Origin of the sequence: Isoptericola sp. NPDC056573, from assembly GCF_042793335.1 — a bacterium.
In the GTDB taxonomy this organism is placed as follows: Bacteria; Actinomycetota; Actinomycetes; order Actinomycetales; family Cellulomonadaceae; genus Isoptericola.
In genome coordinates this window covers 198,333-254,993 of the sequence record NZ_JBHTUY010000001.1, presented here as the reverse complement: position 1 = coordinate 254,993, position 56,661 = coordinate 198,333, and the positions used below count along the sequence as shown (strand labels likewise).

General features: G+C 74.9%; 51 protein-coding genes and 2 tRNA genes. 25 read left to right on the top strand and 28 right to left on the bottom strand.

What is annotated here, in order from left to right; translation table 11 throughout:
* Positions 1–36: 36 nt before the first annotated feature.
* The 8 genes from ACFQ8E_RS01205 to ACFQ8E_RS01170 form a co-directional block, all read right to left on the bottom strand.
* On the bottom strand, positions 37–978 hold the full coding sequence (locus ACFQ8E_RS01205; protein ID WP_430548739.1) for a 4-(cytidine 5'-diphospho)-2-C-methyl-D-erythritol kinase: 942 nt from the start codon (positions 976–978) through the stop codon (positions 37–39).
* Positions 975–1,847 (bottom strand): 16S rRNA (adenine(1518)-N(6)/adenine(1519)-N(6))-dimethyltransferase RsmA, encoded by an 873-nt coding sequence (gene rsmA, locus ACFQ8E_RS01200; protein ID WP_430548738.1) that lies wholly within the window; start codon positions 1,845–1,847, stop codon positions 975–977. Before rsmA ends, ACFQ8E_RS01205 begins: the two co-directional genes overlap by 4 nt.
* Positions 1,848–1,906: 59 nt before the next feature.
* Positions 1,907–3,259 carry a G5 domain-containing protein gene (locus ACFQ8E_RS01195; protein ID WP_430548737.1) on the bottom strand — a complete coding sequence of 451 codons (1,353 nt, stop codon included), beginning with the start codon at positions 3,257–3,259 and terminating at the stop codon, positions 1,907–1,909.
* Positions 3,260–3,620: 361 nt separating this feature from the next.
* Positions 3,621–4,943: a transglycosylase family protein gene (locus ACFQ8E_RS01190; RefSeq protein ID WP_430548736.1), complete on the bottom strand. Its 1,323-nt coding sequence runs from the start codon at positions 4,941–4,943 to the stop codon at positions 3,621–3,623.
* Positions 4,944–5,163: 220 nt separating this feature from the next.
* Positions 5,164–6,285 (bottom strand): ubiquitin-like domain-containing protein, encoded by a 1,122-nt coding sequence (locus ACFQ8E_RS01185; RefSeq protein WP_430548735.1) that lies wholly within the window; start codon positions 6,283–6,285, stop codon positions 5,164–5,166.
* Positions 6,286–6,454: 169 nt separating this feature from the next.
* Positions 6,455–7,369, bottom strand: a complete 915-nt coding sequence (locus ACFQ8E_RS01180; RefSeq protein WP_430548734.1) for a TatD family hydrolase — start codon at positions 7,367–7,369, stop codon at positions 6,455–6,457.
* Position 7,370: 1 nt separating this feature from the next.
* A complete protein-coding gene (gene metG, locus ACFQ8E_RS01175) occupies positions 7,371–9,155 on the bottom strand; it encodes a methionine--tRNA ligase (protein ID WP_430548733.1) in 1,785 nt (594 codons plus the stop codon).
* A gap of 77 nt (positions 9,156–9,232) precedes the next feature.
* Entirely contained in the window at positions 9,233–10,495 is a 1,263-nt protein-coding gene (locus ACFQ8E_RS01170; RefSeq protein ID WP_430548732.1) for a PQQ-dependent sugar dehydrogenase, read from the bottom strand.
* A 91-nt stretch (positions 10,496–10,586) separates the two neighbouring features.
* Here ACFQ8E_RS01170 and ACFQ8E_RS01165 point away from each other — a divergent pair, with 91 nt between their 5' ends.
* From ACFQ8E_RS01165 to ACFQ8E_RS01155, 3 genes are all read left to right on the top strand, one after another.
* On the top strand, positions 10,587–10,763 hold the full coding sequence (locus ACFQ8E_RS01165; RefSeq protein ID WP_430548731.1) for a hypothetical protein: 177 nt from the start codon (positions 10,587–10,589) through the stop codon (positions 10,761–10,763).
* A 108-nt stretch (positions 10,764–10,871) separates the two neighbouring features.
* Positions 10,872–11,093: a hypothetical protein gene (locus ACFQ8E_RS01160; protein ID WP_430548730.1), complete on the top strand. Its 222-nt coding sequence runs from the start codon at positions 10,872–10,874 to the stop codon at positions 11,091–11,093.
* 30 nt (positions 11,094–11,123) lie between these two features.
* Complete coding sequence (locus ACFQ8E_RS01155; RefSeq protein ID WP_430548729.1) at positions 11,124–11,714, top strand: isochorismatase family protein; 591 nt, start codon at positions 11,124–11,126, stop codon at positions 11,712–11,714.
* 154 nt (positions 11,715–11,868) lie between these two features.
* On the opposite strand, the gene ACFQ8E_RS01150 is transcribed toward ACFQ8E_RS01155, so the two are convergent.
* Positions 11,869–12,369: a hypothetical protein gene (locus ACFQ8E_RS01150; protein ID WP_430548728.1), complete on the bottom strand. Its 501-nt coding sequence runs from the start codon at positions 12,367–12,369 to the stop codon at positions 11,869–11,871.
* 16 nt (positions 12,370–12,385) lie between these two features.
* On the opposite strand from ACFQ8E_RS01150, the gene ACFQ8E_RS01145 reads away from it, so the two are divergent.
* Positions 12,386–13,894, top strand: coding sequence for a fibronectin type III domain-containing protein (locus tag ACFQ8E_RS01145; protein ID WP_430548727.1), 1,509 nt, complete (start codon positions 12,386–12,388; stop codon positions 13,892–13,894).
* Positions 13,895–14,029: 135 nt separating this feature from the next.
* Here the strand turns inward: ACFQ8E_RS01145 and ACFQ8E_RS01140 are convergent, their stop codons facing one another.
* Positions 14,030–16,648, bottom strand: a complete 2,619-nt coding sequence (locus ACFQ8E_RS01140) for a LuxR C-terminal-related transcriptional regulator (protein WP_430548726.1) — start codon at positions 16,646–16,648, stop codon at positions 14,030–14,032.
* 71 nt (positions 16,649–16,719) lie between these two features.
* Complete coding sequence (gene rsmI / locus ACFQ8E_RS01135) at positions 16,720–17,625, bottom strand: 16S rRNA (cytidine(1402)-2'-O)-methyltransferase (RefSeq protein WP_430548725.1); 906 nt, start codon at positions 17,623–17,625, stop codon at positions 16,720–16,722.
* Between the two features lie 35 nt (positions 17,626–17,660).
* Here rsmI and ACFQ8E_RS01130 point away from each other — a divergent pair, with 35 nt between their 5' ends.
* The 8 genes from ACFQ8E_RS01130 (at position 17,661) to ACFQ8E_RS01095 (ending at position 25,596) form a co-directional block, all read left to right on the top strand.
* Positions 17,661–19,466: a dolichyl-phosphate-mannose--protein mannosyltransferase gene (locus ACFQ8E_RS01130; protein WP_430548724.1), complete on the top strand. Its 1,806-nt coding sequence runs from the start codon at positions 17,661–17,663 to the stop codon at positions 19,464–19,466.
* A 180-nt stretch (positions 19,467–19,646) separates the two neighbouring features.
* The gene (locus ACFQ8E_RS01125; protein ID WP_430548723.1) at positions 19,647–20,351 is read left to right on the top strand and encodes a SipW-dependent-type signal peptide-containing protein; all 705 of its coding nucleotides are present in this window, start codon (positions 19,647–19,649) and stop codon (positions 20,349–20,351) included.
* 97 nt (positions 20,352–20,448) lie between these two features.
* Positions 20,449–21,516, top strand: coding sequence for a hypothetical protein (locus tag ACFQ8E_RS01120; protein WP_430548722.1), 1,068 nt, complete (start codon positions 20,449–20,451; stop codon positions 21,514–21,516).
* Positions 21,513–22,142, top strand: a complete 630-nt coding sequence (locus ACFQ8E_RS01115) for a signal peptidase I (RefSeq protein ID WP_430548721.1) — start codon at positions 21,513–21,515, stop codon at positions 22,140–22,142. Before ACFQ8E_RS01120 ends, ACFQ8E_RS01115 begins: the two co-directional genes overlap by 4 nt.
* Positions 22,142–23,038, top strand: coding sequence for a hypothetical protein (locus ACFQ8E_RS01110; protein WP_430548720.1), 897 nt, complete (start codon positions 22,142–22,144; stop codon positions 23,036–23,038). Before ACFQ8E_RS01115 ends, ACFQ8E_RS01110 begins: the two co-directional genes overlap by 1 nt.
* Complete coding sequence (locus ACFQ8E_RS01105) at positions 23,035–23,667, top strand: hypothetical protein (RefSeq protein WP_430548719.1); 633 nt, start codon at positions 23,035–23,037, stop codon at positions 23,665–23,667. Before ACFQ8E_RS01110 ends, ACFQ8E_RS01105 begins: the two co-directional genes overlap by 4 nt.
* 73 nt (positions 23,668–23,740) lie before the next feature.
* Positions 23,741–24,934, top strand: coding sequence for a sensor histidine kinase (locus ACFQ8E_RS01100; protein WP_430548718.1), 1,194 nt, complete (start codon positions 23,741–23,743; stop codon positions 24,932–24,934).
* Positions 24,931–25,596 (top strand): response regulator, encoded by a 666-nt coding sequence (locus tag ACFQ8E_RS01095; RefSeq protein ID WP_430548717.1) that lies wholly within the window; start codon positions 24,931–24,933, stop codon positions 25,594–25,596. Before ACFQ8E_RS01100 ends, ACFQ8E_RS01095 begins: the two co-directional genes overlap by 4 nt.
* A 15-nt stretch (positions 25,597–25,611) precedes the next feature.
* Here ACFQ8E_RS01095 and ACFQ8E_RS01090 read toward each other — a convergent pair whose 3' ends face one another.
* The 3 genes from ACFQ8E_RS01090 to ACFQ8E_RS01080 all read right to left on the bottom strand — a co-directional run bounded on the left by ACFQ8E_RS01090 (position 25,612) and on the right by ACFQ8E_RS01080 (position 29,456).
* Positions 25,612–27,087 carry a family 20 glycosylhydrolase gene (locus ACFQ8E_RS01090; RefSeq protein ID WP_430548716.1) on the bottom strand — a complete coding sequence of 492 codons (1,476 nt, stop codon included), beginning with the start codon at positions 27,085–27,087 and terminating at the stop codon, positions 25,612–25,614.
* 131 nt (positions 27,088–27,218) lie between these two features.
* Positions 27,219–28,901, bottom strand: a complete 1,683-nt coding sequence (locus ACFQ8E_RS01085) for a hypothetical protein (protein ID WP_430548715.1) — start codon at positions 28,899–28,901, stop codon at positions 27,219–27,221.
* A 102-nt stretch (positions 28,902–29,003) separates the two neighbouring features.
* Positions 29,004–29,456: a MarR family winged helix-turn-helix transcriptional regulator gene (locus ACFQ8E_RS01080; protein ID WP_430548714.1), complete on the bottom strand. Its 453-nt coding sequence runs from the start codon at positions 29,454–29,456 to the stop codon at positions 29,004–29,006.
* Between the two features lie 89 nt (positions 29,457–29,545).
* Between ACFQ8E_RS01080 and ACFQ8E_RS01075 the strand changes: the two genes are divergently transcribed.
* From ACFQ8E_RS01075 to ACFQ8E_RS01065, 3 genes are all read left to right on the top strand, one after another.
* Positions 29,546–30,223, top strand: coding sequence for a hypothetical protein (locus ACFQ8E_RS01075; RefSeq protein ID WP_430548713.1), 678 nt, complete (start codon positions 29,546–29,548; stop codon positions 30,221–30,223).
* Between the two features lie 36 nt (positions 30,224–30,259).
* A complete protein-coding gene (locus ACFQ8E_RS01070; RefSeq protein ID WP_430548712.1) occupies positions 30,260–30,802 on the top strand; it encodes a sugar O-acetyltransferase in 543 nt (180 codons plus the stop codon).
* Positions 30,803–30,868: 66 nt separating this feature from the next.
* Positions 30,869–31,510, top strand: coding sequence for a hypothetical protein (locus tag ACFQ8E_RS01065; RefSeq protein WP_430548711.1), 642 nt, complete (start codon positions 30,869–30,871; stop codon positions 31,508–31,510).
* Positions 31,511–31,584: 74 nt separating this feature from the next.
* On the opposite strand, the gene ACFQ8E_RS01060 is transcribed toward ACFQ8E_RS01065, so the two are convergent.
* From ACFQ8E_RS01060 to ACFQ8E_RS01050, 3 genes are all read right to left on the bottom strand, one after another.
* Positions 31,585–31,657, bottom strand: a tRNA-Ala gene (locus tag ACFQ8E_RS01060).
* Positions 31,658–31,707: 50 nt separating this feature from the next.
* Complete coding sequence (locus tag ACFQ8E_RS01055) at positions 31,708–33,036, bottom strand: hypothetical protein (RefSeq protein WP_430548710.1); 1,329 nt, start codon at positions 33,034–33,036, stop codon at positions 31,708–31,710.
* A gap of 93 nt (positions 33,037–33,129) precedes the next feature.
* On the bottom strand, positions 33,130–33,771 hold the full coding sequence (locus tag ACFQ8E_RS01050) for a GNAT family N-acetyltransferase (RefSeq protein WP_430548709.1): 642 nt from the start codon (positions 33,769–33,771) through the stop codon (positions 33,130–33,132).
* A 111-nt stretch (positions 33,772–33,882) separates the two neighbouring features.
* Between ACFQ8E_RS01050 and ACFQ8E_RS01045 the strand changes: the two genes are divergently transcribed.
* Positions 33,883–34,548: a 5-formyltetrahydrofolate cyclo-ligase gene (locus ACFQ8E_RS01045; protein ID WP_430548708.1), complete on the top strand. Its 666-nt coding sequence runs from the start codon at positions 33,883–33,885 to the stop codon at positions 34,546–34,548.
* A gap of 4 nt (positions 34,549–34,552) precedes the next feature.
* Here ACFQ8E_RS01045 and ACFQ8E_RS01040 read toward each other — a convergent pair whose 3' ends face one another.
* Positions 34,553–35,104, bottom strand: a complete 552-nt coding sequence (locus tag ACFQ8E_RS01040) for a CGNR zinc finger domain-containing protein (RefSeq protein WP_430548707.1) — start codon at positions 35,102–35,104, stop codon at positions 34,553–34,555.
* Between the two features lie 139 nt (positions 35,105–35,243).
* Between ACFQ8E_RS01040 and ACFQ8E_RS01035 the strand changes: the two genes are divergently transcribed.
* Both ACFQ8E_RS01035 and ACFQ8E_RS01030 read left to right on the top strand, forming a co-directional pair.
* Entirely contained in the window at positions 35,244–35,687 is a 444-nt protein-coding gene (locus tag ACFQ8E_RS01035; protein WP_430548706.1) for a VOC family protein, read from the top strand.
* A 34-nt stretch (positions 35,688–35,721) separates the two neighbouring features.
* Positions 35,722–36,168, top strand: coding sequence for a hypothetical protein (locus ACFQ8E_RS01030; RefSeq protein ID WP_430548705.1), 447 nt, complete (start codon positions 35,722–35,724; stop codon positions 36,166–36,168).
* A gap of 36 nt (positions 36,169–36,204) precedes the next feature.
* Here ACFQ8E_RS01030 and ACFQ8E_RS01025 read toward each other — a convergent pair whose 3' ends face one another.
* Positions 36,205–38,940 (bottom strand): penicillin acylase family protein, encoded by a 2,736-nt coding sequence (locus tag ACFQ8E_RS01025; protein WP_430548704.1) that lies wholly within the window; start codon positions 38,938–38,940, stop codon positions 36,205–36,207.
* 104 nt (positions 38,941–39,044) lie between these two features.
* On the opposite strand from ACFQ8E_RS01025, the gene ACFQ8E_RS01020 reads away from it, so the two are divergent.
* The 3 genes from ACFQ8E_RS01020 to mscL all read left to right on the top strand — a co-directional run bounded on the left by ACFQ8E_RS01020 (position 39,045) and on the right by mscL (position 40,888).
* Complete coding sequence (locus tag ACFQ8E_RS01020) at positions 39,045–39,404, top strand: FmdB family zinc ribbon protein (protein ID WP_430548703.1); 360 nt, start codon at positions 39,045–39,047, stop codon at positions 39,402–39,404.
* Between the two features lie 132 nt (positions 39,405–39,536).
* The gene (locus ACFQ8E_RS01015) at positions 39,537–40,352 is read left to right on the top strand and encodes an SAF domain-containing protein (RefSeq protein WP_430548702.1); all 816 of its coding nucleotides are present in this window, start codon (positions 39,537–39,539) and stop codon (positions 40,350–40,352) included.
* Positions 40,353–40,465: 113 nt separating this feature from the next.
* The gene (gene mscL, locus ACFQ8E_RS01010; RefSeq protein ID WP_430548701.1) at positions 40,466–40,888 is read left to right on the top strand and encodes a large conductance mechanosensitive channel protein MscL; all 423 of its coding nucleotides are present in this window, start codon (positions 40,466–40,468) and stop codon (positions 40,886–40,888) included.
* Positions 40,889–40,960: 72 nt separating this feature from the next.
* Here the strand turns inward: mscL and ACFQ8E_RS01005 are convergent, their stop codons facing one another.
* Both ACFQ8E_RS01005 and ACFQ8E_RS01000 read right to left on the bottom strand, forming a co-directional pair.
* The gene (locus ACFQ8E_RS01005) at positions 40,961–41,167 is read right to left on the bottom strand and encodes a hypothetical protein (RefSeq protein WP_430548700.1); all 207 of its coding nucleotides are present in this window, start codon (positions 41,165–41,167) and stop codon (positions 40,961–40,963) included.
* Positions 41,168–41,222: 55 nt separating this feature from the next.
* Positions 41,223–45,941: a hypothetical protein gene (locus tag ACFQ8E_RS01000; protein WP_430548699.1), complete on the bottom strand. Its 4,719-nt coding sequence runs from the start codon at positions 45,939–45,941 to the stop codon at positions 41,223–41,225.
* A 327-nt stretch (positions 45,942–46,268) separates the two neighbouring features.
* Here ACFQ8E_RS01000 and ACFQ8E_RS00995 point away from each other — a divergent pair, with 327 nt between their 5' ends.
* Positions 46,269–47,513 carry an MFS transporter gene (locus ACFQ8E_RS00995; RefSeq protein ID WP_430548698.1) on the top strand — a complete coding sequence of 415 codons (1,245 nt, stop codon included), beginning with the start codon at positions 46,269–46,271 and terminating at the stop codon, positions 47,511–47,513.
* A 76-nt stretch (positions 47,514–47,589) separates the two neighbouring features.
* Here the strand turns inward: ACFQ8E_RS00995 and ACFQ8E_RS00990 are convergent, their stop codons facing one another.
* The 6 genes from ACFQ8E_RS00990 to ACFQ8E_RS00965 all read right to left on the bottom strand — a co-directional run bounded on the left by ACFQ8E_RS00990 (position 47,590) and on the right by ACFQ8E_RS00965 (position 50,670).
* Complete coding sequence (locus ACFQ8E_RS00990; RefSeq protein ID WP_430548697.1) at positions 47,590–47,931, bottom strand: winged helix-turn-helix domain-containing protein; 342 nt, start codon at positions 47,929–47,931, stop codon at positions 47,590–47,592.
* Positions 47,928–48,116 (bottom strand): hypothetical protein, encoded by a 189-nt coding sequence (locus tag ACFQ8E_RS00985; protein ID WP_430548696.1) that lies wholly within the window; start codon positions 48,114–48,116, stop codon positions 47,928–47,930. Before ACFQ8E_RS00985 ends, ACFQ8E_RS00990 begins: the two co-directional genes overlap by 4 nt.
* Positions 48,113–48,589, bottom strand: a complete 477-nt coding sequence (locus tag ACFQ8E_RS00980; RefSeq protein ID WP_430548695.1) for a hypothetical protein — start codon at positions 48,587–48,589, stop codon at positions 48,113–48,115. Before ACFQ8E_RS00980 ends, ACFQ8E_RS00985 begins: the two co-directional genes overlap by 4 nt.
* 62 nt (positions 48,590–48,651) lie before the next feature.
* Positions 48,652–49,176, bottom strand: coding sequence for a DUF664 domain-containing protein (locus tag ACFQ8E_RS00975; RefSeq protein WP_430548694.1), 525 nt, complete (start codon positions 49,174–49,176; stop codon positions 48,652–48,654).
* A gap of 86 nt (positions 49,177–49,262) precedes the next feature.
* Positions 49,263–49,335: transfer RNA gene (locus tag ACFQ8E_RS00970), tRNA-Arg, on the bottom strand.
* Between the two features lie 105 nt (positions 49,336–49,440).
* Positions 49,441–50,670 (bottom strand): ROK family protein, encoded by a 1,230-nt coding sequence (locus ACFQ8E_RS00965; RefSeq protein WP_430548693.1) that lies wholly within the window; start codon positions 50,668–50,670, stop codon positions 49,441–49,443.
* 67 nt (positions 50,671–50,737) lie between these two features.
* Here ACFQ8E_RS00965 and xylA point away from each other — a divergent pair, with 67 nt between their 5' ends.
* The 3 genes from xylA (at position 50,738) to ACFQ8E_RS00950 (ending at position 56,173) form a co-directional block, all read left to right on the top strand.
* Positions 50,738–51,904, top strand: coding sequence for a xylose isomerase (xylA, locus tag ACFQ8E_RS00960; RefSeq protein WP_430548692.1), 1,167 nt, complete (start codon positions 50,738–50,740; stop codon positions 51,902–51,904).
* Positions 51,905–52,024: 120 nt separating this feature from the next.
* On the top strand, positions 52,025–53,521 hold the full coding sequence (locus tag ACFQ8E_RS00955; protein ID WP_430548691.1) for an FGGY family carbohydrate kinase: 1,497 nt from the start codon (positions 52,025–52,027) through the stop codon (positions 53,519–53,521).
* Between the two features lie 30 nt (positions 53,522–53,551).
* Entirely contained in the window at positions 53,552–56,173 is a 2,622-nt protein-coding gene (locus tag ACFQ8E_RS00950; protein WP_430548690.1) for a LuxR C-terminal-related transcriptional regulator, read from the top strand.
* Positions 56,174–56,268: 95 nt separating this feature from the next.
* Here ACFQ8E_RS00950 and ACFQ8E_RS00945 read toward each other — a convergent pair.
* A partial coding sequence (locus ACFQ8E_RS00945; RefSeq protein WP_430548689.1) for an LPXTG cell wall anchor domain-containing protein occupies positions 56,269–56,661 on the bottom strand: 393 nt, incomplete at its 5' end.

Sequence of the window (56,661 nt, the reverse complement as noted above, 5' to 3'; positions counted from 1 at the left end):
GCGGACTACCTCGGCAGAGGTGGAGCTACCTCGGCGTCACGGGAGGAGGCGGGCGCCGTGCGCGGGGCCCGAGGTGCACCACACGGAGTCGGCGGCACCCTCGGCCGTCCAGGACGCGGCGACGGCCAGCGCGTGCTGGCGCGACCGGGCGAGCGCGGCGACGGTCGGCCCGGAGCCCGAGACGAACGCGCCCAGCGCGCCCGCCTCGTCCGCGACGGCGATGGTGCGCTCCAGCTCGGGGCGCAGCGAGAGCGCCGCGGCCTGGAGGTCGTTGTGCAGGGCCCGCCCGAGGGCGTGCGCGTCGCCGGCGCGCAGCGCCTGCATCAGACCGGTGTCCTCGTCGAGCCCCGGCTCGTCGGCGGCCCCGTCCGGGCCGGCCAGCTCGTCGAAGCGGCCGTAGACGGCGGGGGTGGACAGGCCCTCGGCCTGGGCCGCGAACACCCAGTGGAACTCGCCGCGGGCCATGGCGGGAGTCAGCAGGTGACCGCGACCGGTCCCGACGGCGGTGTGCCCGAGGAGGGCGAAGGGGACGTCCGAGCCGAGCTCCGCGGCGAGCGACGCGAGGTCGTCGCGGCTCAGGCCGGTCTGCCACAGCGCGTCGCACGCCACCAGGGTGGCCGCCGCGTCCGCGGACCCGCCCGCCATGCCCCCGGCGACGGGCACGCCCTTGGCCAGGTGCAGCGCCACGTCCGGCGCGACGCCGACCTGGGCCGCCAGCGCCTCGGCGGCGCGCCAGGCGAGGTTCGTGCCGTCGACGGGCACGAGCTCGGCCTGCGGGCCGTCCACGGTGATCGTCACGCCGGCACCCTCCGGCACCTGCGTGGCGGTCACCTCCTCGTAGAGGGCCACGGCCTGGAAGATCGTCGACAACGGGTGGTAGCCGTCGGCCTGGCGCGCGCCGACGCGCAGCGACAGGTTGACCTTGCCGGGCGCGCGGACGCGGACGGACGGCGACGGGGCGGCGGCGAGATGCGTCACGCGTCCACCGTGCCCGCCGCGACCGGAAGCTGCTCGGCGATCCGCGCGAAGTCCGTGACCTCGAGCCGCTCGCCGCGCAGCCCGGGGTCGACGCCCGCGGCGCGCAGCGCCTCCTCTGCGGCGACACCGGACCCGAACGTGCCGGACAGGGCGGCGCGCAGCGTCTTGCGACGCTGGGCGAACGCGGCGTCGACGACGGCGAAGACCTGCTCGCGCGTCGCGGTCGTGACGGGGGGCTCGCGCTTCTCCAGCGCCACGAGAGCGGAGTCCACGTTGGGCTCCGGCCAGAACACGTGCCGGCTGACGTTGAGCGACCGGCGCGTGTCGGCGTACCAGGCCGCCTTGACCGACGGCACGCCGTAGGTGCGCGACCCGGGCCCGGCCGCGAGGCGGTCGGCCACCTCGGCCTGGACCATGACGAGCACGCGCTCCAGGCTCGGGAACCGCTGCAGGAACGTGAGCAGCACCGGGACGGCCACGTTGTACGGGAGGTTCGCGACGAGCGCCGTCGGCGGCTCCCCCGGCAGCTCGGTGACCTCGAGCGCGTCGGCGGGCACCACCTCGAAGTCGGCGCCGGGCGCGTGCCGGTGCACGGTCTCGACGATCTGGCCCGCCAGCACCGGGTCGATCTCGACCGCGACGACGGACGCTCCGGCCTCCAGCAGCCCGAGGGTCAGCGACCCCAGCCCGGGGCCGATCTCGACGACGCGCTCCCCCGGCCGCAGACCGGCGGCGCGCACGATCTTGCGCACCGTGCCGCCGTCGTGCACGAAGTTCTGCCCGAGCTGCTTGGTGGGGCGGACGCCGAGGCGCCCTGCCAGCTCGCGGATCTCCGCAGGGCCGAGCAGGGCGCCAGGGGTGTTCGTCATGGGGGCGAGTCTATTCGTCGGCCCGCGGCCGACGACTCAGGGACGGCCGGGGAGCCGGCTCAGTACCAACCCACCGACTGCGAGTGGCCCCACGCGCCGCACGGCGTGCCGTAGACGTCGGCGATGTAGCCGAGACCCCACTCGATCTGCGTGGCGGGGTTGGTCTGCCAGTCGGAGCCGGCCGACGCCATCTTCGAGCCCGGCAGCGACTGCGGGATGCCGTACGCGCCGGACGACGGGTTGGCCGCCGAGGCGTTCCAGCCCGACTCCTTGGTCCAGAGCGACTCGAGGCAGGACCACTGCTCGCCGGACCAGCCGCGCGCCGCGGCCATCTGCTTGCCGATCGACCGGGTCGAGCCGGAGTAGGACGGCGTCTTCGGCTCGGGCTCCGGGCGCTCCTTGGTGCCCTTCACCAGCACGCGGGTCACGGGCTTGGTGGTGACCTCGTCCGAGACCTTGGTCTTCTTCACGACCTTGCCGTCGACCGTCGTGACCCGGTGGACGATCGTGCGCTCGCCGTCCTTGCCCTTCTTCACGACCTTCGCGTCGACGTCGGAGTACCGGTCGCCGGACTTCTTGGTCGTCGTCTTGTGGTCGACGGCCTTGGTGGTCGTGACCTTCTTGGTCTCGACGCGCTGCACGACGACGGCCACCTGCGGCGCGGGGGCAGCGGCCTCGGCGGCGACCTGCTCGGTCTGCGCGCCGTCCTTCTTCTCGGCCTGCTTCTCGGCCTGCTTCTGCTGGTCCGCGACGGCCGCGGCGACGTGCTTCTTCACCTCGGCGTTGGCGGCGTCGGTGACGTGCACCCGGTCGTTCTTCCCGAGCTCCACGTCGGCCTCGGCCAGCACGGCCTCGACGTCCTCCGCGTCCTCGACCACGTCGGTCGTGCCGTCGTGCACCACGGCCACCGGGCCGTCCGTGTCGACGTCCACCGGCAGCGAGGCGCGCTCGCCGTCACGGGAGGCGACGATGCGCACGTCGCCGCCGCGAGCGGTGAGGCTGTCGAGCGCCTCGTCGGCGTCGAGCGCGGTGACCCAGGCGTCGGTGTCCTTGCCGTCCACCTGCAGGCTGAGCTCCTTGCCGGAGCGCACGACGACGTCGGAGCCGTCCTCGAGCGTGGCGCCGGCCGCCGGGGTCACGAGGTCGCGGTCGCCGACGACGACACCCTGGGAGGTGAGCAGGTCGTCGACGGAGCCGGAGTAGGACGTCACGGTCTTCACGTCGCCGTCCACGTCGAGCGTGACGGTCTTGCGGGCGTCGGCGTAGGCGACGGCGCCACCGGCGACGGCGACCGCGGCGACGGTCGCGGCGGCCAGGAACGGCCAGCGGCGGCGGGGGCGGGTCGTGGAGGGCGCGACGGTGTCGGCGTCCGGCACGGCGGGCACGGGAGAGGTCTGGGGGGAGCGGGTCACGAGAGTCCAGTCGTCGTGCTGTCCGGGCACGGTGGTCGGGGGCGGGCCGGCGGCCCGTCACGCACCGGGGCGGCGCGCTCGCGCCTCGCTCCCGGCCCCCGCGCCCGAGGGCGCCGAGTTCCGACCCACCGATCCGGCGGTTCAGGGCCCGCGTCACATACACCTGTCGAGCACGGCTCGCACGCGGGACACCCGACCGTAACCGATTCGTTATCGGAGACCTAATCTGTCGGCGGCGTCGTGACGAGACCCACAGCCCGCCCGGCGCGCGCAGGGCCCCGACGCACGACCGCCCGGGACGGCGGTGCCGTCCCGGGCGGTCGGTCGACGCCGGCGGGCACGAGGCCCGACGGACGTCAGGTCAGAGCAGGCCGAGCTTGGCCGCGCACCCGGGCCACTGGCCCCAGCCGGACTGCGCCTGCAGCTTCTTGGCGAGGCGCGTCTGCTCGGCGGCCGAGTTCTCCGACGGGAGACCGGAGCCGCCCATCGCGTGCCAGGTCTGCGCGGAGAACTGGTACAGGCCGTAGTAGCCGTTCCCGGTGTTCGTCGCCGGGTTGCCGCCCGACTCGCACTGGGCGAGGTCGGCCCACACCCCCGCGGGCGCCGAGCCGGTGGCCTTCGACGTCGAACCGGACGACGAGCCCGAGGAGCTCGACGACGAGGACGAGCTGCCGGAGGAGCTCTCCTTCGGCTCCGGCTCGGGCTCTGGCTCCGGGCGCGCCTTGGTGCCCTCGACGACGACCTCCGTGACCGGCTTGGTCGTCACCTTGTCCGAGAGCTTCTTCTTCGCGACGACGTCGCCGTCGACCGTGGTCACGCGGTACGTGAGGGTGCGCTCGCCGTCCTTGCCCTCCTGGGCGACCTTGGTGCCCAGGTCGGCGAAGCGGTCGGCGTCCTTCTCGGTACGCGCCTTGTGGTCCACCGCGACCTTCTTGGTGACCTTCTTCGTCTCGACGCGCTCGATGACGATGCGCACCGCCGGGTCGCCGTCGGTCTTGGCGGTCTGACGCTCGACGAAGACGTGGTCGTCGTCGTCGGCGGTCAGGCCGAGACCCTGGAGGATCGCCTCCAGGCCGACGGAGCCGTCGTCGACCACCGTGGTGGTGCCGTCCGCGACGACGGCGACCGGCTGGTCGGCGTCGAGCTGCAGCGGCAGCGACGCGCGGTCGCCGGAGCGGGAGGCGACGAGGGAGACGTCGGAGCCGCGGGCGTCGAGGCCGCGCAGGGCCTCCTCGGCGTCCAGCGCCGTGACCCACACGTCGTCCTGCTCGCCGTCGACGTCCACCGTGAGCTCGTGCCCGGAGCGGACCACGACCTGCGAGCCGTCGCGCAGGGCGGCGTCGACGGACGGGGTGACGGCGTCGCGCTCGCCCACCTCGACGCCCTGGGCGTCCAGCAGGCCGGCGACGGAGCCGGAGAAGGTCGAGACGGTGCGCGTCGCGCCGTCGATGTCGAGCGTCACGCTCTTGCGCGCGCTCTCGTAGGCCGTGGCCGCACCGCCCGCGACGACGAGCGCGCCGGCGGCGAGACCCGCGATGAGCGGGAGCCGACGGCGACGGCGCGTGGCGGTCGTCGCGGAGGCGGCCGCTGCGTCGGGCCCAGCCTCGGGCATCGACTCGGCCGAGGAGTGGGGAGTCTCGTTCGAGGGGTTCACACAGGTCCAGTCGTCGTGCGGTCCGGTCACGACGGCGGGGTCCCGGCTGGCTGTCGGGGGCGTGGTCGATCCGGTGGCTCCGAAGACCGTAACCGGATCGTGACCATCGGCCAAGCCTGGTTATGGTACGGATGCCCGCGTCTGTCCCCTGTTGTCCGATAAGTCGCCACGACCGGGGTGACCTGTCTCACACGTCGCCCGAGCGTGTCGGGACCACGACCCCGGTGTCGGCGGGCTCGACCGGCAGCGGTCAGTACCAGCCCACCGACACGGAGTGGCTCCAGGCCCCGCAGGGGGTGCCGTACCGCCCGGAGATGTAGCCCAGGCCCCACTCGATCTGCGTCGACGGGTTGGTGCGCCAGTCCGACCCGGCGGTCGCCATCTTCGAGCCGGGGAGGGACTGCGGGATGCCGTACGCGCCGCTGGACGGGTTCTCGGCGTTCCAGCGCCAGCCCGACTCCTTGTCCCACAGCTTCTCGAGGCAGGTGTACTGGTCGGCGCCCCAGCCGCGCTCGGCGGCCATCGCCTTGCCGATCGCCTTCGCGGAACCCGGGTCGGGGTTGGCCGTGGAGACCTCGAGCGTGCCCACCACGACGACCTCGTCCACCGGCTTGCGCGTGACCTCGCGGTCGACCACGGTGCGCTCCACCTCGGCGCCGTCCAGGGTGCGCACCTCGTAGGTCGTGACGCGCTCCCCCGGCACGCCTGCCGTGCGCACCACCTCGTACCCCTTCGGCAGCTCGTCGGACTCGACGCGCTCCGTCTCGAACGGGATGACCTCGGTCTTCCGGTCGGCGTCCGTGTTCCCGCGGCTCACCATGACGACCATCCCGTCGACGGCGGCCGCGCCGAGCGGCACGGACGTGCGGTCGTGCTCGCCGAGCGTGATGCCCGCGGTCGCGAGCACGTCGCGGACCGTCGACTGCGCCGTGCGGATCGGCAGCACCAGGCCGTCCACCGCCACCTGCACGGTCTTCGTGGTCGACACCCGCACAGGGGTCCGGTCCAGCGGAGCGGTGCGCGACGCCGACGTCACGGCGTCCGACCCGCGGGGGCCGAGCGCCGCCAGGAGCTCGCCGACCGTGTGCGCCGTCGTCGGGAAGGTGGTGACCTCCCCGTCGATCTCGACCGTCACCTCACGGCTCGAGCGGACCACGACCTGGCCGCCGTCCGCCGCGGGCGACGACGCCGCGGGCTGCACCAGGTCGTCCGGGCCGAGCGGGATGTGGTGGTAGCGCAGCACGTCGGCCACCGACGCACCGTAGGAGCCGACGGTCGCGACGTGGCCGTCGTAGTCGATCGTCATCGTCTTGTGCACCTGCGTGACCGCGACCGTGCCGCCCACCAGCGCCAGGACCACCGTGCCGTGCACGACGTGACGCGCGGGGCCCGAGAGGGCGCCGAGGCGTGGGGTCGACGACGGGGCCGTCGCCGTGTCCGACGTCCGCTCCGTCCTCGACCTCCGCACGAGCACCAGACCGTAACGGAACCGTGACCAGGGGGGAAGCCCTCGACCGCTCACGAACCGCTCACCCGGGGGCTCACCACGCGCCGTACACGCGCTCGGACGTCGCCGAGAGCGTCCGGCACACCTCGTCCAGCGGGCGCCCGAGGACGTCCGCCATCGCGCGCACGGTGTGCGCCGCGACGTACGGGGCGTTCGGCTGCCCGCGGTACGGGTGCGGCGGCAGGTACGGCGCGTCCGTCTCGACCAGCACCAGCTCGAGGGGCACGGCGCGCAACGCCGCCCGCAGGTGGTCGTTCCTCGGGTACGTCACCGGGCCGGCGAACGAGAGGAACCAGCCGTGCTCCGCCGCGAGCGCGGCCATCTCCTCGTCGCCCGAGTAGCAGTGGAAGACGGTGCGCTCGGGGGCGCCGTCGGCGAGCAGGACGTCGATCACCTGCGCGTGCGCGTCGCGGTCGTGGATCTGCAGCGCCAGGCCGAGCTCCTTCGCCAGCGCGACGTGGGCGCGGAACGCGTCACGCTGCACGGCCTCGCCCAGGGGGCCGGTGCGGAACAGGTCCATGCCGGTCTCCCCGATCGCGCGCACGCGATCGTGCGAACGCGCGACCTCCGCGACCCGGTCGAGCGCGTCGTCGAGCGGCACCCCGTGGTGGGGCGCCGGGTCGGGCTCGAGCCCGTCCGGGCCGACCTCGCGGACGCCGGCGTGCAGCACGGCCTCGTTGGGGTGGATCGCGACGGCCGCGAGCACGCCCGGGTGACCCGCCGCCAGCAGGTCGACGGTCCAGTCGATGCCCGGCAGGTCGCAGCCCACCTGCACGACCCGGTCCACGCCGGCCGCCGCCGCGCGGGCGAGGTGCTCGGCAGCGGTCGGGACGGGCTCGCCGTCGGGAAGGATCCCGGCGATCGCGTCGAGGTGCGTGTGGTTGTCGGCGACGGGCACCGGCAGGGGCGCGGGCTCCGCCGGGAACCCGCGCTCGCGCTTGCGCCCCACCTCAGGCCTTCTCGCGCAGCCGCTCGAGCTCCTCCTCGACGATCGAGTCGTCGAGCTTGGTGAACACGGGGGTGGGCTTCGCGATCTCGGTGCCCGGCGTCACGGGACGCGACTCCCACGAGGGGAAGTCGTAGTCGCCCGTGATGACCGGGTACTGCCGGGTCTCGTCGTCGAGGTCGGTGACCTCGTCGATGCGCGGCTGGGGCGCGAAGGTGCCGGTGCCGCCCATGGTCTCGTGCACCTGCTGGGCCGAGTGCGGCAGGAACGGGCTGAGCAGCGTGTTGCAGTCGCTCACGGCCTGCGTGACCGTGTGCAGCACGGTCGCGAGGCGGTCCGGGTCCGTCTTGAGCTTCCAGGGCTCCGTCTCCGACACGTACCGGTTGACGTCGCCGACCACGCGCATGGCCTCCGCGACCGCCGCCCGCTGCCGGTTGGACTCGATGAGCCCGCCGACCGTGCCGAACGCCGCGGACGTCGACTTGAGGACGCCGCGGTCGACGTCGGCCAGCTCGCCCGGCGTCGGGACCTGCCCGAAGTTCTTGTGCACCATGCTCGCGGTGCGGTTCACGAGGTTGCCCCAGCCCGCCACGAGCTCGTCGTTGGTGCGGCGCAGGAAGCTGTCCCAGGTGAAGTCGACGTCCTGGCTCTCCGGGCCCGCGGCCGCCACGTAGTAGCGGAAGGCGTCGGGCTGGTAGCGCGCCAGCATGTCGCGCACGTAGATGACGACGCCGCGCGAGCTCGAGAACTTCTGCCCCTCGACGTTGAGGAACTCCGAGCTGACCACCTCGGTGGGCAGCTGCAGCGTCCCGTACGGGCCCGGCGCGCCGCCGCGCGAGCCCTTCCCGTCGTAGGCCAGCAGCTCGGCCGGCCAGATCTGGGAGTGGAACGTGATGTTGTCCTTGCCCATGAAGTAGAAGGAGCGGGCGGTCTCCTCGTTCCAGAACGCGCGCCACGCCTCGGGGTCGCCCGTGCGGCGGGCCCACTCGATCGACGCCGAGAGGTACCCGATGACGGCGTCGAACCACACGTACAGCCGCTTGGTCGGGTTCTCCTCCCAGCCCTCGAGCGGCACCGGGATGCCCCAGTCGATGTCGCGCGTCATGGCGCGCGGCCGGATGTCGTCGAGCAGGTTGAGGCTGAAGTTCAGCACGTTCGGGCGCCAGCCGGTGCGGGTGCGCAGCCAGTCGCCCAGCGCGTCCGCGAGCGCCGGCAGGTCGAGGAAGAAGTGGTTCGACTCGACGAACTTCGGCGTCTCGCCGTTGATGCGGCTGCGGGGGTTGATCAGGTCGATCGGGTCGAGCTGGTTGCCGCAGTTGTCGCACTGGTCGCCGCGCGCGCCGTCGTACCCGCAGATGGGGCACGTGCCCTCGATGAACCGGTCGGGCAGCGTGCGGCCGGTGGACGGGGAGATCGCGCCCATCGTGGTCTTCTCGACCATGTAGCCGTTCTTGTACACCGTGCGGAACATCTCCTGCACGACGGCGTAGTGGTTGCGCGTCGTCGTGCGGGTGAACAGGTCGTAGGACAGCCCGAGCGACGTGAGGTCCTCGACGATGACGCGGTTGTAGCGGTCCGCGAGCTGCTGCGGCGTCACGCCCTCCTGCTCCGCCTGCACGAGGATCGGCGTCCCGTGCTCGTCCGTGCCGGAGACCATCAGCACGTCGTGACCCGCCATCCGCATGTGCCGGCTGAAGACGTCGGAGGGAACGCCGAAGCCGGCGACGTGGCCGATGTGCCGCGGGCCGTTGGCGTAGGGCCACGCCACGGCCGAGAGGATGTGGGTCATGCGGGCGATTCTAGGGCCCGCGCGACGAGGCGTCCCGAGCCGTCCGCACCCCGGCTCCGGCCCGCTGCCTCCGCCCGTCAGCCGAAGGTGACCCGCACCAGGCGGTCGTCGCCGTCCCGCGGCGAGCCGCGGCCGTCGGTGTTGTTGGTCAGCACCCACAGGCCACCGGCGTCCCCACCCCCGGGCTCGACGGGCGCCACGTTGCGCAGCCGGCCCAGCTCGCCCGCGAGCAGGGCCTGGGGCTCCCCGAGCGGTCGGGCGCTCCCGTCGGCGTCGACCGCGCCCTTGCTCGCCCCCGGGCTCGGGTCCTCCTCGTCCGCTCCCGAGGCCGTGCTCCCGAAGGGCACGCGCCACAGCCGCTCGCCGCGCAGCCCGGCGAGGTACACGGCGTCGTCGGTCACGGCCAGGCCGGACGGCGACGCGTCGGAGGTGGGCCACCAGGCGACCGGCGCGACGGTGCCGTCGCCCGCCTGCGGCTGCCCCTCGAGGCCCGGCCCCTCGACGTCGGGCCAGCCGTAGTTGCCGCCCGCCTCGATCTGGTTGAGCTCGTCCCACGTGTTCTGCCCGAACTCGCTCGCGAACATCCGGCCCGAGGCGTCCCAGCCGAGGCCCTGCACGTTGCGGTGGCCGAAGGTCCAGACCGGCGAGCCGGGGTCGGGGTTGCCGGGCGCCGGATCCCCGTCGGTCGTGACGCGCAGGATCTTGCCCGCGAGCGACGCGGCGTCCTGGGACGCCTCCCCGTCCCCCGCGTCACCGGTGCCGACGTAGAGGAAGCCGTCGGGGCCGAACGCCAGCCCGCCGCCGTCGTGGTGCCCGGCGCGCGGGATGCCGTCGAGGACGGTCGTGAGCCCGCCGAGCTCCGTCCCGTCCAGCGCGCCGCGCAGCACGGCGTTGTCGTCGGCGCCGGTGCGGTAGACGAACACGTCGCCCGAGCCCGGGTCGCGCGCGACGCCGAGCAGCCCGCCCTCGCCGTCGGGGGTGGTCTGCGCGGCGAGCGCGTCCGCGCCGGGACCGGTGACGTCCGTCGTCGTGCCGGCGTCGGGGTCCACGACCACCAGGCGGGCCTCGTCGCGCAGGCTGATCAGCAGCGGGCCGTCCGGCAGCGCGGCGAGCCCCCAGGGCACGTCGAGGCCGTCGACGACGGTCTCGACCGAGACGTCGGGCGTGGCCGCCGGTGCCGCGGAGGTCCCCGCAGGGGTGTCGCTCGCCGTCGGTTCCGGGGACGACGACCGCGTCGCCGGGTCCGGGTCGTCGCCCGGGCCGCCGCAGGCCGCGAGCAGGAGCACGAGCGCCGCGACGGGGGCGGCGGCCGCCGGGCGGCGGGTCGGATGGCGCCTCATGACCCCATCCTGCTGCGCACGGCCGCCACCGTCGACACCGAGCCGCCGGACTGGCATGCTCTCCCCCAAGAACCGGTCAAGGGGGACTGCGATGTCGATCACCGAACGCCTGCGGCGCCTGTTCCGTCGTGGCGGCCGGACCCGTCCCGCCGCGCGGCCGGGCCTCCCGCCCCTCTCCGTGGCGGAGGAGCGCGGACGGCCCGCTGCCGGCACCATGGCCGTCCAGCCGCTCTACTGCCCTGGCTCCGCGGGCGGCGGCTACTGCTGACGCGGCCGGGGCGCTGGTGCCCCGGGTGACCGTCGTCGACACCCGACCGACTCGCGACCTACTCTTGACGAACGGTTCTCGGACTGCGGTTCCGACGGAGGAGTCGTCATGAATCTCAGCGCAAGGCTCAGGGCCACGTTCCACCGCCGCGAGAAGCTGCCGCGCCTCGATCCCTCCGAGCGCCGCCCGCCCTCCTGGGCCGCGGACCCCCGGCTCGAGCCCGACAAGATGGACATGCGCAACCGTCGCTCCGCGGACGCGTTCGGCATGGGCTACCTGGACGGCGGGGGATTCTTCGACGGCGGAGGTGGTGGCGGCGACGGTCCCTGATCCGCCGCGCACCGTGGCAGGCTGGGTGGCATGAGCGATGCCGTGCCCGCCTCCGTCCGCGCCCTGATCGTCGTCGACGTCCAGCCCACGTTCTGCGAGGGCGGCGAGCTCGCCGTCGACGGCGGGAACCAGGTTGCCGCGGACGTCGCGGCCTACGCGGCCGCGCACCGCGACCGGTACGAGATCGTCGTGACCACGCAGGACTGGCACGTGGACCCGGGCGACCACTTCAGCGACCACCCCGACTTCGTCGACTCCTGGCCGCCGCACGGCCTCGCCGGCACGCCGAACGCCGAGCTGCACCCCGCCCTCGCGGACCTGCGCCCGGACGTGTCCGTGAAGAAGGGCCAGTACGCCCACGGCTACTCCGGCTTCGAGGGCACGGACGCGGACGGCCGCACGCTGGAGCAGGCGCTGCGCGACGCCCGCGTCGAGGCGGTCGACGTCGTCGGCCTCGTCGAGTCGCACTGCGTCAAGCGCACCGCCCTCGACGCCGTCGGCCTGGGCCTGGCGACGCGCGTGCTCACCGACCTCACCATCCCCGTCAGCCCCGAGCAGGGCGAGCAGGCCCGCACCGAGCTCGCCGCCGCCGGCGTCGAGCTCACCCCCTCGACCTCCTGACCGGAGCGCGGCTCACGGCCGGACGCCGCAGGACCCGCAACCGCGGCGCCGGCTCACGCAGCCGGCTCGCGCCCGCCTCGGCTCCCCCGGGCGCGGACCACGCAAGAACCAGGATCGGCACCGTCGAGCCCTTCCGGTCTCCCCACCATGGAAGTCACACACCCGTGCACACCATGGACGAGACCAGGAGCGTCGAGATGACGAGAACGCCGCCGGGAACCCCGGGACGACGAACGACCCCCCGCAGGACGAGCACCGCCAGGCACCGCGCGACCCCGGTCGCGACGACCGTCGGTGTCGCGCTGCTGGCCGCAGGGCTCGCGGTGGGCCCGGCGACGGCCGCCACCGTGCCGGACCCGGCGACCACCGAGCAGTCCGTCGAGGAGCACAGCACCGGCGACGAGACCCCGCGGACCGCGGACACCTCCACCACCGACAGCAGCTCTGCGGACGCCGGGGCGGACGACGCTCCGGAGGCCGGCTCGGACACCACACCGGACAGCACGCCGGACAGCACGCCGGACAGCACGCCGGACAGCACGTCGGACAGCACGTCGGACGCCGACCAGGACCGCTCCGGCGCGACGGCGGCCGACGGCCAGTCGTCGCGGGCTCGGGCCGAGCAGCAGCGGGCGGCGACAGCCGAGGCCGACACACCGGCGGCGCCGAGCGTGGTAGATGCATGGGCGACCGGGACGTCGTCGATCGTGGTCGAGTGGGACTCCGTCGCGGGTGCCGGCGGGTACGCGGTCTACCGCTCGACGTATCCGTCCGGAGGTTACGCCTTCGTCGGCAGCGCCACGGCAGGCCCCTCCTGGGTAGACAACGGCCTCACCTCCGACACCACCTACTACTACCGGATCGTCACCGTCATCGGGGACGCCCGGAGCGAGCTGTCGACCATCGCCCAGGCCACGACCGACAAGGAGCCGGCGCCCGCGGCCGTCACCCTCACCGCGCAGGCCACCGGGACCACCACCATCGACCTGGACTGGAACGCCATCGACGGCGCCGACCGCTACGTCGTCTACCGCTCGTCCGCCGCAGACGGGCGATTCGAGGCGATCGGCGACACCTCGGACCCCGGCTGGAACGACACCGACCTCGACCCGGCGACGACGTACCACTACCAGGTCGTCACCGTCAGCGGGTCCGCCCGGAGCGAGGTGTCGAACACCGCCAGCGCCACCACCCTGCAGGAACTGCCGGCGTCGGTCACGACCCTGACCGCCGAGGCCACCAGCACCACCACGATCGACCTCGACTGGGAGGGCATCGACGACGCCGACTACTACCAGGTCTACCGGTCCGAGGCGTACACCGGGCCGTACACCCTGCTGCAGGACAACGTCACCGGGACGACGCACACCGACACCGGCCTGGAGTCGGAGACGCGGTACTACTACCACGTCGTCACCGTGAAGGGCACGGTGCAGGGCGACCCGTCCAACATCGCCAGCGCCATCACACGCCCGACGCGGGTGACCACGCTGACCGCCACGGCGACGGGGACCACGACGATCGACCTCGAGTGGACCGGCGTCGACGAGGCCGACTACTACCAGGTCTACCGCTCCGACAGCTACACCGGCGTGTACACCCTGCTGCAGGACGACGTCGCCGGCACCGAGCACACCGACACCGGTCTGGACCCGGAGACGACGTACTACTACCACGTCGTCACCGTGAAGGGGACCGCGCAGGGCGACCCGTCGAACATCGCGTCGGCCACCACGTCCGCCCCGACGGGCCCCGAGGAGCCGTCGGAGCCCGGTGAGCCCGGTGAGCCCGGTGAGCCCGGTGAGCCCGGTGAGCCCGGTGAGCCCGGTGAGCCCGGTGAGCCCGGTGAGCCTGGGCAGCCCGGTGAGCCCGGCGAACCCGGGGTCGCCGGCGAACCCGGCCTTCCGGGGGCCACCGGCGCACCGGGGGCGACCGGCGCGGCGGCCACCGCCACGAGCGTCGCGTTCCAGGCGACCGGCCTGCAGAGCGCCCCGTCGTGGGCCACCGCAGGGCCGTCCAGCACGCAGGCCGGCACGTCGGGGACCACCGGCGCCACGACCGGCTCCCTCGCGAAGACTGGGGCGGACCCCGCGGGTCTGGTGGCGGCAGCACTGGGGGCAGGCCTGCTCGGCTCCGCCCTGGTGTGGCTGCGTCGTCGCGCGCACCGTCCCGGCGCGTGACCTGACGCCGGCGCCTCGAGGCGCACCGGCCGCCCGCCGACCGCTTCCCCCGTCCCGCGAGGACAGGGCGGAAGCGGTCGGCACGCGTGCGCTCGGGGCCGGGTCGCTGCGCCCGCGCCACCAGGCAGGCTCGGGTCAGTCGTTGAGCACCCTGGTGAGGTCGGCGCGGCTGTCGACACCGAGCTTGCGGAAGATCCGGTGCAGATGGCTCTCCACGGTCCGCACCGAGATCTGCAGCTCACGGGCGAGCTCGTGGTTCGACATGCCTCGGGCGACCCGGCGGGCGATCTCCTCCTCCCGGTCGGTCAGGACGGTGACCGCGGCGAGAGGATCGAGGACCGCGAGCGCGTCCGACCCGTGGGGCGCGAGCAGCGCCCTCGCCCGGTCGAGGGCACGCGCCGCGTCAGCGGGACGGTCTCGTTCGCGCATCCCGCGCACGGCGGCGGCCAGCGCGTGGGCGCCGATCAGGATCTCTCCGTCGGCGACGAGCCCGACCCCGAGGTCGAGGGCATGGTCGGGGTCGTCCTCCGTCAGCGCGACGGCCAGCCGGCGCAGGTGCTGCACCAGACCGGCTGGAACGTCGTCGGTGCGCTCCCGCAGCACGGCGGCCCAGGCGGGGTCGCGGGTCAGGCCGATGGCGTCGACGCCCGCCGCGACCCCCGCGGCCACGTACCCGCGGTCGAGCAGGTCGAGGCACTGGGCCCAGAGCCGGTCACCGAGCGGGCCGCCGCCGTCCCGGGCGTCAAGGACCTCGACCCCGTGCCCCCCGACGACCCAGCTCGGCATCGTCGACGAGAACGGCCCGGGCCCGAGACGCAGCGTCGACACGTCCCGGGCGAGCGTCCGTGCCGTCGTCGGGCGTCCGACGGCGCCCGCGACCGCCGACGCCAGGCTGAGGTTCGCGACCTGGTAGGGCCGTTGCAGGGTGGACGACATCCCGAGCGACAGCACGCTGCCGAGGTGCGCCACCAGCTCGGTACGGCGGCCGAGCAGGAGGAGGGCGTACGACACCACGTAGGCGTGCGCCTGGATCCCGGCGAGGTCGAGCAGCGTCCGGCTCTCGGCGAGGGCCCGGCGGCCGACCTCGAGCGCCTCCGCCGGACGGCCGTCGATGACCAGCGCGATCCCGATCAGCACGTCGCGGGTCCGGAGGAGGTCGGAGTCGCCGGTGTGCAGGGTCGCGAGGAGGTCGAGCGCCTCCCGCGGCCGTCCGGACGCCACGAGCACCTCCGCGCGAGCGGTGACGACCGCCTGGGACTCCTCGGCGCCGGTGTCGCGCGGCGCCGGCAGGCCGTCCTGAGGGGCGTGGTCGAGGACGAGCGTCAGGTGGGTGGCGAGCGCCCCGAGCACGGGGTCGCTCGTGCCGTGGTCGGGCTCTGCCTCGGCGAGGACGTCCAGCGCACCGGACAGGTCCCGGTCGACGTAGCCCAGGCTGAGCGCGTGCCAGGACGCGAAGCCCACCCGCCCCCGCGACTCGGCGGCGGGTGGCGTGCGAGCGATCACCTCGTGGATCGTTCGCGGGTCCCCTTCTCCGTGCAGGAGCGTCCGCAGGTACGGGACCGCTGTCTGGGCGGACGGCGAGCGTTCCCACTCGGAGCGCCTGATCAGCACCTCGCGGTGCCACTGCTCGTGCAACGTCCGCGCCAGTACCGTGTCGGCGTCGCCGGGCACGGTCTCTGCGGGGGCCGCGAGCGGCGCGAACACCTCGGACGCACCGGTCTGCCATGCCGACGTCATGAGCTCGGTCCGGCCGTCGCGCGGGAGGTCCCGCATGTCTCCGAACGCACGGACCAGGTCCTCGGTCAGGCGTGTCCGGCGCGGGCCGAGCGCCCGGTGCCGGGCTCGCTCGGCGAGCAGCTGCGGGAAGACCCCCACGAGGGAGCCGGACCGGTGCGGCACCACGCGCAGCAGGCTGCACGCCTCGAGCTCCTCGAGCGCCTCCCAGGGCATCATGCGCCGGGCGGAGGCCATGTCGACGGCGCCTGCGAGCGCCAGCTTCTCCAGTCCCTCGCGCGCCTCGGCCGACAGGTCCTGGAGCAAGGGCTCCACGGTCCTGATGACCTCGGGCGCCCACATGTCGGGGCCTGCGGCCCACACCCCGTCGCGCACGGCGAGCGCTCCGATACGTCGGGCGGTGGCCGCGATGGCGACGACGAGACCGGGCAGCCCGCCGGACTTGTTGTAGATGCGGCTGACCGTCGCCATCTCGATCGGGCCGGGCAGTAGCTCGGAGAGCAGGGTGTGCACGTCGACGTAGCCCAGCGGCGGCATCGGCAGGCTGACCCCGGGACGCACCTCGGCAGGCAACCGGTGAGGGTCGAGGCGCGCGGCGGGCAGCGGGCGTGACGTCGTGAGGACAGGCAGCGGCCGCCGCGCATGCACGGCGGTGAGGACACCCGCGGTGGCGTCGTCGATGTCGTCGACGTCGTCGACCACCAGCACCGAGCGTCCGGCGCTCACGCGCTCCTCCACGCGACGCACCGAGGACGCCACCAACGACTCGCCCCGTCCCTCGGGCCGGGCGGCGAGCCCGGCGATCGAGAGCGCCTCCAGCGGCCGGGAACGCAGCGGTGCGACGCCCTGCACCTCGAGCACCGTCCAGTCGCGGCGTCGCAGGTCGCGGACCACCTCGCGCACCACGAGGGAACGGCCCGAGCCCTTCAGCCCCAGGATGTCGACGCTGACGCCCGCGGTCAGGTAGCCGAGAGCCTCGTCGCGGACGCCGGCGTGCAGCAACGAGTCCCTACGCTCCATCGAACCAGGCTAGGTCGCACGGCGAGTTCGGCATCTTCTCCGGCATCCTCGCCGGCATCTCCTCCGGTGGGTCACCGGGCGGCGAGGGCCGCCGCGTAGAGGTCACGCTTGGGCACCCCGGCCGCGGTGGCGACGTCGGCGACGGCGGCCTTGAGCCGCTCCCCCGCGCGGACGCGGGCCAGGACCTCGGGCACGAGGTCCTCGACGCTGGGAGCCGCACCCGCGGGCGCGCCTCCGACGACGACGCAGATCTCGCCGCGCAGCCCCTCGCCGCCCGCGGCGCGGGCGTCGGCCTCGGCGACGACGTCCGCGAGCGGGCCGCGGAGCACCTCCTCGTACGTCTTGGTCAGCTCACGGCAGACGGCGGCGGGCCGGGCGGGGCCGAACGCGTCGGCCATGGCGTGCAGCGTGTCGGTGATCCGGTGGGGCGCCTCGAAGAAGACCATCGTGCGCGGCTCAGCGGCGAGCGCGCCGAGCCACCGCGACCGCTCCCCCGCCTTGCGCGGCACGAAGCCCTCGAAGGTGAACCGGTCGGTGGGCAGCCCGGACAGGGCGAGCGCGGTGAGCACCGCCGACGGACCGGGGGCCGCCGTCACGCGCAGGTCCCGCTCCACGGCGCGGGCCACCACGCGGTAGCCCGGGTCGGACACCGCGGGCATGCCGGCGTCCGACACCACGAGCACGGTGCCGCCGTCCGCGACGACGTCGAGCAGCTCGTCGGCGCGGGCCTCCTCGTTGTGCTCGTGGTACGACGTCACGCGCCCGGCCACGGTCACGCCCAGTCGCGCGGCCAGGGCGTGCAGGCGGCGCGTGTCCTCGGCCGCGACGACGTCGGCCTCCGCGAGCAGCCGGCGCAGCCGCGGCGACGCGTCCTCCGCGTTCCCGATGGGCGTCGCCGCGAGCACGACCGCCCCGGCCTCGGAGTGCGGGGCTGAACGGGTGTCGGGAGACGGCGCGGCGGAGGGCTCGGGGGTCATGGTGACCAGCGTCGCACGCCCCCTACGATGACCCGGTGACCGCCCCCGACGCCGACGCCACCGCCACCGGCGATCCCGCGCCCGCGGGCACGCCACCGAGCCACGCGCGCCACCGCGCGGCCGAGGCCCCGGACGGGACGCCCGCGGCCGACGGCACGCCGGAGCCCCCGGCGCACGTGGCCCCGCCGCCGGCGTTCCCCGGCACCCCGGCACCGCCGTCCCCGATGCCCGCGGACGGCGACGGTCGCACCACGCAGGCGAAGCTGCTGGAGCGGCTGCTCGGCGCGCGGCGCGTCCGGCTCGACCTGCGCCGCCGCGACCGGTTCTGGGGCTGGTTCGGCACGATCGTCGTCACGCTGGTGGCGGCGGCCACCCGGCTGTGGCAGCTGGGGCAGCCGCACAAGCTCGTGTTCGACGAGACCTACTACGTCAAGGACGCGTTCACCCTCGGCCGCCTCGGTTTCGAGGCGCAGTGGCCCGACGAGCCGAACCCGGCGTTCGAGGCCGGCGACGTCCTCACCTACCTCGACAAGGCCGCCTACGTCGTCCACCCGCCGATCGGCAAGTGGATGATCTGGCTCGGCATGGACGCGGGCGGCGGCGCCACCAGCTCCTTCGCGTGGCGGCTGTCCAGCGCGGTCGTCGGGATCCTCGCCGTGTTCCTGCTGGTCCGGATCGCCCGCCGGCTGTTCTCGTCGACCACGATGGGGGTGGTCGCGGGCCTGCTGCTCGCCGTCGACGGCGAGGCCATCGTGCACTCCCGCACGGCCCTGCTCGACCAGTTCCTCATGTTCTGGGTGCTGATCGCGTTCGGCTGCCTCGTCATGGACCGCGAGCAGGCCAGACGCCGGCTCGCGGGCCGCGTCGCCGAGATCCTCGACGCCGGCGGCACCGTGGCGCGCTACGGTCCGCGGCTGGGCTTCCGCTGGTGGCGCCTCGCCGCGGGCGTCAGCCTCGGCCTCGCCTGCGGCACCAAGTGGTCGGGCCTGTGGTTCGTCGCCGTCTTCGGCATCCTCACCGTGCTGTGGGACCTCGCGGCCCGCCGCGCCGCCGGCGTCGGCCGCTGGTGGGAGGATTCCCTCGTCGTGGACGCCGTGCCCGCGTTCCTCACGATCGTGCCCACCGCGATCGTGGTCTATGTCGCGTCGTGGTGGTCGTGGTTCGTGAACCAGGGCGCCTACCTGCGGCAGTGGGCGGCCGAGCACCCCGGCGAGGGCGTCACCTGGCTGCCCGACCCGCTGCGCAGCCTGCTCCACTACCACCAGCAGATGTGGGACTTCCACACCGGGCTCTCCTCCGACCACCCGTACGCCTCGCACCCCCTGGGCTGGATCGTGCAGTGGCGGCCGACGTCGTTCTTCTGGGAGAAGGAGGCCCCCGGCCAGGGCACGTGCCCCGCCGACGCCGCGGAGGCGTGCGCCCGCGCCGTCACGTCCCTCGGCAACCCGCTGCTGTGGCTCCTCGGCGCGATCGCCCTCGTCGCGACGATCTGGCTGGGGATCCGGCTGCGCGACTGGCGCGCCCTCGCCGTCCTGAGCGGCACCGCCGCCGGCTGGCTGCCCTGGTTCGCCTACGCGCCGCCGTTCAGCGACCGGACGATCTTCACCTTCTACTCGATCGTCTTCACGCCGTTCGTGGTGCTGACGCTCGTCTACCCCATGGTCGTGGCGCTGGAGCGCACGGAGGGACGACGGCGCGAGCGCTCGCTCGCCGTGGCGACGATCGTCGCCGTGCTCGTCGTGATCCTTGCCGTGTCGGCGATCTTCTACCCGCTGTGGACGGGCATGCAGGTGCCCTACTCCTACTGGCAGAACGTCATGCGGCTGGAGTCCTGGATCTAGGAGCTCCGGCTCTCACCCACCCCGGCACTGGGGTTTCCCCTAGCAGTGGTCAGACCACTCCCGTGCGCCGCCGAAGACTGGGGACCGTTGCGACGGCGAGTCACCGGACGACGGAGAAGACCTCCACGGCGAGCATCCTCGCGCGATACGCAACGCGACCGCACGAAGGGTGAGGCCATCATGAACACGAGGACCAAGGGGATCGTCGCCGGTGTCGCAGGTGCCGCTCTGCTGCTCGGCGCGGGGGGCACCTTCGCCCTCTGGCACGACCAGGGACAGGTCGCCGGGGGCGTCATCCGCGCCGGCCACCTGAAGGTGCAGGCGGAGGAGACGCAGTGGTTCGACGTGTCCCCCGACGGCGGCGACACCCAGGACCTGTCGGGCGAGGTCGGCCAGGGGCTGCGCTGGGACGTCAACTGGCTCGGGCAGGAGCAGTCGCTCCCGATCGGTGTCACGACCGAGTTCCGGAGCCTCGACGCGGACGGCACGGGGGCCGGCACCAGCGACGTCGTGGGCCACCAGGTCGACCTCGGCACGTGGCAGGCGGTGCCCGGCGACTTCGTCCTCGGACGGACCCGGGTGATGGCCCACGCCGAGGGCGACAACATGGAGGCCCGGGTCTCCGTGCACGGCGGCAACCTCGAGGGCGAGCTCGCCCAGGGGCTGGGCCTGAAGTTCTTCGTCACCGACCGGGACGGGAACCTCCTCACGGGCGAGGCCCAGGACGTGTCCCAGGCCACCGACGTGCCCGTCCCGGGGTCGGGCACGCAGGAGCTCCAGGTGTTCGTCCTCGGGAACCTGCCGCGCGAGATCGACCGGCAGGACCTGACGGGCGCCGAAGCCGTCCTGCAGGACATGAACGTGATGCTGGAGCAGGTCCGCTGACGGCACCCGCCACCTGACGCCTCCCGGGCCCGGCGACCACCGCGGCCCGGGAGCGCGTCGGCGGCACCCGCTGCAGACCCTCTGAAGGAGGCTCCCCATGAAGCGCGCAGCCAGCCTCGCCGCCGGCGCCCTCGCCGGCGCCCTGCTCCTCGGGTCGACCGGCACCACCACCGCGGCCTGGCGGTCGGAGGCGCCCGTCCCCGCCGCGACCCTCGCGGCCGGCGACCTCGACGTCACGCTCGACGTCGCGGACGGGTCCCCGGACCCCGGCACGATCGAGCCGAACGGCGAGCTCACGGCGTCCTACGACCTCGGCACGGCGATGCGCGGGGACAACCTCGACGCGGTCCTGCGGCTCGCGGTCCCGGCCTGGCGCGACAGCACGCTCCTCGAGGTCCTCGAGATCTCGGCCGTGGTCGAGCAGGACGGCGTGGAGGTGGCGACCGGGACGCTCGACGCCGAGGGCGCGTTCCGCTTCGACGGCGCGCCCGACGTCCCCGTCGAGCTCCCGCACGACGCCGCCGGCGCGCTCACCGTGACGCTCACCGTGGCGATGGACCCGTGGGCGGGGAACGCCTACCAGGGCCTCCGGCTGGAGGACGGCGACCTCGTCGCGGACCTGTGGCAGGTCCGGGCGGGCGAGTCGGTGGACGACCGCGAGCGCCTGTGGAGCGACTCCGCGGCGGTTCCCGCGCCCCCCGTCGTGAGCGGCTCCCTGGACGTCGAGGTCGACGCGGCCCCGCGCGCCCGGGAGGACGACGCCGCCCGGTCGGACGACGAGGCCGAGCCCGACACCTCCGACGCGACGGCCGGCACCGAGCAGACCGACCCGGCCGAGGCGCCGGACGACACCGCCCCGGAACCCGAGCCGAGCACGGAACCCGACGCGGAGCCCGAGCCTGCGGAGACCTCGCCCGCCGAGCCCGAGCCCACCGAGCCCGAGCCCACCGAGACGTCCGACGGCGGACCGTCGGACGCCGGCGAGGCTGACGCCGAGCCGGAGCCCGAGTGGGCCGACGACCTGCTCGACCTGCTCGACCGGGCCGGTCTCGACGAGGCCGCCGTCGACCCGGACGAGCTTCCCGCCGAGGTCGAGGAGTGGGCCGAGGCCCAGGGGATCGCGCTGGACGACGTGCGCGCCTGGCTCGAGGGGAGGGCGTCATGACCACCAGCACGGGGCAGGCCCCGGCCGTCGGCACGACGTCGTCCCCTGCACTCCGGTCGCGCCCCGCCGGGCGCCCGCGGCGCGTCCTCGGGAGGATCGCGTCCGTCCTGCTCGGCGCCGTCATGGTCGCCCTGCTCGCGCTGGCCGGGGCCGCCGTGGTCGTCCCCAAGGCCATGGGCGCCACCCCGCTCACGGTGCTGACCGGCTCGATGGAGCCGGCGCTCTCCCCCGGCGACGTCGTGGTGGTGCGCCCGGTCGACCCGGCGGACGTCCAGGTGGGCGACGTCCTGACCTTCCAGCCCGTCTCCGGCGACCCCACCCTGGTGACCCACCGGGTCGTCGGGATCACGTGGGGCGGCGACGGGGCTGCCGGCTTCATCACCCGCGGCGACGCCAACGGCGCCGACGACGACCCGATCGTCGCCGACCAGGTGCAGGGCCGCGTCGTGTACTCGATCCCGCTGGTCGGCCACGTGACGAACGCGTCGTGGGCGCCCACGGCGGTGAAGGTCGCCGCCGTCGGCCTCATCCTCTACGGCGTCGTCGCGGTCGTGACGCCCGACCGCTCGCGGGGCACCCGCCGTCGCGCGGAGCGGACCACCGACCGAGAGCAGGGAGCATCGTGATGACCAGGAACCGCACCCGGGCCCTCGCCCTCGCCGTGGTGCTCGCCGCCACCGGGGCCGTCGCCCCGTCGGCCTCCGCCGTGGTCGCGGCCTCCGCGACCGCCCCGGCCACGATCGTGCGGGCGGACGCGGCGAGCCCGGTCACCCCGGAGCACGACACCGACGGCACGCCCCTCGTCCGCCTGACCGGCGCCGTGACGCCGGGCGACGCGATCCTCGTCGACGGCTCGCTGCTCGGCGAGGTCGTCGTCGTCCCGGGCGACTCCGGCCGGGCGGTGCTGCGGGTGCGCAACGACGGTCCGACCGCCGGCACGCTCACGGCGAGCGTCGTCGACGCCGTCGCCTTCCGCGACGCCGGCAATGCGAGCTGGGCCGACGACTCGTTCTACGACGACCTGACCGTCAACGGGGTCCCCGCCACGCAGCTGGAGGGCCGCCGGACGGTGATCCACGAGGTCGCCCTGGACCGGGGGGCCACCGTCGACATCCCCGTCGACTACGCCTTCCCGGTGGAGGCGACGAGCGGCAACCGCGCCTTCGTGGGCGAGCGCGTCTTCACGTTCGACCTCCTGCTCCGCATCCTCGGCGACACCCCCGACCCCGACGCACCGGGCGACGACGCACCGGGCGACGACGGTCCCGGCGCGGTCCCCGGCGACGACGGACCGGGGTCGGGCACCGCGGACCGCAGCACGGCCACCGGCGGCACCGGGACGACCCGCACGGCCACCGGCGACGCCGGCACCAGCGGGCTCGTCGCCCGCACGGGCGGTGCCGCTCTCCAGGCCGACCCGCCCTGGCTGCTCCTCGCGGGCGCGCTGCTCGCGCTCACCGCGGCGGGCGCCGCCCGGGCCCTGCGCCGCCACCGGGCGACGTCCCGCGAGGTGCCCGAGTGAGACGAGGGGTGCGGGCCCTGCTGGTCGCGGTCCTCGCGCTGTCGCTCGGCGGCGCGGCGACCGTGACCTGGCTCGGGCTGCAGGGCGGCGACACGTGCGCCGCCGCCCAGCGCGACCTCGACGGCCGGTGCGTCCGCCTCGACGCCCGGCCCGACGTCGCGGGCGCGGACCTGCGCCCGACGGGCGGCCGGTTCCAGGCACCGGCCCAGGACCTCGACGTCCCCCTCACCTCGATGTCCGCCACGGGCGGGGCGCTCGACCCGCCCACGCTCACCGAGGCGTTCGAGGTCCGGGACCCGGAGCGGACCTCGGCCGAGGGCAGCCGGCCCCGGCTCGTGGCCGTGCACGCCGTGCGCGACGGGCGCGCGCCCGGCAACGCGTTCTTCGAGCCGGGGGCGCACGACCCCGTCGTCACGGTCTCCCCCGGTGACGAGCTGCGGGTCGACGGCGTCACCTACCTCGTGGAGAGCACCGAGGTGCTGAGCAAGGCCGACGCCGCGGCCTCCCCCGACGTCTGGGGCCACCGCCCGGACGGCGAGGCGCGCCTCGTCGTGCTCACGTGCCTGCAGCGCGCAGGCAGCACCGGAGCCGCGCGGGACAACCTGGTGATCCACGCCGTGCGCGCCTGACCAGGCCGTGGACGCAGGACGGACGGCAGTCGCTCCGGTTGCCTGAAGGCGACCCCCCTGTCGACGATGAGGGGTGGTCCGAGACGCGGAGCGGGACGAGCGTCGTGCCTTCGCGCTCATCGCGATGACCGGCGTCGCGCTGATCGCTGTCGTCCCGGCCGCCGAGCTCGCGCTCTGGGAGATGGAGGGCATCGCGCCCGTCGACAGCACCGGTGCGCCGGTGTTCGGGCAGCCCGAGCTGGTGTTCGTCGTCCGCGTCACCGCCCTCCTCGTCGGTGGAGTCGTCGTCGCGAGCGCGCTCGCGGCGGCGCTGCTGCTCAGGCTGCACATCCTGCACTGGTCGCGCGGGGCGCGGATCGCCCTCGTCGTCGGCCTGAGCCTCGGGATCGGGGCCACCCGCACCGGAGCGGTGTACCTCGGCCTGCCGCAGGGCGCGTCCACCGAGTTCCTCGTCGTCGAGACCGTGCTGGCCACCCTCGAGGCGTCCTTCGCGATCTCGATCGCGCTCTACTACGTGGGCACCCGTCGCCGCATCCGGGACGAGGAGCGTCGCCACCTGGAGGAGACGCAGCGCACCGAGCTCGCGCGCATCGAGGCCGAGAAGGAGGAGCTGCGGGTGCGGCGCGAGGTCTCCCGGGAGCTGCACGGGGGCCTGCAGCAGCGCCTCGTCCTGGCGATCCGGGAGCTGGAGAGGGTCCGCGACGAGCTGCGGCACGCCGGACAGGAGAGCGCGGCGCGCTCCGTCGAGGCGGTCTCCGAGGCGCTGGACGAGTTCCGCGAGTCCGAGGTGCGCACGGTGGCCCACACCCTGTACCCCCTGGCGGGCGACTTCGCCCTGTCCGCGGCGCTGCTGCTCCTCGCGGACCGGCTGCCGCCGACGGTCCGGATGGACGTGCGCTACGAGGGCGTCGCCGACGCGCTGCTCGCCGGGTACGACCTGCCCCCCGCGGACCGGGTGATGCTGTTCTCCATCGTCGAGGAGGGGGTCAACAACGCCGTGCGGCACGGGCGGGCCGGTGTCATCGACGTCGTGGTCCGCGGTGACCAGAGCGCCGACGGCTGGGGCACCGCGCTCGTCACGGTCGACGACGACGGCGTCGGGATCGACGGCGAGCCGGAGCTCTCGGGGATCGCGCGCCTGCGGGCACGGGTGCAGGGTCGGGGCGGGGAGCTCACGCTCGGCCCGTCACCCGCGGGAGGGGCCAGGCTGGCCGCCAGGCTGCCGGTGCTCGTCGTCGCGTCGCCCGGGGCGGAGAGCCGACGATGACCGCCGCCCCCCGCACGCTGCGTGTGGCCGTCGTCGAGGACGAGGCGATGGTGCGCGGCCTGGTCCTGGCCCTGTTGCGCGGGCAGCCCGGCATCGAGGTCGTGGCCGACGCGGCGGGCCAGCGCGCGGCGCTCGACGTCATCCGGCCGGCCGAGGCCGACGTCGCCCTCCTCGACATCGAGCTCGAGGACGGCAACGGCATCGCCCTCGGGCGCGCCCTCCAGGAGCGGGACCCCGCGCTGCGGATCCTGCTCGTGTCCAGCCACAACCTCCTCGCCCTGGTGCGCTCGATCAGCGCCGCCGCCCCGACCGCGTGGAGCTACCTGTCCAAGCGGTCGTCGGCCCAGCCCGGCGAGCTCGTGCGGGCCGTGACCGCGGTGGGGAAGGGCCGGGTCGTGATCGACCCGGCCCTGGTGAGCCGCTCGGTGCCGCGGTCGGACACGCCCCTGGCGCTGCTGTCCGTGGCGCAGTTCCGGGTGCTGCAGCTCGTCGCGGAGGGACGTGGGAACGGCCGGGTGGCCGCCGAGCTCGGCATCACGCCGAAGGCGGTCGAGGCCCACCTCACCAGCGTCTACAAGCGCCTGGACCTGCCGGACGGGGCCAACAACCGCGTCGCCGCGGTGCTCGAGTTCCTCCGGCAGTCCGTGCGCCCCGGGGCCTGACGGCGCTCCCCTCGCTCAGACGGTCGGCCAGTCGACCTGCGGGGTCTGGTGGAACGCCCACCCGCCGGCACGCCAGGCGGGCGCCTGCGCCGCGGTGCGGGCACGGAACCCGTCCCAGTCCTTGCGCTCGGGAGCGGTCCAGGCGACCTCGGCGACGGCGCCGAGGCGCGGCAGCAGCATGGAGAACAGCTCGTCGCGGGTGGTGATCGTCTCGGTCCAGACGGCGGCCTCGACGCCCTCGACGGCGTCGGCGGGCAGCCCGTCGATGACGGCGGTCGGCTCCCAGTCGTACGAGTCGCGCAGCTCGACGTACCCCGCCCAGTGCAGGCCGAGCTCGTGCTCCGGCGTGTACTTCATGTCGAGGTAGGCGTGGTTCCCGGGGGACATGATGAACCGCGCGCCCGCCTGCGCCGCCGCGACGAAGCGCGCGAACTCCTCGCCCTTCGGCTCCCAGTACTGCAGCAGCGTGCCCGGCTCGACGGGGCCGCGCGCGCCCTCCTGCCAGAAGATCGGCGTCTTGCCGTGCTCGCGCACGATCCGGGCAGCGAGCTCGACGAACCTCGCGAACTCCTCGACCTCCATCGTGTGCACCTCGTCGCCGCCGACGTGCACCCAGTCGCCGCGCGTCATGGCGGCGACGTCGCCGATGACGTCGCGCAGGAACGGCTCGGTGGCCGGGTTGTCGAACCAGAGCCGGGAGAAGCCGACCTCGATGCCGTCGTACGGCTCGGTGGGCAGGCCGTCCTTCGTCAGCGCCCCGTACACCTGCGTGGCCGCGTTGATGTGCCCGGGCATGTCGAACTCGGGCACGATCGTCACGAACCGCGCCGCCGCGTACTCCTGCAGCTCGCGGAAGTCGTCCACCGTGAGGAACCCGGCCGTGCCGCCCCCCACCTGGCTGTCGGACGCCTTCTCCAGCTCGGGGCGCGACGGCGTCTCGATCCGCCAGCCCTGGTCGTCGGTGAGGTGCAGGTGCAGCACGCGCAGCTTGAACGCGCCGACCAGGTCGACGACGGCGCGGATGTCCTCGGGCCCGAACCAGTGCCGCACGACGTCGAACGAAAGCCCGCGCCAGCCGTACCGGGGGGCGTCGTGCACGACGACGGCGGGGACCTCGCGCGCAGCACCCGCCTCGCCCGCGGCGGGGACGAGCTGGCGCAGCGTGCGCACCGCGTGCAGCAGGCCGACCGGCTCGGGCGCGGTGGCCTCGACGCCCGCCGTCGTGACCCGCAGCGTGTACCGCTCGGGGTTGTCGGAGCCCTCGGGCCCGGCGGCGGCGTCGAGCCGCAGCACGACAGGCGTGGCGCCGTCCGCCTCGGCGGGCTCCTGGCCCGGCACGGTGTCGACGACGCGCACGCCCACCGCCTCGAGCTGCTCGGCCGCGACGACGGCGAGGGCGTCGTCGGGCACGACGAGACGGGCGACGTCCAGGGCGAGCGGGGCGGCGTCCTGCCCGTCGACGACGGTGGGCCACGGGATCAGGGACAGCACGATGATCGGTCTCCAGGGGCGCGGGCCGACGGCACCCGGTCGGCGCCGACGGAGGATCGAAACGTTACGTTAGCGATCCTGCCGAATCGGCCGAACCCCTGTCAACGACGCCGCGCGACGACCGCCGCCCGTCAGGAGGTGGCGATCAGCACCGGTGCGGGATCGGACGGCACGACCGGCCCAGTCACCCCGGACGCCGGACCCGACCACCCGAGGTGCACGCCGTCGGGCAGGTCGGCGCTCACCTGGTTCCACACCCACTCCCCGGTGGTGGCGCCGCCGGTCAGGTCGGCGAGGACGAGCGTCTCCACCTGGGGCACCGAGCGCAGCAGGGACCGGTCGGGCACGGACTCCGGTCGCGTCTGGTGCACGACCAGCAGGGCCGGCGGAAGGCCCTCCCGCGACACCAGGTCGGCCAGGTAGGTGGTCACCTCGCCGACCTCGGCCGCCGTCATCTGGTGGGACGTCGTCGCGGCGCCGTCGCCGACCCGGGCCTCAGGGTGCAGGGCGACCCCCACCCCGGGCGTCCGCAGCAGCGCCTCGGCCGCCCGCACCTGCTCGACCACCGGCGCGGTGCCGGCGCCGACGTCGAGCAGCACGTACACCCCGGCGTCCCGCGCCGCGTCGACCAGCGGGCGCAGGGACTCCACGTCGTCCTGCGTCACCCAGTCGCCGTCCTCGCCCGGGCCGCTCGCGGTCGCGCTGACCGGCAGCACGAGCGTCGGGACCACGGGGTCGTCCGCAGCGTCGTCCGGCGCGTCCTCGCCCGGCGCGTACGCGGCGGCCGCGGCCTGTGCGCGGGCGACGGCGGCGGCCGGGTCGTCCCAGACCGTCGCGTCGACGGCGACATACCGCGCCGGCAGCAGGTGCTGCGAGCCGGTGGGCAGCAGCGCGGCGCGCTCCGCGGCCGCGACGCGCCAGGCGAACGTGCCGGCGTCGCCGAAGGACCGCCCCACCCCCACGACGGTGAGCGCCTGCGCCCGGTCCACGGTCTCGACGACGCGCCGGGACGCGAGGTCACCGCCGCGCACCTCGGTCGTCACGGCCCCCGCCGCACGCAGCGAGGCGATCGCGGCCTCCTGCCCCTCCTGCGGGTCGACCAGCGCCAGCACCTCGCGCAGCAGCCGCGGCGCACCCTCGGTCCCCCTCGACGCGGACGGGGAGGCCCCCGGGCCCCCGCCGAGCAGGGAGTCGAGGCGATCGACGAGATCCTCCAGGTCGTCGTCCTCGAGCGTCGGGCCCGCGCCGTCGCCCTCGGCCTCCTCGCCGTCCTCGCCGCCGACGACGTCGGGGCTCACCGTGATCGCCTGGACGCCCGCGGCGTCCGCGACCTGGCGCGCCGCCGCACCCGGGTCGGCCTCGGCGTCACCGTCGGGAGCCTCCGAGGCGTCCGTGCCGTCGGCGTCGCCGTCGCCCGGTCCCGCCTGGTCACCCGTGACGACGACCGCCGCACGCGCACCGAGCCGCTCGATCTCCTCGGTGACGCCCGGCCCGGCGCCGTCGGCCAGCAGGGCCGGGGCGTGCAGGGCCACCGCCGCGGCGGCCAGGGCCTCCCGCGCCCCCGCGTCGTCCGCGTCGGCGAGGACCACGACCTCCGAGCGAGCGAAGACCGTCTGGCTCGTCGTGAGCGCGAGATCGGCCGGGTCGGCGGCGTCGAGGAGCACCGTGTGCGTGGACAGGTCGCGGACCGCGACGGCCGGGGCGCCCGTCGACGGGCTCGCCGCCTCGCCGGGCGGCGAGGCCGCGCAGCCGGTGAGGGCGAGTGCACCGGTCAGGACGACGGGCAGGACGAATCGGACGTTCCGGAGGGGCACGCCCCTCATCTTTGCGCATCCACCGACCGCTGGTCGACGGCCTCCACGACCTCGCCACACCCGCGCGGCAGGACACGCCGGACGGTCGGGACGCCGCGCCGGTCAGGAGCCGGCGAGCAGCACCATGATCTCCGCGTACTGCCGCCGCTGGGCGGCGGAGAGCGGCGCGAGGAGCGCCTCCTGCACGCCGTCGAGGACGCCGTCGAGCTCCCGGAGCACCGCGAGGCCGGACGGCGTGACCGACACGATCTTGCGGCGCCGGTTCGTCGCGTCCGCCTCCCGCCGCACCAGGCCGCGGTCCTCGAGCTCCCGGAGCGCGCCGGTGACGTCGCTCCGGTCGATGCCGGTGTCCCGCCCGAGGTCGGCCTGACTCTCCGGCCCCCACTGCTCGAGCGCGGCCAGGAGCCGGTAGTGGTAGCCACGCAGACCGTCGCCGTGCTCGGCGAACGCGCCGGCGAGCAAGGCGGACGACCGCGCCGCGGCGCGCCCCAGCAGCCACGTCGGCCGATCCTTCTGCCGGTCGGGCGTGCGGCGAGGAGGGAGTGGCTCGCGCATGCCCCGAGCCTAGCTGGATGTTGGGACGACCCACGGTTGATGTATGTTGGTCGCACCAATCTTGGACGTCCCAACAAAGGAGCAGGACGATGAGCGACAGGACGATGAGCGACAGCACGACGCGGGTCCTCGTGGTGGGCCGCAGCGCCCGAGCCCTCACCGAGACGGTCGCGATGCTGCGCGCCCGCGGCATCGCGGCGAACGCGACCAACCAGTTCGACCGGGTGCTCGAGGACTACGACTCCCGCGACCTCGACCTCGTGCTCTTCGGCGGCCAGGTGCCGCCTCGGCAGCGCGAGCTCCTGGAGGCGGAGCTGCTCCGTCGCAACCCCGGCGTCCGGTTCCACAGCGGGCTCGGCGGCATGGCGCCGCTGCTCACCGCCCAGGTGGAGCAGATCGTCGGCGGCCCGGTGCCCGGCGTCGAGCACGACGCCGAGGCCCGCGAGCTGCACGTCACGCTGGCCGACCCCGCGCACGTCACGGCCACGGCACTCTGGGCCGTGCCCGTCCCGCCCGACCCGGTCCCCCACGCCGTGGCGCTCGTCGACGCGGACCTGCCGGCCGGACGGCACGCCGTCCCGGTGCCGCCGGAGGTGCCGGCGCACGGCGCCTTCGCCGCCGTCCGCATCGACGACCGCACCGCCGTCGTCCGCCTCGGCGCAGCCCCGCGACGGGCCGCTGGTGGCACGGTCGGCGCGCCGCTGCCCGCACCCGAGCCGGTGACCACCCGGCTCCCCTGGGAGGCGCCCGGGTCCCGACGGTCGTGAGCAGGCGATGTCGCACCCGCCCGGCACCATCGGGGGATGCCGAGCGACCTCCTCCTGCGCATCCACGGCCCCGAGTTCCGCACCATGTCCGAGCGGGTGCTGCGCGCCACCGAGCTCACCTCCCGCCTCAACGTGCTGCCGTTCGACGACGAGGCGGGCAAGGCGGAGCTGTTCGAGCAGATCCTCGGCCGTCCGCTGCCGTCGAGGACGACGATCTACCCGCCCTTCTACACGGACCACGGGCTGAACCTCGACCTCGCCGAGCGGGTGTTCGTCAACCAGAACTGCACGTTCCTCGACTATGCCGGGATCCGGCTGGCCGAGCGCGTCATGGTGGCGCCGAAGGTCACGTTCATCACCGTGGGCCACCCGGTCGACACCGACGACCGCAGGGTGTGGCTCACCGGCGGCCCGATCGTCGTCGAGGAGAACGTGTGGATCGGCGCCGGGGCCACCGTCCTGCCGGGCGTGACCATCGGCCGGGACTCCGTGATCGCCGCCGGGGCCGTCGTCGCCGACGACGTGCCGGCCCGCAGCCTCGTCACCGGCGGCAAGGCGACGGTGCGCCGCCGCTGGTGAGGACCGACCGGGGTGAAAAGCGGTCCGGCGGTTGAGGCCGTCCGCCCCCGTTCCTACGCTGCAGAGGTGTCCGAGGCGGGCCAGGACGTCGACAGCACCTCGCGCCGGCGCCTGCGCCGCGAGGCGTGGGGCTTCGCCGTCGGGTCGCTGTGCTTCCTCGTCGGGGCGCTCCCGCCCTACGCCGACGCGGTCGGCGAGGTCGGGGCGGGCGTCACGTTCGTCGTCGGGTCGGTGTTCTTCACCGCCGCCGCGGTCGTGCAGCTGAGCCTCAGCGGCCGGCGCCCGCCCCGCAGGGGCACGCACCCCGCCGACCGGTGGGACTGGTGGGCCGCCGCGGTCCAGCTCGTCGGCACGGTGTGCTTCAACGTGAGCACGGTCGCTGCCCTGGCCGCGTCCGTCGCGGACCCGGGACGGCTCGGCGCGGGCTGGAAGCCCGACGCGTACGGCTCGGTCGCGTTCCTCGTCTCGTCGGCGTGCGCGATCGTCGCGACCCGCGACCGCGGGCACCTGTGGGACCTGGACGCCCGGACCTGGCACGGCACCTGGCTCAACGCCGTCGGCTCGGTGGCGTTCGCCGCCTCTGCCGTCGGGGCGTACGTGGAGCCCTCCACGGGCACCTACCTCAGCGCGTGGTGGGACCAGGCCGGGACGCTCGCCGGCGCGCTCTGCTTCCTCGTCGCGGCACTGCTCTCGCGTCGCACGGCCTGACCCGCGGCGGGTTCGAAAGGCGCCCGGGAACGACGACGGCCGCCGCACCAGGTGCGGCGGCCGTCGGCCTTCGGTGGAGCTAGGGGGATTCGAACCCCCGACCTTCTCATTGCGAACGAGACGCGCTACCAACTGCGCCATAGCCCCGAGAGCGGTGCCAACATTAGCACCCGGTCACCGCAGGTCGCCAAATCGGCTCAGCCCGCCGCGCGACGCCGGGCGAGGATCTCGTCCAGCGGCAGGCCGAGGGTCTCGGTGCGCGGTCGCGGCTCGTCCGCCGCTGCCAGGTCCGTCGTGCCGTCGGCGGTCGACGACGCGGCGCCCAGGGTGCCGGGAGCCCGCTCGGCGACCGGTGCCCCGGCGGGCGTCGCGGTCGGGCCGAGCGTCGCGCGGACGGTCGCGGCCAGCGCCGCGCCGCGCGCGGCGTCGCCCGCCGGGAGCGTACGGCCTACACCCGGGGCCGCGAGCGGCCGCGGCTCGCGCCGGGGGGCCGCCGGCTTCGTGACGTAGGTCGGCAGGGGCACGGGCACGGGCTCCCACGGCTCGCTGCCGACCGGCGGCGGCCCGGCGGGCGCTCCGTCACCCCGCTCCCCCGGGTCGACGACGACGACGGGCTCCGGCGTCGCCGCCGGCTCGTCGGCGCGGACGTCGAAGACGAGGCGCTCCGACGACGCGGCGGCGCGGCGGACCGTGACCGGCTCGGGCTCCGCGCTCTCCTCGCCACGGGCGTCGGCGGCGGGGACGGTCGCGCGCGGGCCCGGGGAGGCGGGCTCCGTGCGCCGCGTCGCCCGCGGGGAGGTGCGGGCGGCGGACTGGTCGGCGGGCGCCGCCACGCGCGGGATGAGCTGCGTGTGCGTCGCCGACGGGCGCACCGCGTGGCCCGTCACCCGGGGGCGGTTGCGCGGCGCGTGCGGCCCGCCGTTCGCGAGCGCCCGCGCCTCGGTCGCCTGCCGCTGGGCGGCCTTGCGCTCCGCGACCCACCGCGCGTCGGCACGCCGGGCCTGCAGCACCGCGACCCGGCCCAGCACCAGCACGACGAGCAGCAGCGCGGTGGGCGCGGCCCCGGCGTACCAGCCGACCAGGCCGAGGCCGACGACGACCCAGCCGCCGATCGTGACAAGGAGCAGGAGGACGGTCAGCAGGAGCCGACGGCGTGCCCTCGCGGCGCGCTGCTCGAGCAGGGCGAGGCGGGACTCGCGCGGTCGATCGTCCTGCCCCGTGGCGCGCGGGGCCGTCAGGGCACGCGACGCGCCCCCGTCGTCGTCCAGACCCATCGGTCGCTCCCCTCGTCCGCCCTCCGACGACGTGCCGGGCACCAGCAGCGGCGTCGCGCCGCCGGTCGGGGTCGTCACCCCGCGCGTGCCGCCCGCACCCGCCACCGCCAGCACCCGGAGCCCGCCGGAGAACCTGTCCTCCACCCGCGCGTCCTGCAGCTGCTGGCGGTGCCGCAGCCGGTGCGGCACCCAGAAGCCCAGCCACAGGACGAACAGCGCGAGCACCGCGAGTCCTGCCGCCGACGTTTCCACGTCACGACGGTAGGGGACGCGACGACGCCGCGGACGCACGCCGTCGCGGCGTGTCCGTGGTCGGGTCGCGGGTCCGGGACCCGCGCGACGGCGTCAGTCGCCGTCGCGCACCTGCTGCCAGCGGGCCAGGAGGCCCTCCGGCACGTCCTCGGTGGTGAGGGCGAAGGTGCGGTGGTCGCGCCACCGGCCCTGGATGTGCAGGTAGCGCTCGCGCACGCCCTCGTCGCGGAACCCGAGCTTCTCCACGACCCGCAGGCTCGGGGCGTTCTCGGGGCGGATGTTGATCTCGATGCGGTGCAGCCCGAGCATCGCGAGGCAGTAGTCGCCCGCCATCGCGACCGACGTCGGGATCACGCCGCGGCCCGCGACGTCGCGCGACACCCAGTACCCGATGCTCGCGGAGCACAGGGAGCCGTAGACGATCTGCGACACGGTGAGCTGCCCGACCAGGGCGCCGTCGAGCTCGACGGCGAACGGCAGCGTCGTCCCGGCGCGCGCCTGCGCGGACAGCGCGCGCAGGTAGTCGCCGAACGTCGACGCGGCGGGCCGCTCCCCCGGCGAGGTCGCCTCCCACGGCTCGAGCCAGCTCGCGTTCGCCGACCGCAGGCGCAGCCACTCGGGGCCGTCCTTGCGGCGCAGCGGGCGCAGCACGACGGTGCCCGAGGGCCCGTCCTCGCGCAGCGTGACCGGCCAGGGCCGGGACACGGCCCATCCCCGGGCGAGCTTGTGCGTCATGCCACCTCGTTCCGTCCCGACGCTCCACCCCTGCCCGCGGGCCGGAGCCGTTCTGTGCGTCTCCGGCGCGCGCCGGGAACTCCCCGGACGGGACCCTGCCACAATGGCCCCATGCACGGCGACCGCAACGGATCGAGAGCACACCAGCCCTACCCCGTCGTCGCCGGGATGGAGGCCGCGGACGCCAAGGAGGAGCTCCGCCGGGCCATCCGCGCGCACCGCGCCGAGCGCTCCCCGCGCCTGCGGGACGAGGCCGCGCACGCCTTCGCCGAGGTCCTCGCCACGGTGCCCGCCGTCCGCGACGCCGCGGTCGTCGCCACCTACGTCTCGCGTCCCACGGAACCGGGCACGCACGTCCTGCTGGAGCGGCTCGCCGCGCGCGGCGCCCGGGTGCTCCTGCCCGTGCTCGGCGCGGGCCTGGCCCGCGACTGGGCCGAGTACACCGGCCCCGACGACCTGCTCGAACGCGCCCCGGGACGGCCGCCCGAGCCGAGCGGACCCGCCCTCGGAGCCGAGGCCATCACCCAGGCCGACGTCGTCGTGGCGCCCGCCCTCGCCGTCGACGACCGCGGTGTCCGCCTCGGCCAGGGCGGCGGCTGGTACGACCGGCTGCTGAAGATCCGCCGCCCGGGCGTGCCCGTCGTCGCGCTCGTCTTCCCCGAGGAGCTCTACGACTCCGCCACCCACCCGCTGCCCGCGGAGGAGCACGACGTGCCCGTGCACGCCGTCGTCACCCCGGACGGCTGGCGGGAGCTTCCCGCCGTCGGCGAGGCCTGACGGTTCAGGCGTCCACGCCCGCGCGCCGGCGCGCACGGTAGGCCGCCGCCTTCATCCGGCTGCCGCAGGTGGCCATCGAGCACCACTCGCGGCGCCGCCCGCGGGAGTGGTCGAGGTAGACCTGCGTGCACTCCGGCCGCCCGCACTCGCGCAGCAGCGCGGCCGCGTCCCCGCCCACGATCTCGACGGCCTCGCGCGCGAGCTGGGACAGCACCTGTGCGGCGCTGCCGACCCGGGACCATCCCGCCTCCGTCAGCACCGGGGTGAGCGGAGCGTGCGCGGCGTACCGGTTGACCGTCCCGACCGCCTCGGCGGGCAGGGGGCGGTCCAGCAGGCGCGCCCGGACCAGCGCGTAGATCGCCTCGCGCAGCTCGACGGCGTGCCGCAGGTCGCCCGCGTCCGACGCCGGGGCGCCGTCCAGCAGGCCCGATTCCACGCACCAGGCGTCGAGGTCGGCGACGGACGCGAGCTTCTCGGTGGGCTCGTCGTTGCGGCGCGCGCGGAGCGTGCCGACGAAGTCCAGCGCCGGCGTGCCGCAGGGGAAGGCATGGATCACGTCACCATCCTGGCCGGTGACGAGATGGCCCGCAAGTCGAGCACGGCGTGATCATCACCACTTTGACAGGTGACGCGACCGAGAGCAGAGTCGTCACCAGTCAGACCGGTAACGCCGGTCGCCGAACCGGAGGAACACCATGGAGCTCACGCTCGAGATCGTCGTCCTGCCCGTCTCCGACGTGGACCGGGCCAAGGACTTCTACACGGGGCTGGGTTTCCGGCTCGACGCCGACTTCCGCAGCGACCGCGGTCTGCGCGTCGTCCAGGTCACGCCCCCGGGCTCCGGGGCGTCGATCATCTTCGGCGAGCACCTCACCGACGCTGCCCCCGGCTCGCTCCAGGGCCTGCACTTGGTCACCACCGATATCGCCGCGGCCCGCGAGGAGCTCCGGGGCCGCGGCGCCGACGTGAGCGAGCTGTGGCACGACGCCGACGGCGTCTTCCACTGGGCCGGGGACGCCCACCGCGTGCCCGGGCCGCACCCGGCTGCGGACAGCTACGCCACCTACGCGTCGTTCGCCGACCCGGACGGCAACGGCTGGGTGCTCCAGCAGGTCGTGACCCGCGCGCCGGGCCGCTGACACCAGCCGCAGCCGAGAACCAGGAGATCCGACCATGACCACCGCACCCCGCCTCGACCGCGCCGACCGGGACGCGCTCGACCGATTCCGCGAGGCCGACCGCCGGGCCGGCCGGAGCCTCTCGCCGGCGGTCGTCGACGCGTTCGAGCGCCTCACGCCTCGTCAGCTCGACGCCCTCCTCGCGGCCGACGGCAGCGCCGGCGACAGCAGCCGCGACACCTCGGAGGGGGGTCGGGCCGACGACCCGCCCGGCCCGCACGGCCTCGTGCGCCGCTGGCTGCGCGGCCCGGGCCGCACGGCCGTGGCGCTCGGGGTGGCGTTCGTCGCGGCGACCGCGACCGCCGTCATCGGCATCACGCTGCTCGAGGACTCCGGGAACCCGCCGGCCGCGACATCGGGACAGGTCACCGACGCGCGCGACCTGGCGCAGCAGCTCGCGTGGGCCGACGCCTACGGCGACGCCTTCGCGGACGACTTCTGACCCCGGCGCCGCGGTCAGGGACCCGCCGCGGGGCGGTCAGGGGACGAGCGTCGTGCGCGTCTCCGCCGCCTCCTCGACCGCCTCGCGGGTGAAGGGCCACGCGAACGTCCTCCCCGCGGCCCAGTCGTCGAGCTGGTCGTCGTAGTGCGACGACGCCGGGTGGCCGGACACCCCGGTGACGGTCACCCACGTCGACGCGTCCAGGTCGGCCAGGTCCACCACCATCCGCATGGACGGGCCGGTCGTCACGGCGAAGCTGCCCGTGCCGGCGTCCCACCCCGTGGCGTTGACGATGGACGAGCCGCCGGGCATCCGCACCGGGTCGGGGTTGACGAGGTCGCGCACCAGGGCGGGCACGCCCTCGCCGCCGATCACCGGGTGCTCGAGCTGCAGCGTGTGCAGCGTGCCCCAGTCCCAGTCGGTCGGCTCCTTCGACAGCTCGACCGTGAGGTCGCGGCGCGCGCTGGTCAGGGCGCGCGTGAGGATCTCGTCGCGCGACTCGACGACGTTCGCCGTCGTGCGGTCGTCCCAGAACGCGTCCTCGGACCGGTCGAGCATCGACTTCACCACCAGGAGCCACTGCGACCCGCCGTCGGGACGCATGCTCGGGGGCAGGTCGTCCCAGAACGCCTCCTGCAGGAGGTTGCGCCACACCGCGGCGAAGTACGCGGCCGCCGGGGAGTCCGCGTCCATCCGGTAGTCCCAGTCCGCGAGCAGGTCCTGCCCCGCCGCGACGTAGGAGTCGTCGAGGTCGATGTCGAGCAGCGTGGGCACCAGGGCCTCCGCGAACGCCGACCAGTCGTCGTTCTGGATGCGGTTCATGTCCTCGGCCGTGAACGGCCTGCCGGCCGCGATCTGCTGCGAGAGCAGCGTGCGGATGCGCTCCGAGCGGTACCCGTAGTCCCAGTCGTCCGCGAGGTACGGGCGCGTCCCGTCGCGCAGCACGGCCTGGTTGGCCGCGACGACGAAGCCCTCCTCGGGGTCGAGGGCGCGGGGCATGTCGTCGGCGTCCACCCAGCCCTGCCAGTCGTAGCGCGGGTCCCAGCCGGGCCGCGGCCAGGTGCCGTCCGACGGCACGGGGCCCTTCACCTCGGACCGGACCGGGATGCGGCCCGGCGCCTGGTACCCGATGTGCCCGTCCGTCGTGGCGAACACGATGCTCTGGGCCGGCACCTCGAACAGCGCGGCCGCGGCACGCACGTCGTCGGCGTCCTTCGCCGTGTCGAACGCGAAGACGGCGTCGGCCGTGCGGCCGGGCTGCAACGCCGTCCACTGCAGGGCGACGGCGTACTCGCCGAACTCCGTACCCTCCGAGGTCGGCGAGCCCACGACGTCGCCGACGTCGAGCACGTCCGAGACGATCGGGCCGTGCTCGGTGCTGCGGACCGTGAGGTCGACCGGGGTGCCGCCCGCGACCCGGATGGTCTCCTCGCGGGTGTCGAGCTGCTCCCACTGCTCCGCGCCGGCGTCCTTCAGCCACGTGTCGCCGCGCACCCGCTCGATGAAGAAGTCGGTGACGTCGGCGCCCATGTTGGTCAGGCCCCACGCGAGGTCGCCGTTGTGCCCGATGACCACGCCCGGGAAGCCCGCGAAGGAGAAGCCGGCGACGTCGAACGGGCACTCCGCGGAGACCTCGTTGCAGTGCAGGCCCACCTGGGACCAGATCCCGGGCGCGGACAGCGCGAGGTGCGGGTCGTTCGCGAGCATCGGCTCGCCCGACTCGGTGTGCTCCCCCGACACGACCCACGAGTTGGAGCCCGCCGCGTCGCCCCTGCCGACCAGCACCGGCACCGCCTCCAGCACGCTGCGCGTCGACTCGACGGCGGCGCCCAGCGCAGCGGTGGCCTCGCCACCGCCGCCCACTGCGCGGCCCGTGAGGGCCGACGTCAGCTCGGCGTCCGTCCCTGCGTCGGTCCCTGCGTCGGCCCCGGCGTCGTCACCCTGCTTCTGCGCCGCGGGGCGCTCGTTGGCCAGGTCGCGGTTGCGCAGCACCGGCCGGTTGCCGCTCTCCCCGTACGCCGGGAAGAGCTCGTCGACCAGGTCCGTCTCCCCCAGCGTGCTGTACGCCAGGGCGCGATCGAGCTCGCTGTCGTAGTTGCCGCGCAGGTCCCAGGCCATGGCCTTGAGCCAGGCGAGCGAGTCGACCGGGTCCCACGGCTCCGGCTCGGCGACGTCCACGCGCGCCCCGAGCACGGTGTACTCGACGCCGAGCTCCTCCGGGTCGCGGCTCTCGAGGTACGCGTTCACGCCCTGCGCGTAGGCCTGCAGGTAGTCGCGCGAGTCGTCCGAGATGAGGTGCCACTCCTGCTCGGCCACCTGCCGCCACCCGAACGTGCGGGTCACCTTGTCCGCCTCGATCGCCGCCGGGACGTCGCCGACCAGCTCGGCGAGGCGGCCGGACGTCACGTGGCGGCGGTAGTCCATCTCGAAGAAGCGGTCCTGCGCCTGCAGGTAGCCCTGGGCGCGGAACAGGTCCTCGGGGTTGTCCGCGTAGACCTGCGGCACGTCCTGGGCGTCGCGACGCACCTCGACGGCGGCGCTCAGACCCGGCACCTGCTGCGAGCCCTTGTGGTCCGGCAGCGGCCGGCGCAGCGTGACGACGGTGAAGACGGTGCCGGCCACGAGAGCCAGCACCACGACGACGGCGACACCGACGACGGCGCTGCGGAGCCGCGAGCGCCGGCGGGGTGCCTCCTCGGTCTCCGTCACGTCCTGGGAGGGGTCGGGGTCGGACGGGTTTCCGGGCTCTGCAGGGGTGACGGTCGCTGACACGCAGGCGAGACTACCGTCCGGCGTATGATTGGCACTCGCATCACCTGAGTGCCAGCATCCCGCCGTCCCGGCGAGGGTGCCGGCGTCCGCCCCGAGGAGATCACGTGCCCACCTATGCGTACCGGTGTGCCGACTGCGGCCACGCCTTCGACGTCCACCAGTCGTTCACGGACGACTCGCTGACCGTCTGCCCCGAGTGCGGCGGGACGCTGCGCAAGCAGTACGGCTCCGTGGGTGTGACGTTCAAGGGATCGGGCTTCTACCGCACCGACTCGCGCTCCGGGTCGGGCAAGGGCTCCAGCTCCTCCGGCAGCTCCTCCTCGGCGAGCAGCTCCACCGGCAGCTCGTCCGGCAGCTCGTCCGGCAAGGAGTCCTCGAGCGGCTCGTCCTCGAGCGGCACGTCGAGCTCGTCGAGCACCTCGTCGTCCGGGTCGTCCAGCACCTCCAAGGCCGCCTCGTCCTGACCGTCCGGCGGCACCCTGCCGACGACGACGCCGCGGCGCTCCCGAGCGTGGACGCTGCCCCCAGGCCGGCGTGGTCCACAGGCCTGCGCACCACGCCGACGCGCGGAGGCCGGGCGACCTAGCGTCGCCGGCATGCCGCTGCTCGACACGCTCCCCCGACCCGCCGCCCGCCGCGGCCCGGAACCACGGGCCGGGTCCGCGCGCCCGCCGGAGCCGGGCGGCCCGGGAGGACGACGCCGGGCCGCGCGCCGGCTGCGGTCCGTCCTCTGGCGAGCACGCTTCGTGCTCGCCGCCGCGTGCTGCGGCCTCGCGGCCGCCGCCGTCGTGCAGGCCGTGCGGCCGGCCCCGCCGCCCACGCTGGACGTCGTCGTCCCCGCCCGCGCGCTCCCCGCGGGCGAACCCGTCGCCGCCGCGGACCTCACCACGGTGGCCGTGGACGTCGCCCTCGCCCCCGACGGCGTCGCCACGGACCCCGCCGAGCTCGTCGGGCGCACGCCGGTGACCGCGCTGCCCGCCGGGCTCCCCCTCCACCTCGGGCTGCTGCCCGGTGGCGGCGTGGTCGCGCAGGCCCCGCGGGGGACCGTCGTGGTTCCCGTACGGCTGGAGGACACCGCGGCGGGCTGGCTGCGTCCGGGCGACCGCGTCGACCTGGTCCTGACCGGCGAGGCCGCGCGGGCCTCCGGCACCGACGACACCGACGACACCGACGACACCGACGACACCGACGACACCGACGACACCGACCCGGACGACGCCTACCTCGCGCGCCGGGCGCTCGTCCTACCGCAGCCGGCCGCCGCCGAGCCGGCCGACGGCGGCCTGCTGTCGGGCGCGACCAGGACGCCCCAGGGCGCCGACGTCACCCTCGTGGCGGTGACCGAGGACGAGGCCCCAGGGCTGTCCGCCGCCTCCGGGTGGGGCACCGTCGGAGCGGTGCTCGTGCGGTGACACGACCACCCCTGGCGTTGCAGCCCGCCGCATCCCCCGCGAGAATCGGCGACCGTCAGTCCACGCCTGGTTCGCCCGGGCGCACACACCACAGGGGGAATCACGTGAAGGGCATGCTCGCAGGCTTCAAGGAATTCATTATGCGCGGGAGCGTCGTCGACCTCGCCGTCGGCATCATCATCGGCAGCGCGTTCACGGCCGTCGTGACGGCGATGGTCGACAACATCCTCAACCCGATCATCGGCGCGATCTTCGGCAAGCCCGACCTGACCAACCTCTGGGACATCACGCTGCGCGGCCCGCACGACGGCATCGGCGCCTCGGTGCTGTCGGTCGGCGGCTTCCTCGACGCCGTCCTCAGCTTCCTCATCGTCGCGGCGGCGCTGTACTTCGCCATCGTGATGCCGCTGAACAAGCTCGCCGAGCGCCGCGCGCGCGGCCAGGAGGTCGAGCCGGAGCCGCTGGCGCAGGACACCGTCCTGCTGCAGGAGATCCGCGACCTGCTCGCCGCGCAGTCCGGCCGCTCGCAGTACTGACCCCCGCGATACCGCCACGCGCCGCCGGCCGAGCCCGTCGAGACCTCGTCTCCGGCCCGACCGGCGGCGTCGTCAGCGTCGGCCCCAGTGCGGCGGCACGTCGCGCAGCAGGCGGTCGTCGTTGTCGTCGTGACCGCCACGGTCGTCGGCGGTCTCGCCCGGCACCGTCTCCCGCTCGGTGCCCTGCCGGACCACGCGGCGACGCACGCGCCTGCGCGGGACCGCCGCGTCCGTCGGGCCGCCGGTCTCGGGACGCGGCTGGTCGGAGGATTCGCTCACCCGACCATTGTCGGGCATCGCCCGTCGGCCGCCGTCGTCCGCCGGAGGCGGGCGGTCAGGCGTCGGGACGCGACCCGCGGTCCGTCCCGACGTCGGCATCCGTCTCGGTGTCGGCGTCGGTGTCGGCGTCGGTGTCTTTGTCGGTGTCGGTGTCTGAGTCGGCGTCGGTGTGCACGGCGTCGAGGCCCGCGGCGATGTCCTCCGGCCCGCCCTCGCCCGCGCTCGCGTCGCCCTCCGCCACGACACCCTCGGCCAGGTCACCTTCGGGCACGTCGCTCACTGCCACGTCACTCACGGCCTCGGCACCCTGACGCTCCGAGGGCTCGTGCTCCGAGGGCTCGTGCTCCGGGGCCTCGTCGCGCGACGCCTCGACGCCGTCGACCGACACACCCTCCGTGACGACGTCCTCCACCCAGACCTCCGTGTCGACGTCCTCCGCCGAGACCTCCGGGGCGACCTCGACGACGACGTCGGGCGGGACGCCGAGGTCGGCGGGCGGCTCGTCCTCGTCCGGCAGCACCGGGACGACGACCTCGCGCGGGGGCACGACGCCCCCGGCGGTGCCGATCCGTTCGTCGCGCACGCGCTGCACGAGGCGGCGCACGCGGTCGGCCTCGCCGTCGGGGTCGAGGAACGCGGCGGCGGACCAGACCTGGGTGACGACCCACCCCAGGCGCTCCAGCCGTTCCGCGAGCTGCCGATCGCGCACCCGCACGGACGGCTCCGCGACGTACGCGGCGTCGTCGGTGAGCACGGCGACGAGCAGCTCGCCCGGCAGGTCGGGGTGCCCCACGACCAGCGGGATGCGGTCGCCGTCCGGGGCGCCGTAGTCGGTCTCGACGAGGTAGCCGAGCTTCCACAGCCGCTCGCCGAGGTCGACGAGCAGCCGGTCGGGCGCGCGACCCACGTCGACGCCGTTGCCGAGCCGCACCTGGTCGGCGACGCCGGACCGGCGCTCGGCCAGCTCCAGCGCCTCGACGAGCAGCCGGGGGCCGGCACTGCGCAGGCGCTCAGGGTCCAGCGCGTCGGCGGTGAAGCAGGACACGACGTGCAGCCGCTTGCGGGTGGCGCCCAGCGCGCCGACCAGCATGGCCTCGCCCCCGGCCTCGCCGAGCACGCCGAAGCGGTGCAGCACACGGCCGTGCGGCGTGCGGCCGAAGCCGACCGACAGCAGCACGGTGTCGCGCGACAGCCCCGCCACCCCGGTGATGTCCGCGACGACGACGGGCTCGGGCCGCGAGCCCGAGAAGAACGCCGCCAGCGCGGGGTTCGACCGCACCTCGGCCAGGAGCGCCTCGCGCACCCGGTCCGCGTGCGCGGCCGTCACCGTGACGATCGCGAACGTCTCCTCCGGTCGGGTCAGGGCGTGCTCGATCGACACCTCGACCACGCGGTCGACCTCGGCCTGCGTGCTCTCGACGCTGCCGGAGACCGGGTCCGGCATGCCGGTGCCCTCCACGACGTCCAGGTGCACCAGCGACTCGGCGCGCGGCAGCGGCGCCGGCCGCAGCAGCCCCTCGTAGCCGTGCGCGGCGAGCAGACGGGTGAGCTCCGGGTCGCGGCTGTGCTCGTGCGGCTGCAGCGTCACCGTGGGCAGCAGCGCGGACAGCTCGTGCACGCTGGAGCCCGACGCCGACCGCGGGTCGCCCACGACCACGACCTGCCGCCCGCGCGCCAGCGCCGGCACCACGACCTCGGTGGGCACGTGCTGCACGGCGTCGAGGATCACGACGTCGGCGGTGCGGTGCTCCGGCAGCAGGTGCGGCACCAGGGTGGGGGTCGCGACCAGCGCGGGCCGGAGGCGGCGCAGGATGTCGCCGTGCCGCTCCGCGAGGTCGCGCAGCGTCGTCATCCGGCCCTCGATGAGCTCCGTGAAGAGGGCCTCGGCAGAGTCCCGGTCCTCCCGCATCGCCGACCCGAGGTGCGCCCGGGCGGCGACCCGCACCGGCTGGGACAGCGCGGCGAGGTGCTCACGGTCGAGGTCGCGGAAGCGGCGGGCGAGCGCGTCGAGCCCGACGCCGTCCTGACCGGCGAGCACCGGGTCGGCGGCGAGCAGCTGCTCGAAGACGGACGACCACCAGGCGAGCTCGAGCTCCGCGGCGACGAGGTCGCCCGGCACGCGCCGGTCGGTGAGGTCGTCCACGAGGTCGCCCACGCCCGCGGACCGCGCCGCGCGCAGCAGGCTGGTCCGCTCGGGCAGCACGGTCAGCGCGTCCGAGTCGCCCGCGAGCCGCTGCAGCCGCTCGGCGAGGCCGTCGAGGTCGAGGTCCAGCAGGTGGCCGCCCAGGGTGGTCGACGCCAGCACCGGCTCGAGCGCCTCGAGGTCGATGCGCACGGCCTCGTAGGTGTCCTCGATGGAGGCCAGCCCCTCGGGGAGCGTCGGCCAGCCGCCGCGCTGCGCGTGCTCGGCCCAGACGTCGCGCTGCTCCTGCACCTGCACCAGCGCCTCGTGCAGGTTCGGCACCCGGACGCCGGGCCGCACCATGTCCTTGGCGCGCTTGCGCAGCCGGCGGCGCGCGAACCAGCCCATCTCGATGCCGTGCTCCGCGCGCCAGCGCCGCGACGCGGTCGCCTGCACGAGGTCGGCCGCCGTCCGCTCGAAGACCATCGGGTGGAACAGGTCGAGCGTGCTGCGCATGCCGCCGAGCATCGCGAGCTGCTCGCCCCAGCCGCGCACCGTCGTCGGCGTCGTCAGGCCGGTGACCTCGCCCGTGTACGCGAGCTGGCGGCGCAGCTGGGGCAGGGTGACGTCGCGCAGCCGCTCGACGCGCACCAGCGTCTGCCGCGCGTCGTCGTCGGAGAGCAGCTGGGCCCCGTACCAGGGGGTCGACGACGGTCGCAGGGTGAACGCGCCCAACGCCGCGGCCCGCTCCAGGCCGGCGGCGATCTCGCGGCGGCGCTCCGGCAGCAGCGCGAGCACCGACTCCGAGGCGAGCCGCACGGTGGTGGACGGCGCAGGCCGCTCGGCGGTGAGGCGCGCGAGCGCCTGCAGCGCGTCGTACGCGGACACCTGCCAGGGGGAGCGCGGCTGGTGCAGCGCCTCGATGTAGCCGGTGAGCTGGGAGCGGGTGCCGATCAGCGCGTCGCGGACGCGCGCGGCGCCGTCCACGTCGACCTGCTCCGGCTCGCTCGCCATCGCGGACAGCAGCCGGCGGGTCACGTCCTCGCGCCAGGTCGGGTGCGGCGGCACGTCGAGCAAGAGGCTCTCCAGGCCGAGGGACTCGAGCCGCAGCGCGAGCCGGTCCGCGGCCCGGCGGTGGCCCGTCACGTAGAGCACGGAGCGGCCCGCGGCGGTCGCCTCGCCGACGACGGCGGCGAGCGTGCCCGCGACGTCGGAGCCGACGGGCGCGTCGACGAACAGGTGGCCACCCGTGGCCAGGGCGTCCAGGACGGAGCGCTGCTGCGGGTCGAGGTCGCCCACACCGCGTTCGCGCGTCGGGTCCGCGTCGCCCCGGCGCACGGCGGGGAGCTCCAGCGCGGACAGCCGCTGCGCCGCGTCGTCCACGCCGGCGAGCGCCGCGACCACCTCGTGCCGGTGCAGCGACGGCGCGAGCTGGTCGAGGTCGTCCACCAGCGCCTGCCCCGGGTGCACGAAGGTGCCGACGAGCACGCGCCGGTCGAGCTCGAAGTCGTCCAGCACGGCCTCGCCCAGCGCCGCCACGCGCGCCAGCACGTCCGTCGGGTCGAAGCCGGCGAGCGTGAAGGTCGCCTTGGCCAGCGCCGCCGGGTCGAGCAGCGCCCCGTGCGCGCGCAGCGTGCGCGCCACGACGGGGTTGATCTCGACCGTCGGCTCCAGCGTGAGGTCGTAGTCGGCGCCGCCGTCCCCGCGCGGGGTGAGCGTCACCGGCCGCAGCACCACGGGCGCGTGCACCACACGGCCGGCGGGCGCCGCGGCGTCGGGGTCCGAGGGCGTCGCGCGCGGCGCGGCGGCCGGCTCGCGGGCGGCCATCGACACGACGGGGATCGACGTCGTCAGCGCGGGCCCTTCGGCGTCCTGGTCCTCCGGTGCCGCGGGGCCCTCGGCGGTCGCGGGACCGCCGTCCTGGTCGGTCGACGACGCCGCGCCCGGTGCCGCACCGTGGGCGTCCGCGTCGCCGTTCCCGCGATCGGCGTCGTCGGCGGGGTCGCCGTCCGCGCCGGGGGCCGCCGTCGTGCCCGACGACGCCACCCGCGCGAGCGCCGCGACGTCGTGCCGCTGCGGTCCGCCGCCGCCGAACGGGACCTCGGGCCCGTCGTCGTGCTCGGTCCAGGTGGCGACGCCGATCGCGAGGTAGGTGGGCGCGACGCCGTACCGCGACGCGTGCTCGGCCGCACGAGCCGCCACCGCCCGCGCCCGACGCCGCGCGGCGGGCAGCGCCTCGCCCTCGCGCACCAGGTTCGACAGCCGGGTCGGGCGCCCCGCGAAGAGCCCGGCGACCCCGTTCGGGTGCGCCTTCGAGAGGTCGACGATCGCCTCCCCGAGCAGGCCCACGTCGGACAGCGACGAGCCGCCCACCATCTCCACCAGGGACGCGCGCCAGCGGCGCGTGGCGGCCTCGACTGACGCCGCCGCCTCGGACGACGCGCTCGCACGGCGGCCGTCGGTGCCGGGCGTCCCGGGTGGTCGCGGGGCCTGACGGTCGTCGCCTCCGCGCGCGGAGGCGTCGTCGGGGGTGTCGGCTCCCGTCGCCGGGCCGCCGTCCGCGCCCGTCCGCAGGGACGGGTCCGGCGCGGCGGGTGCCCCGGCAGAGGGGTCGACCGCGGTCGTGGCGGTGGATCGTCGGGCGGCTCTCACGCCAGCACGGTAGAACGGGCGGCCCCCGCGCCGGTGTCGGCGCGCCGAGGACCGCCGGAGCACGCGCTTCCGAGCGACCCGCAAGGGGGCGTGGAGGACGGGAGCGTGTTGACGCCCCCTCGGCGGGGGGTCCGAAGGGGCGTCGGGCCGGGCTCGGCCCGGCAAGGGACAGCGCGCACCGCGCAGGGGGCGGGCGATGCGCGCCGTCACCCGAGAGTGTGCCGCGCCGTCGTGACCTCGTCAATAAGGCACGGGGGCGAACCTTGCAAGCGGTCTGAGGAATATCAGAGGGGGTACACCTGCCCCGGGCACCTAGGCTGGACGCCCGTGAGACGAGTGGTCGAGGCGGTGGCTCCCGCCCGCATGGGCATCGGGTTCCGGTGGCTGATGTCTGCGTCCTGGGTGAGCAACATCGGCGACGGCGTCGCCCTCGCCGCGGGCCCTCTCCTGGTCGCGTCGCAGACGAGCTCCGCCATGCTCGTCGCCCTCGCCGCGATGCTGCAGCGCCTGCCCTGGCTGGTGTTCGGCCTGTGGGCCGGCGTGCTCGCCGACCGCCTGGACCGGCGCCGCCTCGTCATCGTCGCCAACCTGCTGCGCGCCGTCGTCGTCGCCGCGCTCTGCGTGGTGATCGTGACCGGGCACGTGAACATCGGCGTGGTCCTGGCGGCGATGCTGCTCATGGGCGTGGCCGAGGTGTTCGCCGACACCACCTCGCAGACCCTGCTGCCCATGCTCGTGCGCCCCGCCGACCTGGGCATCGGCAACGCGCGGCTGCAGGCCGGGTTCCTCACCGCGAACCAGCTCGTCGGGCCCCCGCTGGGAGCGGCGCTCTTCGCCGCCGGGGCCGCGTGGCCGTTCGCCGCGCAGGTGCTGACCGTGCTCCTCGCGGTGCTGCTGGTGAGCAAGGTCGTGCTCACACCCGTGCCGCCCGCGCCCGACGCGAGGCTGGACGACGGCCGCCGCCGCGTGCGGCACGACATCTCCGAGGGCCTGCGGTGGATCTGGACCAACCCGCCCGTGCGCACCCTCGCGCTGGTGATCCTCGTCTTCAACGCCACGTGGGCCGCACCGTGGGGCATCCTCGTGAAGTACTCGCTCGACTACCTGCACATGGGACCCGTCGGGTACGGCCTGCTCACCACGGCCGCCGCCGTCGGCGGGCTGATCGGCACGTTCTCGTACGGCTCGCTCGAGCGGCGATGGTCGCTCTCCGCCCTGATGAAGGTGTGCCTGACGCTCGAGGTGCTGTTCCACCTCGCCCTCGCCCTCGCGACGACCGGCTGGGCCGCGATGACGATCCTGTTCGTCTTCGGCGCCTACTCGTTCGTGTGGGGCACCGTGTCCAACACCGTGCGGCAGCGCGCCACGCCCACCCGCTTCCAGGGCCGGGTCGGGTCGGTCTACATGATGTGCGTGTTCGGCGGCATCGTCGTGGGCAACGCCGTCGGCGGCGTGCTCGCCGAGCACTGGGGCCTCACCGCGCCCATGTGGTTCGGCTTCGTCGGCGCCGGGCTCACCCTGGTGCTCGTGTGGCGCCAGCTCGCGCACATCGCGCACGCCCAGGCCGACTGACCACGAGGTGGTCCGAGACTCCACGAGGTAGTGGAAAGTTCCGCGAGGTAGTTCCAGAGCCCGCGAGGTAGCTCGGCTACTCCTCGGTGGCGCTGTCGTCGAGCCCGGTCGCGGCGATGTCGCGCAACGCGTCCAGGTGGCTCCGGAACGCCCGGCGCCCGGCGGGGGTCAGGCGCAGCCAGGTGCGCGGCCTGCGGCCCACGGCGCCCTTGCGGACCGCGACGTAGCCGGCCTGCTCGAGCGCGGACACCTGTTTCGACAGGACGGAGTCGCTGACGCCGACGGCGTCGCGGACGACGCCGAAGACGGCCTCGTCGACGCTCGCTAGCGCCGCGACGATGCTGAACCGCACCGGCGCGTGGATCACGTCGTCGAGGCGGTGGCGAGGGTGCTCCTGGGCGCCGTCGTCGGCGCTCATCGGCCCGGTTCCTTCCGGATCCACGCCCCGGCGACGACGGCGATGCGGCGCGCGCCGCGCGGCACCGTCCACGCCGCCCGCTCAGGGTGCCGGGCGAACGCCACGATCGCGACGAGGTACGCCAGCTGGACGGCGACCGCCCGATCCAGTAGCCGACGCGCCTCGCGCGGGGTCGGGTCGCTCACCGGGTACCCCGTCCCGGGACCCAGGAGTCCCACCAGATGCGATGGGCCGCGGCCAGGCACGGCAGCGCGACGAGGAACGCACAGAGACCCACCACGACCGGCCGAATCGGGTCGAGCCCGGCATGGTGCACGACGAGATCGGTCGGGACATACATCAGCAGGGGCAGCGGCGCGGGCCACATCCGCGTCATCCAGCCGATGTGCGGGGTGGCGCGGGACCGGAGGTCGGCCACACGCCACAGCAGCACCACGAACCCGACGAACACCGCCAGCGGGACGAGGTACTGCACCGGCTCCGTCGTCCGGCCGGGAAGCAACCAGCGGGCGAGGGAGAACCCGCCCCAGAGCGCGCCGACCGCGACGGCCACCCACGTCCACACCACACGATCCACCCGCCCGACGAGGGTCGTTCGTTCGGCCTGCTCGAGCAGGGCGGCGGCCTCGGCGGGGCGTGGCGCGAGGTCGTCCGTCATGCTCGCGAAAGTATCAACCACTTTCCAATGCGGCAAGTAGGTGCGCATGGGAAAGCACCGTGCTACTCGCCTGTCGCGCCGTCGGCCAGCTCCCGGACGACGTCGAGGTGCCCTGCGTGCCGGGCGTACTCCTGCAGCACGTGGAAGCAGATCCACAGCAGCGTCGGCACCTCGCCGTCCGCCGTGAACCGCCCACCGACGGCGGCCCGCGCAGCGAGGTCATGGCTCGCCAGGATGTCGCGAGTCCGCACGCCGCCCGCGCGCAGGTCGGCGACCAGCTCGTCGCGGCTCACGTCGTGGGGCACGTGCCAGGGGCTCTCCGGGACGTCGTCGACGTTGTCGCCCCACGGGTGCGCGACCTGCTCGCCCAGGAAGCCCCAGACGAACCAGCGCCGCTCCATGTGCACCAGGTGCGTCAGCAGCTCCAGCGGCGTCCACCCCGACGGCAGCAGGCTCGTGCGCTGCTGGTCGTCCGTCAGGCCCTCGAACTTCCGCGCCACGGCGGCACGGTAGTAGTCGAGGTAGGCGGCGAACTGCTCTGCGGGATCGGCGGTGTCCAGGCGAGGTTCGACGTCGGGGGAAGTCACGACGTCAGCGTAAGCCCGCTTCCCCGCACGAGCCGCGCAAATGCACGTACTCCTGACCTGCGCATATTGCGAACGCCTTACCAAAGTGCGCCTGAGAGGATTCGAACCTCCGACCTACCCTTTAGGAGAGGGTTGCTCTATCCACTGAGCTACAAGCGCCGGCACCTTCGACGAAGAAGGCGACCCACAGCCTAGCGCCCGCTTCGCGCGGCGCCGACGACCGCCTGCCGCTAAGGCGACCTCGACCAGAAGGGCCACCCGCCTTCAGACCCAGCTCGCCGGGTCCGCGACCACCGACCGCAGCACCTCGCGCGCTCCGCCGGCGAGGGCGGCGTGCGGACCGGCGGCGGCGGGACGCACGTCGACGGGCGCGAAGGGCGCGGCGAGGGCGCGCTCCTCGACGACCCCTTCGACGACGTGCCCGACCCAGCCGTACAGCTCGGCGTACGCGCCGCCGAGCACGATGGTGGAGACGTCGACGAGGTTGACGAACGTCGCGAGCGCGGCGCCGAGCGCCCGGCCGCCGCGGCGCACGGTGGCGAGGGCGGCGTCGTCGCCGGCGCGCAGCAGGTCGACGATCGCGTGCACGGGCGCCGACGACGGCAGGCCGGCGCCGCGCAGCAGCACCTCCTTGCCGGCGTACTGCTCGAGGCAGCCCGTGGCGCCGCAGGAGCAGCGCGGGCCGGCGGGGTCGACGACGACGTGCCCGATCTCGCCGTTCCAGCCCCGCTCCCCCAGGAACAGGTGCCGGTCGACGACGATCCCCGCGCCGACGCCGACGTCGCCGGAGACGTAGAGGAAGGACGAGGGCACGTCGCCGGCCAGCTCGGCGAGGGCGGCGAGCTTGGCCTCGTTCGCCACCTCGACGTCGAGCGCGCTCCCGTCGCCGGTCCGCAGGTCGAGCTCCGGCACGGGTTCGACCGACGACCAGCCCAGGTTGGGCGCCACCTCCAGCCGCGCGCCGCGCACGTCGACGAGCCCGGGCAGCGCGAGCCGCGCCCCGGCGACGCGCATGCCGCCGGCCTCGACCTCGGCGATCACCTCGGTGGCGATCGTCCGGAGCCGGCCGAGCACCTCGCGGGGGTCGGAGTCGTGCAGCGACCCGGTGACGACCCGCTCGGCGACGACGTCGCCCACCAGGTCGAGGGCGCGCGCGCCGAGGTAGTCGACGTTCACCTCGAGGCCGAGCCCGACGACGGACCGCCCGGCAGGCACGAGCGGCACGGCGGGGCGGCCGGCGCGCTGGGCGGCGACGGGCGGCAGCTCGGCCACGAGCCTGCCGGCGACGAGACGGTCGACGAGGGTCGAGACGGTAGCCCGGGTGAGGCCGGTGGCGGCGGCGACGTCGGCGCGCGACGGTGGTGCGGTGGCCTCGAACACGGCCGCGGCGACGAGGCGCAGGTTCCGCTCGCGGAGCGTGTGCTGGCGCGACGCGGCCCCGCCGTCGGGCACGCGGGGCGCCGCTGCGGGCGTCGTCGTCGAGGTGGCTGGCACGTGTTGACTCTAGCCCAACGACGCGCAATAGTTCAGCCGTACAACAAAACTCGACGAGGAGAGATCCGTGAGCGACATCAAGTACTCGTTCGGCCTGTGGACCGTCGGCTGGCCGGCGGCCGACCCGTTCGGCACCGCGACCCGCCCCGACCTGGACCCGGCGGAGTCCATCCGCAAGCTGGCCGACCTCGGCGCCTGGGGCTTCACGTTCCACGACAACGACGTCTTCCCGTTCGGCGCCGAGGGTGCCGACCGCCAGAAGCACATCGACTCGGTGAAGAAGGCCTCCGAGGAGACCGGCCTCGTCTGCGAGATGGTCACCACCAACACCTTCACGCACCCGATCTTCAAGGACGGCGCGTTCACCTCGAACAACCGCGAGGTGCGCCGCTACGGCCTGCGCAAGGTGCTGCGCAACGCGGACCTGGCCGCCGAGATGGGCGCCTCCACCTTCGTCATGTGGGGCGGCCGCGAGGGCACGGAGTACGACAACTCCAAGGACCTGCACGCCGCGCACGCCCGCTACGCCGAGGGCATCGACACCGTCGCCGCCTACATCAAGGAGAAGGGCTACGACCTGCGCATCGCGCTGGAGCCCAAGCCGAACGAGCCCCGCGGCGACATCTTCCTGCCGAGCATCGGCCACGCCATCGCCCTCATCGACACGCTCGACAACGGCGACATCGTGGGCCTCAACCCGGAGACGGGCCACGAGCAGATGGCCGGCCTCAACTACACGCACGGCCTCGCGCTGGCGCTGTACGCGGGCAAGCTCTTCCACATCGACCTCAACGGCCAGCACGGCCCGAAGTACGACCAGGACCTGGTCTTCGGTCACGGCGACCTGCTGAGCGCCTTCTTCACGGTCGACATGCTCGAGAACGGCTTCCCCAACGGCGGCCCGCGCTACGAGGGCCCGCGCCACTTCGACTACAAGCCCAGCCGCACCGAGTACCTCGACGGCGTGTGGGAGTCGGCCAAGGCGAACATGGAGACGTACGACATGCTCGCCGCCAAGGCGAAGGCGTACCGCGCCGACGCCGAGGTGCAGCAGGCGTTCGAGCACGCCGGCATCTTCGAGCTGGGCGAGCCCACCCTGGCCGAGGGCGAGTCGTTCGACGCCTTCCTCGCGGACCGCTCCGCCTACGAGGACGTCGACATCGACGCGGTCGCCGAGCGCGACTACGGTCTGGTGCGTCTGCACCAGCTCGCGCTGCGCCACCTCATCGGCTGACAACCCGTCGGTCGACCCTGCTGGTCGAGCCTGTCGAGACACGGTCTCGACAGGCTCGACCAGCGAGGACGCCGGGCCGGTGTCCTCGTCCCACCCAGAGAGACCTCGAAGGAAGCAACGATGCCCCTCGTCGCCGGCGTGGACACGTCCACGCAGTCCTGCAAGATCGTCGTCCGCGACGCCGAGACCGGGCGGCTCGTGCGCTCCGGCACGGCCAAGCACCCCGACGGCACGTCGATCGACCCGCAGCACTGGTGGGACGCGTTCCGCGCCGCGGCGCAGGAGGCCGGCGGCCTCGACGACGTCGCCGCGATCGCCGTCGGCGGCCAGCAGCACGGCCTCGTCGCGCTCGACGCCGAGGGGCGCGTGGTCCGCGACGCCATCCTGTGGAACGACACCCGCTCCGCCGCGGCGGCCGAGGACCTGATCGCCGAGCTCGGCGACGGCGACCGCGAGGCCGGCGCCCAGGCCTGGGCCGACGCCGTCGGCTCCGTGCTCGTCGCGTCCCTCACCGTCACCAAGGTGCGCTGGCTGCGGGACGCCGAGGCCGACAACGCCGCACGCGTGGCGGCCGTCGCGCTCCCTCACGACTGGCTGAGCTGGCGCATCGCCGGCTACGGGCCCGAGGGCGAGTCGCCGCTCGGCCCGCAGCTCGACGCCCTGTTCACCGACCGCTCCGACGCCTCCGGCACCGGCTACTACGACGCCGAGGCGGACGGCGGCGCAGGCGCCTACCGGCCCGACCTGCTCAAGCTCGCCCTGGGGCGCGACGACGTCACGCTCCCCCGCGTGCTCGGCCCGGCCGAGTCGGGCGGCGTCGCGCACGCGTCCGTCGCCGGCGCCGACGTCGACGGCGGGGCCCTGATCGGCCCCGGCGCCGGCGACAACGCGGCCGCCGCGCTCGCACTGGGCATGACGCCCGGCGACATCGCGATCTCGATCGGCACCTCGGGCGTCGTGTCCGCGGTCGCGCCGACGCGCACGGCCGACGGTTCCGGCGCCATCAACGGCTTCGCCGACGCCACCGGCAACGCGCTCATGCTCGCGGTGACGCTCAACGCGGCTCGCGTGCTCGACGCCGCCCGGGCCGTGCTCGGCGTCGACGTGCACGAGCTCGCCGACCTCGCGCTGGCCGCACCCGCGGGCGCCGACGGCCTCGTCCTCGTGCCCTACCTCGAGGGCGAGCGCACCCCCAACCGCCCCGACGCTACCGGCACGCTGCACGGCGTCCGCCTCGCGACGTCCACCCGCGAGCACCTCGCCCGCGCGTACGTCGAGGGCATGCTCTGCGGCCTGGCCGACGGGCTCGACGCGCTGCGCGCCCAGGGCGTGCCGATCGAGCGCGTCATGCTCATCGGCGGCGCCGCGCAGTCCCCCGCGGTGCAGCAGGTGGCCACACAGGTCTTCGGCCTCTCGATCGGCGTGCCCGAGCCGGGCGAGTACGTGGCCGACGGCGCCGCACGCCAGGCCGCGTGGGCGCTCTCGGCGGCCGCCGACCCGGCCGCCGCGGCGCCCTCCTGGTCGACGACGGTCGCCACCACCCTCGACGCCGACCCGCGGCCCGTGGTGCGCGAGCAGTACGCCGCCGTCCGTGACATCGTCGGAGCAGGCGACTGACCCTCTGACCGGCCCGGGAGGTGGTGGGTGATGTCCCGTCCCACCCTCTTCCCCGCCGACCTGACCGACGAGATCGTCGCCTACCTCACGGCGGGGACGAGCGTCGACCTCCTCGGGCAGAAGGGCTCCGGGCGCAGCACGCTCCTGGACCAGATCACGTCCGCGCTCGTCGAGGAGGGCTGGGACGTCGTCCGCGTGCAGGGCATCGCGACGCTCGCCGACCGGCCCCTCGAGGCCCTCGCGGTCGCCGACCTCGCCCGCCGGGCCGAGCAGCGGGGCCCCTCCGCCGTGACGCTGGCCGTGCGCCGCCTGGAGGAAGCCCTCTCCGACGGCCGCACCGTCCTCGTGGTCGACGACGTGGACGACCTGGACGAGGCGTCGGCCGGAGCCGTCACGGCCGCGCACGCGCGCCGACCCTTCCCCGTGCTCACGTCGACGCGGCCGCGGCCCGAGCGCGTCCTCGACCCCTTCGCCCTGCCGTCGGAGGTCCGGCCGGGCGTGCAGCTCACGGTGCCACCGGTCGACTACGTGACCTTGCACGAGCTCGTCACCCGGACCCTGGGCGGCCCCGTCGAGCCGGACGTGGCGGGTCGCGTGAACGCGCTGTCGGGCGGGCTGCCCGGCCTGGCCGTCGCGATCACCGAGGCCGCGGTCCGCAGCGGCCGCCTACGGCTCGTGGACGCGCGCTGGACCGCCGGGCCCGAGCTGTGGAGCCCCGGCCTGGACCGCGTCGTGCAGCCGCTGGTCGCCGACCTCGACCGCCAGGGCACCGAGGCGCTGCAGATGCTCGCCCTCGCCGGCACGGTCGAGCACACCACGGCCGTGGAGCTCGTGGGCTGGGAGGCCCTCGAGGACCTCGACGCGTGCCGCCTGCTGCAGTTCACGCCGCACGGGGACGCCACGGTGGTCGGGGTCTACCCGGCCCTCGTCGAGGAACGCTACCGGCACCTGCCCCTCGGGGTCCGCCGTCTCCGGTTCGCGGACCGGATGGCGGAGCTGCTCGGACCCGCGGAAGACGACGCAGCGGACCGGCCGGCGGCGGCACGTACCGTCTGGGCGCCCTGGTTCCGGTCGGCGGCCCGCACCCCCGCCGCGGACTCCGCACCGGGCCGCGCCACGCCGGACGGGCTCCTCCCGGACACCGTGCTCAACCGGCTCATGCGCGACGAGTGGCAGCACCAGCACCTCCTGCGCCGGCACGAGTGGGAGCGGGACCGGTCGCCGCGCACCGCCGTGCCGTACCTACGGACCCTGCTGGTGGGCAACGCGGACCTCGCGCTCATGCAGGCGGTCGTCGACGGCACGCCGCTCACCGGCACCACGGCCGAGAGGGCGCACTTCCACCGTTGGCACGCCCAGGTGCTCGCCAACGCCGCGAACGATCTCGACGGCGCCCACGCCCTCCTGGACGACACCGTCGGACGGGTGGGGCCCTGGGACGAGCCGCTCGAGGCCCTCGCCGACCACCTGACGCTGCTCTTCGACCGGGTTCCCGCGCCGCGGTCGTGGCAGCCGACGGAGGACGCCGCGCAGACCTGGCAGTACTTCGCGGCCCTCGAGGCGGAGCGGCTCGTCGCCGCCGGCGACCCCGCCGCCGCCCTCGCGCTGCTCGCCCGGGAGGGTGACTGGAGCGACCCCGACATGATCGTCACCCGCCAGGTGCTCGTCGGGATGGCGCGGCTGCTCGACGGCGACACCCGGGGCGCCCTGGCCTGGAGCATGGAGCACCTGGACCGTGCCCGGACCCGCCTCGACGCCGACGCCGTCCCCGGTCACGCCTACGTCGCCGTGAGCGCCCTGCTGCTCCTCGGACGCGTGCAGGAGCTGCGGTCGCTCCTCGCATCCGTGCTGGCGATCGGGCTGACGTCGTCCCTCCAGCGCCACTACACGTCGTCGCTGCTGGAGACCGCCGGCTCGATCGCCCGCCGCGACGGCCTCGCCTCGACCGCGGAGACCCTCACCGTCCAGGCGCGCACCACCGCGGCGGGCCCTTCGGCGTTCACGCTGCCCACGTCGACCTGGATCACCCCGCGCCGGGAGGTGGACGCCTCCGAGACCGACGCCGACCACGCCGACCGCATGTGGGAGACGGTGCGCGACTACCTGGACCGCGGCTTCATCATCTCCGGCGCGATCCTCGCCGCGGCCACGATCGACCTGGCGCCGTCCGCCGAGCGGGTCGAGGCGCTGCGCGCCGCCGTCGGGCCCACCCCGGCCTCGCTCGTCCAGACGGTCGTGCGCGTGGGCGAGGCGACGGTCGACGACGACGTCATGGCCGGCGCCCGGCTCGGCCGCGCTCTCGTCGAGGAGGGGCAGATCTCGCTCGGGGTCCGGGCGTCCGCCGCGTCGGTCCGGCGCCTCCGGGCAGCGGGGCGGTCGGCCGACGCCGCGGCCCTCATGCAGGAGATCCGGACCGGCCTCGACCGGGCCGGTGTCGAGTCCGACACCCTGCTCGGCACCGCGCTGCCGACGAGCACGCTCACGCGCCGCGAGCGCCAGGTGGGCACCCTCGTCGCGCGCGGGCTCTCCAACGGCGAGATCGCCCGGAGCCTCGGCGTGTCCGGCAAGACGGTGGAGAACCACATCAACCGGCTGCTCCACAAGCTCGGCGTTCCCGACCGCACCGGGGTCGCCGCCGCCCTGCACACCTAGCCACGTCCTGCTCGGCACAGGTGCACGGTGGCCGCGGGGGGACGCCCCCCGCGGCCTCGGCCGGCCTGCGACCGCCGCCGGCGGTCGCCGTGCCCTCAGCCCTCGCCGCGGCGCATCCGGCGTGCCCCGGCCAGCGCCAGGCCACCCAGGGCGACCAACCCGGCGGCCATGCCCGCCGTGGCCGCGCCGTCGGCACCCGTCTGCGGGAGCTTCCCCTGCACGGCGCTCTCGTGCGCTGCCGTGCCCACCCCGCTGACCGTGCCGGGTCCGCCGACCTCGCCCCCCGGCGCCGCGACGACCGTCGCCGCCGGGTCCGTCGTGGCGTCGACGACCACCGTCGTCCACGACATGTAGGTGGTCTGCTCGCGCGTCAGGTCCGTCGGGTCCACCGGGTCCACCGGGTCCACCGGGTCCACCGGGTCCACCGGGTCCACCGGGTCCACCGGGTCCACCGGGTCCACCGGGTCCACCGGGTCCACCGGGTCCGT

Excerpts from the sequence above, each read along its gene's own strand:
- rsmA (WP_430548738.1), bottom strand. The coding sequence starts at position 1,847 with ATGACGAACACCCCTGGCGCCCTGCTCGGCCCTGCGGAGATCCGCGAG.
- metG (WP_430548733.1), bottom strand. The coding sequence starts at position 9,155 with ATGACCCACATCCTCTCGGCCGTGGCGTGGCCCTACGCCAACGGCCCG.
- ACFQ8E_RS01170 (WP_430548732.1), bottom strand. The coding sequence starts at position 10,495 with ATGAGGCGCCATCCGACCCGCCGCCCGGCGGCCGCCGCCCCCGTCGCG.
- ACFQ8E_RS01165 (WP_430548731.1), top strand. The coding sequence starts at position 10,587 with ATGTCGATCACCGAACGCCTGCGGCGCCTGTTCCGTCGTGGCGGCCGG.
- ACFQ8E_RS01160 (WP_430548730.1), top strand. The coding sequence starts at position 10,872 with ATGAATCTCAGCGCAAGGCTCAGGGCCACGTTCCACCGCCGCGAGAAG.
- ACFQ8E_RS01155 (WP_430548729.1), top strand. The coding sequence starts at position 11,124 with ATGAGCGATGCCGTGCCCGCCTCCGTCCGCGCCCTGATCGTCGTCGAC.
- ACFQ8E_RS01140 (WP_430548726.1), bottom strand. The coding sequence starts at position 16,648 with ATGGAGCGTAGGGACTCGTTGCTGCACGCCGGCGTCCGCGACGAGGCT.
- rsmI (WP_430548725.1), bottom strand. The coding sequence starts at position 17,625 with ATGACCCCCGAGCCCTCCGCCGCGCCGTCTCCCGACACCCGTTCAGCC.
- ACFQ8E_RS01125 (WP_430548723.1), top strand. The coding sequence starts at position 19,647 with ATGAACACGAGGACCAAGGGGATCGTCGCCGGTGTCGCAGGTGCCGCT.
- ACFQ8E_RS01120 (WP_430548722.1), top strand. The coding sequence starts at position 20,449 with ATGAAGCGCGCAGCCAGCCTCGCCGCCGGCGCCCTCGCCGGCGCCCTG.
- ACFQ8E_RS01115 (WP_430548721.1), top strand. The coding sequence starts at position 21,513 with ATGACCACCAGCACGGGGCAGGCCCCGGCCGTCGGCACGACGTCGTCC.
- ACFQ8E_RS01110 (WP_430548720.1), top strand. The coding sequence starts at position 22,142 with ATGACCAGGAACCGCACCCGGGCCCTCGCCCTCGCCGTGGTGCTCGCC.
- ACFQ8E_RS01095 (WP_430548717.1), top strand. The coding sequence starts at position 24,931 with ATGACCGCCGCCCCCCGCACGCTGCGTGTGGCCGTCGTCGAGGACGAG.
- ACFQ8E_RS01080 (WP_430548714.1), bottom strand. The coding sequence starts at position 29,456 with ATGCGCGAGCCACTCCCTCCTCGCCGCACGCCCGACCGGCAGAAGGAT.
- ACFQ8E_RS01075 (WP_430548713.1), top strand. The coding sequence starts at position 29,546 with ATGAGCGACAGGACGATGAGCGACAGCACGACGCGGGTCCTCGTGGTG.
- ACFQ8E_RS01070 (WP_430548712.1), top strand. The coding sequence starts at position 30,260 with ATGCCGAGCGACCTCCTCCTGCGCATCCACGGCCCCGAGTTCCGCACC.
- ACFQ8E_RS01050 (WP_430548709.1), bottom strand. The coding sequence starts at position 33,771 with ATGACGCACAAGCTCGCCCGGGGATGGGCCGTGTCCCGGCCCTGGCCG.
- ACFQ8E_RS01045 (WP_430548708.1), top strand. The coding sequence starts at position 33,883 with ATGCACGGCGACCGCAACGGATCGAGAGCACACCAGCCCTACCCCGTC.
- ACFQ8E_RS01035 (WP_430548706.1), top strand. The coding sequence starts at position 35,244 with ATGGAGCTCACGCTCGAGATCGTCGTCCTGCCCGTCTCCGACGTGGAC.
- ACFQ8E_RS01030 (WP_430548705.1), top strand. The coding sequence starts at position 35,722 with ATGACCACCGCACCCCGCCTCGACCGCGCCGACCGGGACGCGCTCGAC.
- ACFQ8E_RS01015 (WP_430548702.1), top strand. The coding sequence starts at position 39,537 with ATGCCGCTGCTCGACACGCTCCCCCGACCCGCCGCCCGCCGCGGCCCG.
- mscL (WP_430548701.1), top strand. The coding sequence starts at position 40,466 with ATGCTCGCAGGCTTCAAGGAATTCATTATGCGCGGGAGCGTCGTCGAC.
- ACFQ8E_RS00990 (WP_430548697.1), bottom strand. The coding sequence starts at position 47,931 with ATGAGCGCCGACGACGGCGCCCAGGAGCACCCTCGCCACCGCCTCGAC.
- ACFQ8E_RS00980 (WP_430548695.1), bottom strand. The coding sequence starts at position 48,589 with ATGACGGACGACCTCGCGCCACGCCCCGCCGAGGCCGCCGCCCTGCTC.
- ACFQ8E_RS00955 (WP_430548691.1), top strand. The coding sequence starts at position 52,025 with ATGCCCCTCGTCGCCGGCGTGGACACGTCCACGCAGTCCTGCAAGATC.
- ACFQ8E_RS00950 (WP_430548690.1), top strand. The coding sequence starts at position 53,552 with ATGTCCCGTCCCACCCTCTTCCCCGCCGACCTGACCGACGAGATCGTC.